General features: G+C 65.6%; 55 protein-coding genes (2 of these 55 running past the window's edge). 29 read left to right on the top strand and 26 right to left on the bottom strand.

Annotated elements, in window-relative coordinates; all coding sequences use genetic code 11:
- From smc to ACE10X_RS35395, 7 genes are all read left to right on the top strand, one after another.
- Positions 1-2011, top strand: partial view of a chromosome segregation protein SMC gene (smc, locus tag ACE10X_RS35365; protein WP_375763482.1) — the 3' portion only. 1454 nt of this gene lie to the left of the window's left edge; 2011 of the gene's 3465 nt are visible here — the last part of the coding sequence; its start codon lies beyond the left edge, outside the window; the stop codon is at positions 2009-2011.
- A 152-nt stretch (positions 2012-2163) separates the two neighbouring features.
- Complete coding sequence (locus tag ACE10X_RS35370; RefSeq protein WP_375763483.1) at positions 2164-3159, top strand: small ribosomal subunit Rsm22 family protein; 996 nt, start codon at positions 2164-2166, stop codon at positions 3157-3159.
- A 231-nt stretch (positions 3160-3390) separates the two neighbouring features.
- Positions 3391-4332 carry an IS110 family transposase gene (locus tag ACE10X_RS35375; protein WP_375763484.1) on the top strand — a complete coding sequence of 314 codons (942 nt, stop codon included), beginning with the start codon at positions 3391-3393 and terminating at the stop codon, positions 4330-4332.
- Between the two features lie 152 nt (positions 4333-4484).
- Positions 4485-5045: a LemA family protein gene (locus ACE10X_RS35380; protein WP_016839704.1), complete on the top strand. Its 561-nt coding sequence runs from the start codon at positions 4485-4487 to the stop codon at positions 5043-5045.
- Positions 5046-5079: 34 nt separating this feature from the next.
- Positions 5080-6288 carry a M48 family metallopeptidase gene (locus tag ACE10X_RS35385; RefSeq protein WP_375763485.1) on the top strand — a complete coding sequence of 403 codons (1209 nt, stop codon included), beginning with the start codon at positions 5080-5082 and terminating at the stop codon, positions 6286-6288.
- Between the two features lie 265 nt (positions 6289-6553).
- Complete coding sequence (locus tag ACE10X_RS35390) at positions 6554-7297, top strand: hypothetical protein (protein ID WP_375763486.1); 744 nt, start codon at positions 6554-6556, stop codon at positions 7295-7297.
- 60 nt (positions 7298-7357) lie between these two features.
- The gene (locus ACE10X_RS35395; RefSeq protein WP_038386040.1) at positions 7358-8026 is read left to right on the top strand and encodes a hypothetical protein; all 669 of its coding nucleotides are present in this window, start codon (positions 7358-7360) and stop codon (positions 8024-8026) included.
- Between the two features lie 157 nt (positions 8027-8183).
- Here ACE10X_RS35395 and ACE10X_RS35400 read toward each other — a convergent pair whose 3' ends face one another.
- Together ACE10X_RS35400 and ACE10X_RS35405 are read right to left on the bottom strand one after the other, a co-directional pair.
- Entirely contained in the window at positions 8184-8723 is a 540-nt protein-coding gene (locus ACE10X_RS35400) for an adenine phosphoribosyltransferase (protein WP_018273383.1), read from the bottom strand.
- 14 nt (positions 8724-8737) lie between these two features.
- Complete coding sequence (locus ACE10X_RS35405) at positions 8738-10903, bottom strand: anthranilate synthase component I (RefSeq protein WP_375763487.1); 2166 nt, start codon at positions 10901-10903, stop codon at positions 8738-8740.
- A gap of 356 nt (positions 10904-11259) precedes the next feature.
- On the opposite strand from ACE10X_RS35405, the gene ACE10X_RS35410 reads away from it, so the two are divergent.
- The gene (locus tag ACE10X_RS35410) at positions 11260-12255 is read left to right on the top strand and encodes a VOC family protein (protein WP_375763488.1); all 996 of its coding nucleotides are present in this window, start codon (positions 11260-11262) and stop codon (positions 12253-12255) included.
- A 149-nt stretch (positions 12256-12404) separates the two neighbouring features.
- Here ACE10X_RS35410 and ACE10X_RS35415 read toward each other — a convergent pair whose 3' ends face one another.
- The 3 genes from ACE10X_RS35415 to petA all read right to left on the bottom strand — a co-directional run bounded on the left by ACE10X_RS35415 (position 12405) and on the right by petA (position 15939).
- On the bottom strand, positions 12405-13079 hold the full coding sequence (locus ACE10X_RS35415; protein WP_375763489.1) for a dienelactone hydrolase family protein: 675 nt from the start codon (positions 13077-13079) through the stop codon (positions 12405-12407).
- A gap of 184 nt (positions 13080-13263) precedes the next feature.
- Entirely contained in the window at positions 13264-15336 is a 2073-nt protein-coding gene (locus ACE10X_RS35420) for a cytochrome c1 (protein ID WP_026193258.1), read from the bottom strand.
- A gap of 72 nt (positions 15337-15408) precedes the next feature.
- On the bottom strand, positions 15409-15939 hold the full coding sequence (gene petA / locus ACE10X_RS35425) for a ubiquinol-cytochrome c reductase iron-sulfur subunit (protein WP_016839713.1): 531 nt from the start codon (positions 15937-15939) through the stop codon (positions 15409-15411).
- A gap of 276 nt (positions 15940-16215) precedes the next feature.
- Between petA and ACE10X_RS35430 the strand changes: the two genes are divergently transcribed.
- The 6 genes from ACE10X_RS35430 to ACE10X_RS35455 all read left to right on the top strand — a co-directional run bounded on the left by ACE10X_RS35430 (position 16216) and on the right by ACE10X_RS35455 (position 19710).
- A complete protein-coding gene (locus ACE10X_RS35430) occupies positions 16216-16686 on the top strand; it encodes a tRNA (cytidine(34)-2'-O)-methyltransferase (RefSeq protein ID WP_375763490.1) in 471 nt (156 codons plus the stop codon).
- Between the two features lie 10 nt (positions 16687-16696).
- Entirely contained in the window at positions 16697-17329 is a 633-nt protein-coding gene (gene queE, locus ACE10X_RS35435; protein WP_375763491.1) for a 7-carboxy-7-deazaguanine synthase, read from the top strand.
- A gap of 27 nt (positions 17330-17356) precedes the next feature.
- On the top strand, positions 17357-17722 hold the full coding sequence (locus tag ACE10X_RS35440) for a 6-carboxytetrahydropterin synthase (RefSeq protein WP_028338637.1): 366 nt from the start codon (positions 17357-17359) through the stop codon (positions 17720-17722).
- 2 nt (positions 17723-17724) lie between these two features.
- Complete coding sequence (hemF, locus tag ACE10X_RS35445) at positions 17725-18621, top strand: oxygen-dependent coproporphyrinogen oxidase (RefSeq protein WP_375763492.1); 897 nt, start codon at positions 17725-17727, stop codon at positions 18619-18621.
- Positions 18612-19352, top strand: coding sequence for an HAD family hydrolase (locus ACE10X_RS35450; RefSeq protein WP_375763493.1), 741 nt, complete (start codon positions 18612-18614; stop codon positions 19350-19352). Before hemF ends, ACE10X_RS35450 begins: the two co-directional genes overlap by 10 nt.
- A 115-nt stretch (positions 19353-19467) precedes the next feature.
- Positions 19468-19710, top strand: a complete 243-nt coding sequence (locus tag ACE10X_RS35455; RefSeq protein ID WP_375763494.1) for a DUF2158 domain-containing protein — start codon at positions 19468-19470, stop codon at positions 19708-19710.
- 56 nt (positions 19711-19766) lie between these two features.
- Here the strand turns inward: ACE10X_RS35455 and ACE10X_RS35460 are convergent, their stop codons facing one another.
- The 5 genes from ACE10X_RS35460 to ACE10X_RS35480 are packed head-to-tail and all read right to left on the bottom strand — an operon-like array spanning position 19767 to position 23350.
- Positions 19767-20531: a sulfite exporter TauE/SafE family protein gene (locus ACE10X_RS35460; protein ID WP_038386031.1), complete on the bottom strand. Its 765-nt coding sequence runs from the start codon at positions 20529-20531 to the stop codon at positions 19767-19769.
- On the bottom strand, positions 20528-21784 hold the full coding sequence (locus tag ACE10X_RS35465) for a CCA tRNA nucleotidyltransferase (protein ID WP_375763495.1): 1257 nt from the start codon (positions 21782-21784) through the stop codon (positions 20528-20530). The genes ACE10X_RS35460 and ACE10X_RS35465 overlap by 4 nt, the downstream gene beginning before the upstream one ends.
- Positions 21781-22044, bottom strand: coding sequence for a DUF6111 family protein (locus tag ACE10X_RS35470; RefSeq protein WP_016839724.1), 264 nt, complete (start codon positions 22042-22044; stop codon positions 21781-21783). Before ACE10X_RS35470 ends, ACE10X_RS35465 begins: the two co-directional genes overlap by 4 nt.
- A complete protein-coding gene (locus ACE10X_RS35475) occupies positions 22041-22676 on the bottom strand; it encodes a CoA pyrophosphatase (RefSeq protein ID WP_371852161.1) in 636 nt (211 codons plus the stop codon). Before ACE10X_RS35475 ends, ACE10X_RS35470 begins: the two co-directional genes overlap by 4 nt.
- Positions 22677-22708: 32 nt before the next feature.
- Complete coding sequence (locus tag ACE10X_RS35480; protein ID WP_375763496.1) at positions 22709-23350, bottom strand: DUF1285 domain-containing protein; 642 nt, start codon at positions 23348-23350, stop codon at positions 22709-22711.
- Positions 23351-23588: 238 nt separating this feature from the next.
- On the opposite strand from ACE10X_RS35480, the gene ACE10X_RS35485 reads away from it, so the two are divergent.
- The 6 genes from ACE10X_RS35485 (at position 23589) to ACE10X_RS35510 (ending at position 33458) form a co-directional block, all read left to right on the top strand.
- On the top strand, positions 23589-24593 hold the full coding sequence (locus ACE10X_RS35485; RefSeq protein WP_038386028.1) for a MoxR family ATPase: 1005 nt from the start codon (positions 23589-23591) through the stop codon (positions 24591-24593).
- Complete coding sequence (locus tag ACE10X_RS35490) at positions 24593-25534, top strand: DUF58 domain-containing protein (RefSeq protein WP_038386027.1); 942 nt, start codon at positions 24593-24595, stop codon at positions 25532-25534. The genes ACE10X_RS35485 and ACE10X_RS35490 overlap by 1 nt, the downstream gene beginning before the upstream one ends.
- Positions 25534-28335, top strand: a complete 2802-nt coding sequence (locus tag ACE10X_RS35495; RefSeq protein WP_304557933.1) for a DUF4159 domain-containing protein — start codon at positions 25534-25536, stop codon at positions 28333-28335. Before ACE10X_RS35490 ends, ACE10X_RS35495 begins: the two co-directional genes overlap by 1 nt.
- Before the next feature lies 1 nt (position 28336).
- Positions 28337-30400, top strand: coding sequence for a membrane protein (locus ACE10X_RS35500; protein WP_038386023.1), 2064 nt, complete (start codon positions 28337-28339; stop codon positions 30398-30400).
- 163 nt (positions 30401-30563) lie between these two features.
- The gene (locus ACE10X_RS35505; RefSeq protein ID WP_375763497.1) at positions 30564-30986 is read left to right on the top strand and encodes a DUF2946 family protein; all 423 of its coding nucleotides are present in this window, start codon (positions 30564-30566) and stop codon (positions 30984-30986) included.
- Positions 30987-31097: 111 nt separating this feature from the next.
- A complete protein-coding gene (locus ACE10X_RS35510) occupies positions 31098-33458 on the top strand; it encodes a TonB-dependent receptor (protein ID WP_375763498.1) in 2361 nt (786 codons plus the stop codon).
- Between the two features lie 195 nt (positions 33459-33653).
- Here ACE10X_RS35510 and ACE10X_RS35515 read toward each other — a convergent pair whose 3' ends face one another.
- The 3 genes from ACE10X_RS35515 to ACE10X_RS35525 all read right to left on the bottom strand — a co-directional run bounded on the left by ACE10X_RS35515 (position 33654) and on the right by ACE10X_RS35525 (position 35123).
- Positions 33654-33971, bottom strand: coding sequence for an EthD family reductase (locus ACE10X_RS35515; RefSeq protein ID WP_038386021.1), 318 nt, complete (start codon positions 33969-33971; stop codon positions 33654-33656).
- 111 nt (positions 33972-34082) lie between these two features.
- Entirely contained in the window at positions 34083-34595 is a 513-nt protein-coding gene (locus tag ACE10X_RS35520) for a GNAT family N-acetyltransferase (protein ID WP_028338623.1), read from the bottom strand.
- A gap of 39 nt (positions 34596-34634) precedes the next feature.
- Positions 34635-35123 carry an NUDIX domain-containing protein gene (locus tag ACE10X_RS35525; protein ID WP_212057488.1) on the bottom strand — a complete coding sequence of 163 codons (489 nt, stop codon included), beginning with the start codon at positions 35121-35123 and terminating at the stop codon, positions 34635-34637.
- A gap of 147 nt (positions 35124-35270) precedes the next feature.
- Between ACE10X_RS35525 and ACE10X_RS35530 the strand changes: the two genes are divergently transcribed.
- The gene (locus ACE10X_RS35530; protein WP_375764633.1) at positions 35271-36158 is read left to right on the top strand and encodes a metallophosphoesterase family protein; all 888 of its coding nucleotides are present in this window, start codon (positions 35271-35273) and stop codon (positions 36156-36158) included.
- Here ACE10X_RS35530 and ACE10X_RS35535 read toward each other — a convergent pair.
- The 4 genes from ACE10X_RS35535 to ACE10X_RS35550 form a co-directional block, all read right to left on the bottom strand.
- A complete protein-coding gene (locus ACE10X_RS35535) occupies positions 36155-36895 on the bottom strand; it encodes a glycine-rich domain-containing protein (protein WP_375763499.1) in 741 nt (246 codons plus the stop codon). The genes ACE10X_RS35530 and ACE10X_RS35535 overlap by 4 nt on opposite strands.
- A gap of 22 nt (positions 36896-36917) precedes the next feature.
- Positions 36918-37493 (bottom strand): hypothetical protein, encoded by a 576-nt coding sequence (locus tag ACE10X_RS35540; protein ID WP_375763500.1) that lies wholly within the window; start codon positions 37491-37493, stop codon positions 36918-36920.
- A 211-nt stretch (positions 37494-37704) separates the two neighbouring features.
- A complete protein-coding gene (locus tag ACE10X_RS35545) occupies positions 37705-37914 on the bottom strand; it encodes a hypothetical protein (protein ID WP_016839740.1) in 210 nt (69 codons plus the stop codon).
- Between the two features lie 2 nt (positions 37915-37916).
- Positions 37917-38156: a hypothetical protein gene (locus tag ACE10X_RS35550; protein WP_375763501.1), complete on the bottom strand. Its 240-nt coding sequence runs from the start codon at positions 38154-38156 to the stop codon at positions 37917-37919.
- Here ACE10X_RS35550 and ACE10X_RS35555 point away from each other — a divergent pair.
- Together ACE10X_RS35555 and ACE10X_RS35560 are read left to right on the top strand one after the other, a co-directional pair.
- Positions 38155-39597, top strand: a complete 1443-nt coding sequence (locus ACE10X_RS35555; protein ID WP_038386015.1) for a short-chain fatty acyl-CoA regulator family protein — start codon at positions 38155-38157, stop codon at positions 39595-39597. The genes ACE10X_RS35550 and ACE10X_RS35555 overlap by 2 nt on opposite strands.
- Positions 39598-40064: 467 nt before the next feature.
- Positions 40065-41318 (top strand): Spy/CpxP family protein refolding chaperone, encoded by a 1254-nt coding sequence (locus tag ACE10X_RS35560; protein ID WP_038386014.1) that lies wholly within the window; start codon positions 40065-40067, stop codon positions 41316-41318.
- Between the two features lie 573 nt (positions 41319-41891).
- Here ACE10X_RS35560 and ACE10X_RS35565 read toward each other — a convergent pair.
- On the bottom strand, positions 41892-42227 hold the full coding sequence (locus tag ACE10X_RS35565; protein WP_028338617.1) for a GYD domain-containing protein: 336 nt from the start codon (positions 42225-42227) through the stop codon (positions 41892-41894).
- On the opposite strand from ACE10X_RS35565, the gene ACE10X_RS35570 reads away from it, so the two are divergent.
- Together ACE10X_RS35570 and ACE10X_RS35575 are read left to right on the top strand one after the other, a co-directional pair.
- Positions 42226-42456, top strand: a complete 231-nt coding sequence (locus tag ACE10X_RS35570; RefSeq protein WP_157788217.1) for a hypothetical protein — start codon at positions 42226-42228, stop codon at positions 42454-42456. The two genes, ACE10X_RS35565 and ACE10X_RS35570, sit on opposite strands and share 2 nt — an antisense overlap.
- A 156-nt stretch (positions 42457-42612) precedes the next feature.
- Positions 42613-43563, top strand: coding sequence for an aldo/keto reductase (locus ACE10X_RS35575; protein WP_038388797.1), 951 nt, complete (start codon positions 42613-42615; stop codon positions 43561-43563).
- A gap of 291 nt (positions 43564-43854) precedes the next feature.
- Here the strand turns inward: ACE10X_RS35575 and htpX are convergent, their stop codons facing one another.
- Both htpX and ACE10X_RS35585 read right to left on the bottom strand, forming a co-directional pair.
- Positions 43855-44787, bottom strand: a complete 933-nt coding sequence (htpX, locus tag ACE10X_RS35580) for a zinc metalloprotease HtpX (protein ID WP_038388798.1) — start codon at positions 44785-44787, stop codon at positions 43855-43857.
- A 252-nt stretch (positions 44788-45039) separates the two neighbouring features.
- Positions 45040-46692 (bottom strand): ATP-binding protein, encoded by a 1653-nt coding sequence (locus ACE10X_RS35585; protein WP_051003406.1) that lies wholly within the window; start codon positions 46690-46692, stop codon positions 45040-45042.
- Positions 46693-46908: 216 nt separating this feature from the next.
- Between ACE10X_RS35585 and ACE10X_RS35590 the strand changes: the two genes are divergently transcribed.
- The 4 genes from ACE10X_RS35590 (at position 46909) to ACE10X_RS35605 (ending at position 51381) form a co-directional block, all read left to right on the top strand.
- Positions 46909-48225 carry a lytic murein transglycosylase gene (locus tag ACE10X_RS35590; protein ID WP_375764634.1) on the top strand — a complete coding sequence of 439 codons (1317 nt, stop codon included), beginning with the start codon at positions 46909-46911 and terminating at the stop codon, positions 48223-48225.
- Between the two features lie 354 nt (positions 48226-48579).
- Positions 48580-49083 carry a DUF1993 family protein gene (locus tag ACE10X_RS35595; protein WP_375763502.1) on the top strand — a complete coding sequence of 168 codons (504 nt, stop codon included), beginning with the start codon at positions 48580-48582 and terminating at the stop codon, positions 49081-49083.
- Positions 49084-49331: 248 nt separating this feature from the next.
- Positions 49332-50192, top strand: a complete 861-nt coding sequence (locus ACE10X_RS35600; RefSeq protein ID WP_375763503.1) for an SDR family NAD(P)-dependent oxidoreductase — start codon at positions 49332-49334, stop codon at positions 50190-50192.
- An 85-nt stretch (positions 50193-50277) separates the two neighbouring features.
- The gene (locus ACE10X_RS35605) at positions 50278-51381 is read left to right on the top strand and encodes an alkene reductase (protein ID WP_038388804.1); all 1104 of its coding nucleotides are present in this window, start codon (positions 50278-50280) and stop codon (positions 51379-51381) included.
- A gap of 188 nt (positions 51382-51569) precedes the next feature.
- Here ACE10X_RS35605 and ACE10X_RS35610 read toward each other — a convergent pair whose 3' ends face one another.
- The 6 genes from ACE10X_RS35610 to ACE10X_RS35635 form a co-directional block, all read right to left on the bottom strand.
- Positions 51570-53312, bottom strand: a complete 1743-nt coding sequence (locus ACE10X_RS35610) for an ABC transporter substrate-binding protein (RefSeq protein WP_038382516.1) — start codon at positions 53310-53312, stop codon at positions 51570-51572.
- Between the two features lie 115 nt (positions 53313-53427).
- The gene (locus ACE10X_RS35615; RefSeq protein WP_139864503.1) at positions 53428-53754 is read right to left on the bottom strand and encodes a DUF2160 domain-containing protein; all 327 of its coding nucleotides are present in this window, start codon (positions 53752-53754) and stop codon (positions 53428-53430) included.
- 9 nt (positions 53755-53763) lie between these two features.
- The gene (locus ACE10X_RS35620) at positions 53764-54570 is read right to left on the bottom strand and encodes a carbohydrate ABC transporter permease (RefSeq protein ID WP_028333212.1); all 807 of its coding nucleotides are present in this window, start codon (positions 54568-54570) and stop codon (positions 53764-53766) included.
- Complete coding sequence (locus tag ACE10X_RS35625; protein WP_028338609.1) at positions 54570-55472, bottom strand: carbohydrate ABC transporter permease; 903 nt, start codon at positions 55470-55472, stop codon at positions 54570-54572. The genes ACE10X_RS35620 and ACE10X_RS35625 overlap by 1 nt, the downstream gene beginning before the upstream one ends.
- Complete coding sequence (locus ACE10X_RS35630) at positions 55472-56557, bottom strand: ABC transporter ATP-binding protein (RefSeq protein WP_375763504.1); 1086 nt, start codon at positions 56555-56557, stop codon at positions 55472-55474. Before ACE10X_RS35630 ends, ACE10X_RS35625 begins: the two co-directional genes overlap by 1 nt.
- Before the next feature lie 12 nt (positions 56558-56569).
- On the bottom strand, positions 56570-56641 hold the end of the coding sequence (locus tag ACE10X_RS35635; protein ID WP_018273400.1) for an ABC transporter ATP-binding protein. It continues 1068 nt past the right edge of the window; only the last 72 of its 1140 coding nucleotides appear in the window; the start codon falls outside the window, past its right edge; its stop codon occupies positions 56570-56572.

The raw sequence follows: 56641 nt of genomic DNA on the forward strand, positions 1-56641 counted from the left end.
GAAGCGCGTGCAGCGGCTGGAGACCGAAGCCCGCACCATCTCCAAGCTCGTCACCAGCGAGACCAAGAATCTGTGGCCGCCGATCATCGACGGCATCACCGTCGCCAAGGGCTATGAGAAGGCGATCGGCGCGGTGCTCGGCGACGACCTCGATGCGCCGGTGGATTCCTCCGCGCCGATGCGCTGGACCAATATCGGCGTGGCCGGCGAAGATCCGGCGCTGCCCGATGGCGTCGAGCGGCTGGCCGACCATGTCCAAGCGCCGCCGGAGCTGGCACGCCGCCTGGCCCAGATCGGCGTCGTCGCCAAGGAACGCGGCGCCGCGTTGGTGTCGCAGCTGAAGACCGGCCAGCGGCTGGTGTCGCTCGAAGGCGACGTCTGGCGCTGGGACGGCTTTGTCGCCGACGCGCATGCCCCGACCGGCGCCGCCCGCCGTCTCGCCGAGCGCGCCCGCCTTGTCGACATCGAGCACGAGTTGGAACAGGCCCGCATCGACGCCGCCGCCAAGCGCCAGGCGCTGGAGACGGCAGAAGAAGAATTGCGCTCGGCGTCCGCCGCCGAGGGCGCCTCGCGCGAAGCGGTGCGCGCCGCCCGTCGCGAGGCCGACGCCGCGCGCGAACGCCATGCCGCCACCGAGCGCGAGATCAACCGCCACGCCGCGCGCAAATCGGCACTGACCGAGGCGCACAGCCGCGTCGCCGCCGATCGCGCCGAGGCCGAAGCCGCGCATGAGAGCGCGGCTGCCGCGCTCGCCGAACTGCCGCCGGGTGTCGAGACCGAGGCCCAGCTCGCCGCGGTTCGCGCCGAGATCGACAATCAGCGCCGTGCCGCGGCGCAAGTCCGTGCCGAGGCGCAGGCGCTCGCCCGCGAGGCCGAGCTCGCCGACCGCCGCGTGCAGGCGATCGTTGCCGAGCGCAATGAGTGGCAGAACCGCAAGACCAGCGCCGCCTCGCAGGTCGAGACCGTCGAGGCGCGCATCGCCGAGGTGTCGGCCGAGCGCGAGGAACTCGCCAATGCGCCGGAAGTCTTTGCCGAGAAGCGCAGCGCGCTGATCACGGAGATCGAGCACGCCGAGGGCGATCGCCGCATCGCCGCCGACGCGCTGGCGACCGCGGAAGCCGCGATGGCGGAAACCGATCGCCTCGCCAAGGCCTCGCTCGAAGCGCTCTCCTCGTCCCGCGAAGCCACCGCGCGCGCCGAGGAGCGCATGGAAGGCACCCGCCGCCGCCTCGCCGACATCGAGCGCGAGATCCACGACATGCTCGAGGTCGAGCCCGGCGCGGTCGTCGGCATGGCCGAGATCGAACCCGGCCAGGAGCTGCCGCCGGTCGCGCAGGTCGAGGAAGAGCTCGAAAAGCTGCGCCGGGATCGCGAGCGGCTTGGCGCCGTCAATTTGCGCGCCGAGGAAGAGCTCAAGGAGGTCGAGACCCAGCACACCGCGCTGACGACCGAACGCGACGATCTCGTCGAAGCGATCAAGCGGCTGCGGCAGGGCATCCAGAGCCTCAACCGCGAAGCCCGTGAGCGCCTGCTGACGTCGTTCGAGACCGTCAACAACCACTTCAAGCGGCTGTTCACCGAGCTGTTCGGCGGCGGCGAAGCCGCACTTCATCTGATCGAGAGCGACGATCCGCTCGAAGCCGGCCTCGAGATCATCGCCAAGCCGCCCGGCAAGAAGCCGCAGACGCTGTCGCTGCTGTCGGGCGGCGAGCAGGCGCTGACCGCGCTGGCGCTGATCTTCGCGGTGTTCCTGACCAACCCGTCGCCGATCTGCGTGCTGGACGAGGTCGACGCGCCGCTCGACGACCACAACGTCGAACGGTTCTGCACCCTGCTGAACGAGATGACCGGCTCGACCGAGACGCGCTTCATCATCATCACGCACAATCCGATCACCATGGCGCGGATGAACCGGCTGTTCGGCGTCACCATGGCCGAGCGCGGCGTGTCGCAGCTGGTGTCGGTCGACCTGCAGGGCGCGGTCGACATCCTCGACCAGAACGTGGCTTAGGCGTAGCACCTGCGCGTCGACGTCATTTTCGTGATACCCGCGCCTCCGCATCGTCATTGCGAGGAGCGATAGCGACGAAGCAATCCATATCTTAGCACGCGGCGCTATGAGTTGCTTCGCTCCGCTCGCAATGACGTCGGATAGTCCGTCACATGACTTCGCCCGATCTCCCCGCCGAACTGCGCGCGGCCCTCAACGCCAGGCTCGAAGGCCTGTCGCGCAGCGACGCCGCCGGCCGCGCGGCGGTGATCTCGCAGACCTATCGCGAAGGCGGCGGCTCCTCGACGATCAGAACCGAGACCGATGCGCTGGCCTATGCGCTGGCGCGGATGCCGGCCACCTATGCCGCCGTCGCAGCGAGCCTCAACGCGCTGACGGAGATCAGGCCGGACTTCGCGCCGGTGCGCCTGCTCGATGTCGGTGCCGGTCCGGGGACCGCGACCTGGGCCGCCGCGGAAGCGTTCACGTCGCTGCGGGACTTCACCTTGCTTGACGCCAACGGCGCGTTGCGGGCGCTCGCCGAGGAGCTGTTTCACGGCAGCATTCGCCTGCACGACACCCGCTACGAACTCGGCCAGGCGCGTGCGCTGCTCGACAAGGCCGAAGCTGCCGACCTCGTCGTCGCCAGCTACATGATCGGCGAACTCGGCGACACGGAGCGCGGGGCACTGGCCGATGCGCTGTGGGCGAAGACCGGCGACACGCTGCTGGTCGTCGAACCCGGCACGCCCGCGGGCTATGCGCGGATCATCGCATTGCGCGCACGCCTGATCGCCGCCGGGGCGCATGTCGTTGCACCCTGCCCGCATGACGGTGGCTGTCCGCTGGTCGCACCCGACTGGTGCCACTTCTCGCAGCGCTTGCAACGCTCCCGCGCGCACAAGCAGGTCAAGGGCGCCGACGTTCCGTTCGAGGACGAGCGCTTCGCCTATGTCGCGCTGAGCCGCGCGCGCGTTGAGAACAGGCCATCGCGCGTGCTGGCGCAGCCCGACGTCGGCAAGGTCGAGATCGCAGCGAAGCTGTGCACGCCCGAGGGCGTATCGGTTGCGAGGATCCCGCGTCGCGCCAGGGCCGAATACGCAAGCGCCCGGCGCTGGCGCTGGGGCGATGCGGTATCTCGTCGTCCCGGCGAAAGCCGGGACCCATAACCACCGAGGTTTGTTGTGAGTGAAGCCGTCGCCGCTTGTGCCCCTTCCGCGGGCCGCGGCGTATGGGTTCCTGTGTCTTGGAAGTCTGTCAGGATGTGGGTGGGCGGGAAGCCGTTGGGTCCTTGGCGCTTGACGCCGCGAGCCGGCTCGGTCTCCCGCCCGTTCCATCTATCAACCTGAACAGTTGCACGAGGCTGCGCCAACAGACCTCGCATCACAGGGACAGGCACCGTGATCATAGCTCTTCGTTACGTCGGAATCGACGTCTCCAAAAAACACCTCGATACCTTTGATGAGGCTGACGGCGTGCCGAGGCGCATTGCCAACGCGACACAGGCCATCACACAGCAGGTGGCGCGTTGGCAATGCGATGCGCTGGTGGTCTTCGAGGCGACGGGTATCTATGACCTCGCGCTTCGCGAGGCGCTGCGTCAGGCCGGGATCCAGTTCGCACGGATCAACCCGGCCCGTGCCCGCGACTTTGCACGGGCCAGCGGCCTGCTCGCCAAGACCGATCCGATCGATGCGCGGATGCTGGCGGCCTTTGCGCGGGCCATGCAGCCCGCCCCCGAGCAGGTCGCCGATCCTGCACGGGGCGCCTTGGCGAGGCTTGCAAAACGGCGGGATCAGCTGGTCCTCATGCGCGCCCAGGAGAAGAACCGGCGCAGCGAGGCCGACGATCGCGCCATGGCCGAACGCATTGGCCGCCTCATCGAGGTCCTCGACAGCGAGATCGCCGGGATCGAGGCCGACATCAGCGCATTGATTAAAGCCGAAGCGCAGATCGCGGACGATGCGAAGTTAATGCGTTCGCTGCCCGGCGTGGGTCCCGTGGCCTGCATGCAGCTCATCGCGCAGATGCCGGAACTCGGGCGGGTCGGACCGAAACAACTCGCAGCGCTCGCTGGCCTTGCTCCCTTCAACGTCGACAGCGGCACCTTCCGCGGCAAGCGCAAGATTGCGGGCGGCCGAAAGCGCGTTCGTGACGCCCTTTATATGGCGGCCCTCAACGCAGTTCGCAGAGCTGATCCGTTCAAGGCCTTCTATGCACGACTGCGACAGGCCGGAAAACCAGCCAAACTCGCCCTCATCGCCGTCGCCAGGAAGCTGCTCACGGTCCTCAATGCCATGATGCGAGACCGAAAGCCGTACCTGCAGACCAAACCAACATAACAGTTGCCGGCCTTCGCCGGGACGACGGAATATGTTGAACCGATGTCGGCCAACCTTCGACTAACGCTTGCCCACCTTTCCGCGGCGGGCTGCCCTGCGCCCCGATCTTGGGCTACGGTGCCGCCGTCTCGTCCATCAGGAGCTGCCCCGTCATGTCGACCAGCTGGATCGTTATCGGCGTCATCGTGCTTCTCGTGCTGTTTGCGTTCGGCGCCTACAACCGCCTCGTGGCGCTCAGCCAGCGGGTCGGACAGGCCTTTGCCGACATCGACGTGCAGCTCAAGCAGCGCCACGACCTGATCCCGAATCTGGTCGAGACCGTGAAGGGCTATGCCGCACATGAGCGCGGCACGCTCGACGACGTCATCAAGGCGCGCAATTCGGCGATGTCGGCGCAGGGTCCGGCCCAGGTCTCGGCGGCGGAGAACCAGCTCTCCGGCGCGCTGGGGCGGCTAATCGCGCTGTCGGAGGCCTATCCGGACCTCAAGGCCAACGCCAATTTCCAGCAGCTTGCCTCCGAGCTTTCCGATCTCGAGAACAAGATCGCCGCCAGCCGCCGCTTCTTCAACAACGCGGTCCAGGAATACAACACCGGCATCCAGCAGATGCCGGCCGCGCTGTTCGCCGGCATGTTCGGCTTCACCCGCAAGGATTTCTTCGACCTCGGCGCCAGCCGCACGGAGGTCGAGGCGGCGCCCAGCGTGAAGTTCTGAGGCGCAACGCGCGCCGGCGAGAGGCTGCTCCGTCATGGCCGCCTATGGTCTCTACACGCATATCGCATCGAACAAGTTTCGTTCGATGCTGCTGCTTGCCGGCCTGTTCCTGCTGATCTACGTGCTGGTCTATGCCGGCGCGCTGGTCGCGGAGGTGATGATCGATAGCGGCCGCACCGTCGACTATTACCTGACGCGGGCCTTGCGCGACCTGGTCTCGGCCTTGCCGTGGGCGACGATCGCGGCGGTGGCCTGGATCGTGATCGCCTATTTCTTTCACCAGAAGATGATCGACGCCGTCACCGGCGGCGAGAGCGTGACGCGGCAGCAAGAGCCGCGGCTCTACAACCTGCTGGAAAATCTCTGCATCTCGCGCGGCATCCCGATGCCGAAGCTGAAGGTGATGGACAGCCCGGCCTTGAATGCGTTCGCGACCGGACTGAACCGGAGCCAATACGCCATCACGGTCACCACCGGCCTGTTGAACGCGCTGAACGATAAGGAGATCGAGGCCGTGCTCGGCCACGAGCTCACCCATATCAAGAACGGCGACGTGCAGCTGATGGTGGTCGCCGTGATCATCGCCGGCGTGGTCGGCTTCTTCGGCGAGCTGTTCTTCCGCCTGTTTACAAACCTGTCGTGGAATTCGAGCGGTGGCGGCTGGTCGTCATCCTCACGATCGTCGTCATCCTCCTCGGACCGCGACAGCAAGGGCTCGGGCGGCGGCGCGATCATCGTGATCATCATCGCGGTCGCGCTGATCGTGCTGGCCTGGCTGCTGTCGCAGGTGGTCAAGCTCGCACTGTCGCGCTCGCGCGAATTTCTCGCCGATGCCGGATCGGTCGAGCTGACCAAGAACCCCGACGCGATGATCTCGGCGCTGCGCAAGATCGAGAACCGCGGCGAGCTGCCGGACGCCACCTCGGCCGTGATGGAACTCTGCGTCGACAATCCGCGCGAGGGGTTCGCCGACCTGTTCGCCACCCATCCCTCGGTGAAGTCCCGGGTCGATGCCCTGGTGAAATACGCCGGCGGCCACGATTCCGGACCGCTGGCGCTGCCGGACGAGACGGAGCCGCAGGATGAGCCATCCGCGGCGGGCGACCAGCCTCCGCCGGCGACCCATGGCCCGTGGGGCGACAAGCCGCGTGCACCGGCGAACAATCCGCCAGCGCTGCCGGGCAACAACCCCACGCAGGGACCATTGGGTCCTCTCCAGGGCCCTTGGGGACGACACCGCTAATCGCGCCCTAGAGCGTTTTCGAGCAAAGTGGATACCGGTTCGCGTGAAGAAAACGCGTCAAAACAAGAATCTAGAGCGCCGTTCCGATTCCATCGGAACGGGAAAAGCTCTAGCCTACTCAGTCCATTAAGGAAATTCCCACCAAACCCATCGTGGACGCCTTAAGGAATTGAATTCTCCCTCGTTTCTGCCATGTTCGCGCCCAAAGCAGTGTGGGGACTTGCCGATCGCCATCGCGGTCGGGAGCGCGCTTTAAGGGACTTCCATGGCAAAGCCGGTTGTGATCGTGGTGGGCGCCGACAAGGGCGGGGTCGGCAAGACCACCGTTTCGCGGACGCTCCTGGACTATTTCAGTGCCAACAATGTGCAGACCCGGGCATTCGACACCGAATCGCCGCGCGGCACGCTGAAGCGCTTCCATCCTGACATCACCGAGATCGTCGACATGACGACGACCGCGGACCAGATGAAGATCTTCGATACGCTGAACTCGGGGCCCTCAGTTACCGTGATCGACGTCCGCGCCGGCCTGTTGTCGCCCGCGCTGGCCTCGCTGCGCGATATCGGCTTCCTCGACGCGGCGCGCTCCGGCCAGATCACCTTCGCCGTGTTCCATATCCTCGGCCCGTCGATCGCCTCGCTGGACGAGATCGCCGAAACCGCCAACTTCATGAACGGCGCGAAGTATTTCCTGGTGAAGAACTTCATCAACGACACCCAGTTCTTCCAGTGGGACCAGGCGACCTACAACTCGTACTTCCACCGCATCAAGGATGCGACCGACCTCACGATCCCGAAGCTCAACGAAATGGCGTATGAGCAGGTTGAGGTTTCCTCGGTTCCGTTCCTGAAATTCGTCGCCAACAAGGGCATCAACGACGACGCCGCCAACTACTCCTTCGTGCTGCGCGGCTATGTCCGGCATTGGCTCGCCAATGTCTGGAGCGAGTTCGACCGGATCAAGCTGACCGACCTGGTCGGCGCCAAGTCGGCCAAAGGCGAAAAATAGTCGGACCTTCGACCTTGATGGGGCTGGATTAGGCGAAAATTTGGCCTGATATAGCGGGCGATGTCGTCCACGCCCGTTTACATCATCTGCTCGCCCCGCCCGCAGGTCGGCAAGACGCTGATCGCGCGGCTGCTCGGCGAATTCCTGCTGCTCAAGAACGGCGACGTGGTCTGCTACGACATCAATCTGAAGGAGCCGTCGCTGCTCGACTACCTGCCGCGGATCACCGAAACCGCTGACGTGATCGACACCTACGGCAAGATGCAGCTGATGGACCGCGTCATCGCCAATGACGGCATCGGCAAGGTGATCGACCTCGGCTACCACGCCTTCGACGAATTCTTCAAAATGTGCGGCGAGATCGGGCTGATGAAGGAGGCGCTGCGCCGCCGCGTCGCACCGGTCATCCTGTACGTCGCCGATACCGACCGCGCCTCGGTGCGCGCCTACCAGACACTGCGCGGCATGATCCCGCCGAATGCGCTGATCGTCATCGACAACGAGTTCGTGGTGCGCGGCGAGTTGCCGCCTGCCATGACCGCCAGCCGGGTGCTGCGCTTCCGCGCGCTGCCGGTATTCCTGAAGACCTATATCGACCGGCTGAACTTCTCCTTCACCGGCTATCTGCGCCAGGAAAAGGATTCATCGACCGAGCTGCATCAATGGATCCGGCGGAACTACACGACGTTCCGCGATCTTGAAATGAGCGTGCTGCTGCAGCGGGGATGACTGTCGTCCCGGCCTGGTGCGCGATTGCGCACGGGAGCCGGGACCCATAGCCACCGCTTTGCGTTTTGCGACGGCTGGGGCTGCAGCGGTCTTCATAGCCACTATTGGTGGTTATGGGTCCCTGCTTTCGCAGGGACGACGTATGGAGAGAGTGGCGCTAATGCCCCTCGAACGCCATCAGCGTGCGCACCGGAACGTCCATCGCGCGCAGCTTGGCGGCGCCGCCGAGATCGGGGAGGTCGACGATGAAGCAGGCCGCGACCACATTGGCGCCGATCTGGCGCAGCAACTTCACCGCGCCCTCCGCAGTGCCGCCAGTCGCGATCAGATCGTCGACCAGGATCACGCGCTCGCCCGGCTGCACGGCGTCGGCATGCATCTCCATCTCGTCGATGCCGTATTCCAGCGAGTAGGCGATCCGCACCGTGGTGTGCGGCAGCTTGCCCTTCTTGCGGATCGGCACGAAGCCGGCCGAGAGCTGATGCGCCACCGCGCCGCCGAGGATGAAGCCGCGGGCCTCGATGCCCGCGACCTTGTCGACCTTCGCCCCCGCCCAGGGATGCACCAGCTCGTCGACGGCCCGGCGGAAGGCCCTCGCATCCGCGAGCAGCGTCGTGATGTCGCGAAACAGGATGCCCTTCTTCGGGTAGTCCGGGATGGTGCGAACGGTCGCCTTGATGTCGTGGTCGAAGGTCATTGGTCTCGCAATCCTCAATTGGCCGGCGGATTAAGCCGGAATGCATTCTCGACAATGCGCAGGCCGACCTCGTTGCCGAGCGACATCAGCGATTCCGGATGGAATTGCACGCCGCCGACTGGCAAGGTCTTGTGCTCGATCACCATCGCGACGCCGTCTTCGGTGGTCGCGGTCACCGCCAGCACCTCGGGCACGCTGTCGCGCTCGACAAACAGCGAGTGGTAGCGGCCGATCACGATCTCATTGGGCAGGTTCCGCATCAGCCGGCCGCCGCGCACCTGGACGCGCGACGGACGGCCATGCGCGGGCTGACCGAGCTGGCCGAGCTGGCCGCCGAAATATTCGCCGATCGCCTGCACGCCGAGGCAGACGCCGAAGATCGGCAGCTGCTTCTCGAGCGCGGTATCGATGGTTTTCGCGATGCCGAAATCCTCAGGGCGACCCGGCCCGGGCGACAGCACCAGGAGGTCCCAGCCCTTCTTCTTGAGCATGTCCTGGGCATGGATATGCCTGACCACGGTGACGTTGGCGCCGACCTGGCGGAAGTAATCGGCCAGCATGTGCACGAAGCTGTCGTCGTGATCGATCAAGAGCACGTTCTTGCCGGAGCCGGTGGCGTCGGGCGCGAAATCCGACAGCGGCTTCGGCGGATCGCCGCGCAGCGCCTGGAACAGCGCCGCGGCCTTGACCTGGCACTCGCGATCCTCGGCGGCCGGATCGGAATCGAACAGGCAGGTCGCGCCGACGCGCACCTCGGCGAGACCGTCCTTCATGCGGATGGTGCGGATGGTGAGCCCGGTGTTGATGCTGCCGTCGAAATTGACGCAGCCGATCGCGCCGGCATACCAGCGCCGCGGCGACCGCTCGTGGTCCTCGACGAATTGCATCGCCCACAGTTTCGGCGCGCCGGTCACGGTAACCGCCCAGGCATGGGTCAGGAAGGCGTCGAGCGAATCGAAGCCCGGCCGCAGCGTGCCCTCGACGTGATCGACGGTGTGGAACAGCTTTGAGTAGGTCTCGATCTGGCGCCGCGCCAGCACCTTGATGGTGCCGGGCACGCAGACGCGCGCCTTGTCGTTGCGGTCGACGTCGGTGCACATGTTGAGCTCGAACTCGTCCTTTTCCGAGTTCAGCAGCTTGCGGATCTGCTCGGCATCGCCGATCGAGTCCGAGCCGCGCGCGATGGTGCCCGAGATCGGGCAGGTCTCGACCCGGCGGCCGTCGGAACGCACGAACATCTCCGGCGACGCGGAGACCAGGAATTCGCCGTCGCCGAGATTCATCAGCGCGCCATAGGGCGACGGATTGATCCGGCAGAGCCGCTGGAACACTTCCGCCGGCGAGCGCTCGCAGGGCTCGGCGAACAGCTGCCCGGGCACCGCCTCGAACAGGTCGCCGCGGGCAAACGCCGCGCGCGCGACCTCGACGGTCGCCTGATATTCGCCGGGCGCGTGATCGGCAAAGCCTTGCCGGCCGTTCTTGGCGTAAAGGCTCGGCGCGGTCTCCTGCGGCAGGCCGGCGGTGGATTTGCCCTTCCACGCGAACTCGTAACTGAGCGCCACCCCGCGGCCGGTGGCGCGGTCATAGGCCAGCAGCCGGTCCGGCACGTAGAGCACGATGTCGCGCTGGTCGGCCTCGCGGGTCCGCTTCTGCACGAGGTCCTCGATCTGGAACACGAGGTCGTAGGCAAAGGCGCCGAACAGGCCGAGCAGCGGATCGGCATTGGAGGTGAACGCCGCCACCATGTCGCGCACCAGCGACATCACGCTGGCGCGGCGGGTGCGCTGGTCTTCCTCGACCGGCGCGGCGCCGCGGATGATATGGCCGGCGAGCCGCGTTGCGGTCCGCTCCGATATCACGACGCAGGGCTCGCGCAGCACGTCGCCGAGGAAGGCGATCAGGACCTCGCCGCGCGGGTTCAGCGCTTGCAATGAGAAATCGGTGCCTGACGTCTCCAGCACGAGCGGCGGGTCGGCGAAGCCGAGGTCAAAGCTCTCGTAGCGGCCCGGCACCGTCGTGCCCGAGGACAGCACCACGCCGCGGCGGCGGTCCAGCAGCGCGATCAAATCGTCGAGGCGGTTGGCGCCGCCGGTGAACTGCTCGACCACGCGCGCGACCGCAAGGCCGCCATTGGTCAGGTATTCGCTCTTGGCCGGCAGGGAGAAGACTGTCCTGTTCATGTGATCCTCTTACGAGACTTGCCGAGAGAGCGCCACACAGGACAAACGAAGGGCAAATAAACTAACCATCGGTCGCACTGCGATGGCGACCTTCGACGTTTGTGAAAAAAGAAAACGCACCGGCCACCTATGAGAAGGTGGGCCACCAACGACGGGATGGGCTGGCAACGGTGCTCATGGCCCGTTACTCACCACCGGGCGCGGGCCGTGTCAAGAGATGGCCCGGCAGCCCTGCCCCAAGGCGGGACGCCCCCTGGACGGCATTTTCGAGGTTTGAAGGGGCAAGAAACCGCGTAGCATTTGCCGAAATGGCGGCCGGCCGGCCGCCCAAAAACAGACAGATGGCGGAGGCGCAGATGGCGATTTTGGGTCTCGGATATGCCGGCTTCGGCTCCGACGCGCTCGACGACTGGCGGCAGTTCGGCACTGGCCTCGTCGGGCTGCAGGCGGTCGAGCGCGGCAACTCGTTGCTCGCGTTCCGGATGGATGACCGCAAGCAGCGCATCGTGATCGACCGCGCCCAGGGCGAAGGCACCCGGTTCTTCGGTTGGGAGGTGGCTGACCGTGCGGCCCTCGACGCGCTGGCGGCACGGCTGGAGCGCGCCGGCGTCACCGTGACCGCGGAGCCGCAGGCGCTCGCGGATGCGAGGCGGGTGCGCGGCCTGATCTCGTTTCGGGATCCCGCCGGCAATCGTCTCGAGGCGTTTCACGGAGCCGAGATCGACGACACGCCGTTCAGGCCGGGGCGCTCGATCTCCGGTTTCCGCACCGGGCCGCTCGGCCTCGGCCACGCCGTGCTGACGGTCGAGCACATCGCCCCGGTGATGAGCTTCTATGTCGACGTGCTCGGCTTCGGCTTAAGCGACTACATCGAAAAACCGTTCCGCGCCTATTTCTTCCACGTCAACGCCCGCCACCACTCGCTGGCGCTGATCGAGACCGGCACGAACGGCATGCATCATCTGATGGTCGAGCTGTTCTCGCTCGACGATGTCGGCCAAGCCTATGACGTCGCCCAGCAGGAAGACCGGGTCAACGTCACGCTCGGCCGGCACACCAACGATCTGATGACGTCGTTCTACGCCAGGTCGCCGTCCGCCTTCATGGTCGAGTGCGGCTGGGGCGGCCGCGAGATCGATCCGGTGAACTGGACACCGTTCGAGATGCATGACGGCCCGAGCCTGTGGGGCCACGAGCGGGTCTGGCTGTCGCCGGAGGACCGCGCCATCGCGCGCGAGATGCGGATGCGCGCCGCCGCCGAGGGCAAGCGCGCACCGGTGCAGGTGATGGAAGGCAATTTCAGGCTGATGTCGGGGACCTGCCCGTGGTGGGAAGGGGTGAAGGAAAGTTAAGTCTCGCCGTCGTCCCTGCGAAAGCAGGGACCCATAGCCACAGGGCGTAGTTTATTTGACGAGATGACTGCCACTGTGCCGATTGCCGCGGCCGCAGCATATGGGTCCCTGCTTTCGCAGGGACGACACAACGTGTGCGCGTCGTACCTCTACCCCAGATGCTTCTTGAAGAAGTCCGTGGCGCGGCCCCAGGCGAGTTCGGCGGCCTCGCGGTCGTGCACCGACTGGCGCTGCTCGTTGACGAAGGCGTGCTCGGCGTCGTAGCGGAACAGTTCGAGCGATTTGCCGGCGGCCTTCATCGCCTTCTCGAAATTGCCGACGAGCTCGGGCGTGCACCAGTCGTCCTTGTTGGCGAAATGCGCCTGCAGCGGAATCCTGACGTCGGCGGGCTTGGCGGCCTGCTCCGGCGGGATGCCGTAGAACACGACGCCCGCAGTCAATTCCGGCACATACACGGAGCCGATGATGGTCACCGCGCCGCCGAGGCAGAAGCCGGTCAGGCCGACCTTGGCGCCGTTCTTGGCGAGATACTGCGCGGCGCCGCGCACCGTCTGCGTGGTGGCGTCCATGAAATCGAGCGAGTTCATCTCTTTGCCCGCGGCATCGGTGTCGTGATACGGCACCACCTTGCCCTTGTAGAGATCGGGCGCCAGCGCATCGAAGCCGGCCACCGCGAAGCGGTCGCACAGGCCCTTGATCTGGTCCGACAGGCCCCACCATTCCTGGATCACGACGACGCCGGGTGCGTTGCCGCGCGCCGCATTGGCGAGATAGCCCGACGCTTCCTTGCCGTCCGGACGCTTGAAGCTGATGCTGGTACCCATGAGTTCCTCCGCAATGTTTGCCGGCTGATTGGCCGGCATCTTGTCCGCACTCGGCGGCCGACGCAATTGACGACACTGTCATTCCGGGTTCGATGCTACCGCGTCACCCCGGAATGACGGAGAGGTTACAAACAAAAAAAGCCCCCGAAGGGGCTTTTTCAAACTCGCTATACCGTACCCGAGATCAGTGGGCGTTGGCCCAGACCTTGCGCTTGGTGAAGTACATCAGGAAGGCGAAGACGACCAGGAAGAAGAACACCTGCATGCCGATCCGCTTGCGCTCCTCCATGTGCGGCTCGGCGGCCCACATCAGGAACGTGGTGACGTCATGCGCGTACTGCTTGACCGTCGCCGGCGAACCGTCGTCGAAGGTCACCTGACCATCGGACAGCGGTTTCGGCATCTTGATGGCGTGGCCGGGGAAGTACTTGTTGTAGTACGAGCCTTCCGGGATCGTGACGCCGGCCGGGGCCTTGTCCTCGAAGCCCTGCAGAATGGCGTCGACGTAGTCGGGTCCCTGCTCCTGGTACTGGGTGAAGAAGTCGATCGCGAACTGCGGGAAGCCACGCTTGTAGGACCGCGCCTTGGTGATCAGCGAGAGGTCGGGCGGCGCCGCGCCGCCATTGGCCGCGCGCGCGGCCTGCTCGTTCGGGAACGGCGACGGGAAGTAATCCGCCGGGCGGCCCGGACGCTCGAACATCTCGCCCTGGTCGTTCGGACCGTCCTTGATCTTGTACTCGGACGCGAACGCTGCCGCCTGCGCCGGCGAATAGCCGGGGCCGCCGGGATCGGCGAGGTTGCGGAACGCGACATAGGACAGGCCGTGACAGGCGGCACAGACTTCCTTGTAGACCTTCAAGCCGCGCTGCAGCGAGCCACGGTCATAGGTGCCGAAAGGACCGGAGAACGACCACTTCTGGGCCGGCGGCGCGTTGCCACCCTCCTCGGCCTTGGCGTTCTGGGTGCCGCCGACGAGCAGGCTGCCGGCCACGACCATCGCGAGCATCACAGAGGCCGCGGTTGCGGCCCTGCCCTTGCTCTTCGCCAGCACGTCGTCGGCGATCGAGTTCGGCACCGGGCGCGGGGTCTCGATGCGGGCGAGCAGCGGCAGCACGATCAGGAAGTAGGCGAAGTAGCAGACCGTCAGGATGCGGCCGGCGATCACATAGATGCCTTCCGGCGGCTGCGAACCGAGGTAGCCGAGCAGGATGCAGACCACCACGAAGATCCAGAAGAACTGCTTGGCCAGCGGGCGATACTTCGACGAACGGGTCCGTGCGCTGTCGAGCCAGGGCAGGAAGCACAGGATGATGATCGCCGAGAACATCGCCACGACGCCGGCGAGCTTGTTCGGGATCGAACGCAGGATCGCGTAGAACGGCAGGTAGTACCATTCAGGCACGATGTGCGCCGGCGTCACGCCCGGGTTCGCCGGGATGTAGTTGTCGGCGTCGCCGAGATAGTTCGGCATGTAGAAGATGAACCAGGCGAAGAAGATCAGGAAGCAGGACACGCCGAACATGTCCTTGATCGTCGCATACGGCGTGAACGCAACGGTGTCCTTCTCGGTCTTGGCCTCGACGCCGGCCGGGTTGTTCTGACCCGCGACGTGCAGCGCCCAGACGTGCAGCACGACCACGCCGGCGATCACGAACGGGAGCAGATAGTGCAGCGAGAAGAAGCGGTTCAGTGTCGGGTTGCCGACCGAATAGCCGCCCCACAGTAGGGTCACGATGCTCTCGCCGAAATAGGGCACGGCCGAGAACAGATTGGTGATGACGGTGGCGCCCCAGAAGCTCATCTGGCCCCACGGCAGCACGTAGCCCATGAAGCCCGTCGCCATCATCAGGAGGTAGATGATGACGCCGAGGATCCACAGCACCTCACGCGGCTCCTTGTACGACCCGTAATAGAGGCCGCGGAACATATGGATGTAGACGGCGAAGAAGAACATCGACGCGCCGCACGCATGCATGTTGCGCAGCAGCCAGCCGTAATTGACGTCGCGGACGATCAGCTCGACCGACTTGAAGGCGAGGTCGGCGTGCGGCGTGTAGTGCATCGCCAGGATCACGCCGGTCAGGATCTGCAGCGCCAGCATCATCGAAAGGATGGCGCCGAAGGTCCACCAGTAGTTCAGGTTGCGCGGCGTCGGATAGGCCACGAACGAGGAGTGGATCAGGCCGAAGATCGGAAGGCGCCGTTCGATCCACTTCAAGGCGGGGTTGCTCGGTTGGAAATCAGATGGTCCGCTCATTGATGCGATCCTGAAGAAGAAAAACGACGCGATGGGTCCAAGTGGAAGCCGAAATCCCGGAGGGGCCGGGACTTAGCCGATCTGGATTTTGGTGTCGGAAAGGAAGGCGTAGGGCGGCACCGCCAGGTTGGCGGGCGCCGGCCCCTGGCGGATACGACCGGAGGAGTCGTACTGCGAGCCGTGGCAGGGGCAGAAGAAGCCGTCGTAATTGCCTTCATGGGCGATCGGGATGCAGCCGAGATGGGTGCAGATGCCGATCACAACCAGCCACTGGTCGTGGCCGGCCTTGACGCGGGCCGAGTCGGGCTGCGGATCGGGCAGGCTCGAGAGCGCCACGCTCTGGGCCTCCTGGATCTGCTTCTTGGTGCGATGGCTGATGTAGATCGGCTTGCCGCGCCAGAAGACCTTGATGTCCTGGCCCTCGGCGATCGGCGTCAGATCGACCTCGATCGGCGCGCCGGCCGCGATCGTCGCGGCATCCGGGTTCATCTGGGCAACCAGCGGCCAGACGGTGGCGGCTGCGCCGACCGCGGCGGCAGCTCCGGTTGCAACAAAGAGAAAATCACGGCGTGTCGGATGGTCCGCCGAAGACGCTGTCGTCACGATTCCTAGCCCTTTCTTTTCTGCAGCCGGTGGAACCGCCCTGGAGACGCAGGACGCGCCCCAAGAAGGCTGCCGGCGCCCGCGGCCCCCGCGGCGGCAGAAAACCGCTATTCCCCACCCCAAATGGCGGAACAGCAGTCCAGAATCGTTCTATTGGCACCCTTGCCGGACGAGCGCAAGCCCGCTATCGGCTCGCACACGTGCAATGCACGAAATCCGCGCCGAGCGATGTTTTATTGAGACAATTTCATCCGGATTTCACAGGCCGCCCGCACCATGCAGATCGCGCTGTTCCAGCCCGACATCCCCCAGAATACAGGGACGATTCTGCGCCTCTGCGCCTGCCTGGACGTGGCAGCCCATATCATCGAACCGGCGGGATTCGACACCTCGGATCGGAATTTCCGCCGGGCGGGTATGGACTATCTCGACCATGTGCGGTTGAAGCGTCACGACTCATGGTCGAAATTCGAGGAATGGCGGGCCGAGGCCGGATGCCGGCTGGTGCTGTTCACGACCAGGGCGGCGAAATCCTACCTTGATTTCGCGTATACGGCCTCCGATGTCCTGCTGTTCGGGCGCGAGACGGCAGGGGTGACCGACGCGGTGGTGGCCGCAGCGGATGCGCGGCTGGTGATTCCGATCCGGCCGACCATGCGTTCGCTCAATGTGGCCGTCACGGCGGCCATGGCCGTCGGCGAGGCGCTGCGGCAGACCGGTTCAAGAATCGCCGGTTCGGCAACTTAAGGGATTTTTGGTGAGCTACGCGGTCAAGGAGATATTTCTCACCCTGCAGGGCGAAGGCGCCCATGCGGGCCGGGCCTCCGTGTTCTGCCGCTTCGCCGGCTGCAACCTCTGGAGCGGCCGCGAGCAGGACCGCGCCGGCGCTGTCTGCAAGTTCTGCGACACCGATTTCGTCGGCACCGACGGCACGCTGGGCGGCCGTTATGCGACCGCGGAAGAGCTTGCCGGCGCCATTGCCGCGCAATGGACCGGAGGCGAGGCCGACCGCTACGTCGTACTGACCGGCGGCGAGCCGCTGCTGCAGGTCGACGCGGCCCTGATCGAGGCCCTGCACGGCCACGGCTTTGCGATCGCGATCGAGACCAACGGCACCATCGCCCCGCCCGACGGGCTCGACTGGATCTGCGTCAGTCCCAAGGCTGCATCCGAGCTCGTGGTGCGCAAGGGGCACGAGCTCAAACTGGTCTATCCGCAAAAGGAGAACACACCGGAGGATTTCGCGGGCCTCGCTTTCGAGCGCTTCTCGCTGCAGCCGATGGACGGCCCCGATGTGATCGAGAATACCGAGCGGGCAATCGCCTATTGCCTGAAGCACCCGCAATGGCGCCTCAGCGTGCAGACGCACAAGACGCTCGGGATTAGATGAACTAACAGAATCGGATTGTTGAACGAGATGTGGGAATTGACGAAAGCGTTTCGGTTCGAGGCTGCGCATGCGCTGTCCGGAACGACATTTGGCACCGCCAGCGAGGAGATTCACGGCCACTCCTTCCGCGCCGAAGTCACGGTGCGCGGCACGCCCGACCCGAAAACCGGCATGGTGATCGATCTCGGCCTGCTCGAACGCGCGATGGCCGAGGTGCAGAAGACGCTCGACCATAAGTTCCTGAACAAGATCGAGGCGATCGGCGTGCCGACGCTGGAGAATCTGTCGCGCTTCATCTGGGAGCGGCTGCAACACGCAGGCAAGCTGAGCCGCGTCAGCGTCCATCGCGACAGCTGCAACGAGAGCTGCACATACTTCGGCCCGCAAGGTTAGTCATGCTCCCAACAGACCCCGCCATCATCGAGGACCGCAAGGCGCGTGCGCGCGGCTGGTTCGAGGCGCTGCGCAACGACATCTGCGCGGCCTTCGAGAAGCTCGAGGACGACGCCCCGTCCAGGCTTTATCCCGGCGCCGCCGGCCGGTTCGCGCGGACCCCCTGGGACCGCACCGACCACACCGGCAAGCCCGGCGGGGGCGGCGTGATGTCGATCATGAAGGGCCGGCTGTTCGAAAAGGTCGGCGTGCACTGCTCGACCGTGCATGGCGAGTTCGCTCCCGAATTCCGCGCGCAGATTCCCGGTGCCGCCGATGACCCACGCTTTTGGGCCTCGGGCATTTCGCTGATCGCGCATTTGCGCAATCCAAACGTGCCCGCCGTGCACATGAACACCCGCTTCGTCGTCACGACGAAGGCGTGGTTCGGCGGCGGCGCCGACCTGACGCCGGTGCTGAACCGCCGGCGCACCCAGGAGGACCCCGATACGGTCGCCTTCCACGCCGCGATGAAGGAGGCGTGCAGTGGGCCGAACGGCGTCGCCGACTACGACAAGTACAAGAAATGGTGCGACGACTATTTCTACCTGCCGCACCGCAAGGAAGCCCGCGGCATCGGCGGCATCTTCTATGACTGGCACGACAGCGGCGACTGGGAGGCCGATCTCGCCTTCACCCAGGACGTCGGGCGCAGCTTCCTGAAAATCTATCCCGACCTGGTGCGGCGCAATTTCGAGGCCGCCTGGAGCGCGGAGGATCGCGACGAGCAGTTGGTCCGCCGCGGTCGCTATGTCGAGTTCAACCTGCTCTATGATCGCGGCACCATCTTCGGCCTGAAGACCGGCGGCAATGTGGATTCGATCCTGTCGTCGCTGCCGCCGGAGGTGAAATGGCCGTGATGAACCTGCCGCGCGCGATGCTGATCGACATGGATGACACCATCCTGTCGGCCTATGGACGCCCCGGGATCGCCTGGAACACGATCACCACGGAGTTCGCCGCGGAGCTGGCGCCCCTGCCCCCGGATCAGGTCGCGACGGCGCTGTTGGCCTATGCGCGGCAATTCTGGTCGACCGCCGAGCCGATCTGGCGGATCAAGCTCGGCGAGGCGCGACGGCTCACCGTGAAGGGCGGCTTCGCGGCGCTTGCGGCGGCCGGTCACCGCGCGCTGCCGGACGATCTCGCGGACCGCATCGCCGATCGCTTCACCGCCTATCGCGAGGAGGAGATGTTCGTCTTCCCCGGCGCGCATGAAGCGATCGATGCGTTGAAGGCGCTCGGCATCAAGCTCGCGCTGGTCACCAACGGCGCCGCCGACATGCAGCGCGCCAAGGTCGAGCGCTTCGCGCTCGGCCATCGCTTCGATCACATCCAGATCGAGGGCGAGCACGGCTTCGGCAAGCCGGAGGAGCGCGCCTACCTGCACGCGATGGAAGCACTCGGCGTCACCGCATCCGACACCTGGATGATCGGCGACAATCTCGAGTGGGAAGTCGTGGCGCCGCAGCGGCTTGGCATCTATGCGATCTGGATGGACGTGCACGGTGTCGGGCTGCCGCCGGGATCGACCATCAAGCCCGACCGCATCATCCGCTCGCTGAGCGAACTGGTTCCTGCCGCGCGCAAATAGCCGCATCGCGGCCGTTTTCCACGTCAATTCCGTTGAAGCTCGCGCCGGCCGTGATTTGACTGTCATGACCGGTCGCTAGCCTGCCGCCCGCGTCATCCAGCGCGGAGGGAAAATCATGGAACTGAAACCAGGCGATGTCGTCATGCTGAAGTCCGGCGGCCATCCGATCACGGTCGTCGAAGCCGACGAGGACAAGGTTGCGTGCCTGTGGATGGGCACGGACGGCGATCTGTTTCGCGAAACCTTGCCGCTCGTCGCACTCGAATCGACCGAGCTCGATCCGGAGGACGATGAAGAGGAAGACGACGAGGACGAAGACGACGACGGCGACCGCAAGAAGAAGCGCAAGGCGGCGTGAGATCCGTTGGCGCGATGCTGACTGGCAGGCGCCGGCAGCATCGCCTCCGCCTCCCGTCAGAGCGCGCGCAGCGCGCTTGCAATCATCACCACGCCGCCGGTGACCACGGCGGCATCGAGGATCGCGGTGTGGATATGCACCGGCATCCGCTCGACAAAGGCCTTGGCCAGGAACGCGCCGGGAATGGCGACCAGGCCGATCAGCAACGCAAGCGCCAGCACCTGCGCGGTGATGACCCCGGTCAAGCCGAACACCGAAATCTTGACCGCGGCACTTGTCAGTGAAATCACCGCATCGGTCGCAACCACGGCGGCGCCTTCGAGCCCGGCCGCCATCAGCAGCGACAGCAGGATGACGCCCGAGCCCGCGGTGCCGCCGACCACGACGCCATAACCGATGGCACCGGCCGCAAGGCCCCGCTCACCGATCCTGACGCTGTGCTTACGCAACAGCCGCCTGAGCGGCACGCTCAGGATCAGCATGCTCCCGATCACCAGCGACGCGCCGGCACTGGTCAGCCTTGTATAGCCGTAGGCGCCAAGCGCCGTGGAGAACAGCGCCGCCGCGATCACGATGATTGCCTTGCGGCGGTCGGCAAACCTGACAAAGGCGACGAAGCGGCTCGAATTGGTGAAGATCGACGAGATCGCGATGATCGGCACGACCGGCTCGGCGCCGACCATCGGCACCAGCACCAGCGGCATCAAGGCGCCGGTGCCATAGCCGGCAAGACCACCGATCACGGAAGCAAACAGCGCAACGGCTGCGACAAGCAGAATTTGAAGGAGCGAGATATCTGCGAAGCCGGAGAGGAAATTCAAAGCCGATGATCGCGGGTGAAACGGGAAACGGTCTGGTCGGCGATGCCAGACAACACCTGCGGATCGAGTGGGAAATCCGCGGCTAGCCAAGCATCCTCGGCCAGGGTCAGTACATGCCCCAGCGCCGGTCCCTCGGCAATGCCGCGCGCGACGAAATCCGACGCCCTCAAGGGAAAGTGAGGCGCGCGCCAGCGCTCTGGTAGCGTGGCGAGCGCGCGCCATTGATCGACATCCTGGCCCGCGCCGGTGCGCGCCCAGGCCAATAGCAGCCGGTCGCGATAGGGCTCCTCGTCGAGCCGGTAGAGCCTGCGCTTGGCATGGGCCTCGTCCATGCCGGGCAGACGCCACCAGCGATGGCCCATCGAATCGAGCGCCTTGGCCTCGGCGTTGGAGAGCCGCAGCCGGCTGGCGATGCGACGCGCGTCCTCGGTCACGGCGACCGTCAGCGCGGCCAGCCTTCGCATCGCGCTCGGCGCGAGCTTCATCAGTTGCTCGATCTCGATCATCGCCGCGAACGGGCCGGTATAGGCGACGCCGCCGAACAGCGGCTGCAGCAAGCCGCCGTCACTCATCGCGACCACTGCACTCGCGGCGCCGTTCGCGACCACGAGCTTGAGCATCTCCATGCGAATCCGCTCGGCCGAGAGGCCGGCCAATCCGGCGCGCCCACTGACGCAGGCGAGATAGCCGGCGCGATCGACCTCGCCCGCGCCATAGGCGGCATGGAAACGGAAGAAGCGCAGGATGCGCAGATAGTCCTCGGCAATCCGCTGCGCGGGATCGCCGATGAAGCGCACGCGCCTCGCTTCGATGTCGGCGAGGCCGCCGACGTGATCATGCACGACGCCCGAGGCGTCGACCGACAGGCCGTTGATGGTGAAGTCGCGCCGCTCGGCGTCGCGCACCCAGTCGCGACCGAACGCCACCCTGGCCTTGCGGCCATAGGTCTCGGTATCCTCGCGCAGCGTCGTCACCTCGAAGGGCTGGCTGTCGACGACCAGGGTCACCGTGCCGTGCTCGATGCCGGTCGGCACGCTCTTGATGCCCGCCCGCTTGGCGCGGCGGATCACGTCTTCCGGCAGCGCCGTGGTGGCGATGTCGATGTCGGCGAGCGGAATCTGCATCAAGGCGTTGCGCACGGCCCCGCCGATCACCCGCGCTTCCTCGCCGTCGGCATTGAGCAGGCCGAGCACGTGCGCCGCGGGCCCGGAAGCGAGCCATGGCGCGTCGGACAACAGGCGCACCTCGCTCATTTCTCAACTCCCGGCACCAGCCTGCCGTTCTCGATATGGGCGGGAACGTAGGTCGAGTTCGGCGGCGCGCCGGTCAATTCGGCCAGCAGCACGAAGCTCACGATCACCATCACCAGCGCCACCAGCGTCAGCTTCGCCAGCATGTCGAGCGGCCATGACGCCGGCAGCGTCACGCCGGACCGCGTAGCGATGAGGAAGATGGCATAGACCGCGAACGGGACCAGAAAGATTCCGATCTCGGTCAATACCGTGCGGATCATGACAGATAGATCCGCTCATAAAGCACGCGCAGGATGCCCGCGGTCGCGCCCCAGATGTAGCGCTCGGCGAACGGCATCGCGTAATAGGACCGGTCCATGCCGCGGAATTCCTTGGTGTGAATCTGATGATTCTCCGGGTTCATCAGGAAGGCGAGCGGCACCTCGAACGCATCGACCACCTCTGCCTCGTTGATCGCAAGCGTGAATCCCGGCTTCACCTTGGCGACCGTCGGCAGGATGCGGAAGCCGAACGCGGTACCATAAAGGTCGAGATAGCCGACCGGGTCGATGAATTCCCGCTTCAGCCCGACTTCCTCGCAGGCCTCGCGCAGCGCGGCATCGAGCGGCGAGGCGTCCGTGGCGTCGATCTTGCCGCCGGGAAACGAGATCTGGCCGGCATGGCTCGACAGATTGGGCGAGCGCTGCGTCAACAACACGGTCGGCTCGGGGTGATCGACCACCGGGATCAGCACCGCGGCCGGCCGCACCGGCTGCTCCTGCGCCACGATCTCGAGCATGCGGTCGTTGCCGGAGTCTCCGGTGCGCGGAATGATATGCGGATCGACCAGGCCCGGCGGCACATCGAAAGTGAGCCGTGTGCGGGCCCGCGCGAAGAATTCCGTCGAGCTGATCGTCGCCGGCTCCACCTTCAGCAACGGCTCGTTCAAAGTGCGTCCCTCACCTGACTGGCATCGGCCATCGCGAAGAACTCGCCGCCGGACTTGATGCCGAACATCTCTTGACCATCGACCATCCGCTGCTCGCCCATGTCAACCAGATCGTAGTAGAGCGCGCGGGTGACCTTGGCCCACAAATCGGCGCGGACATGCAGATAGGGCGTCAATCCGCCGTCCTCGGCAGCCTCGAATCTGAGGCCGTGGCCTTTCTCGCAATCGACCCAATCGTCGACATTGGTGCGGAACCTGAGCAGGCGACCGCGCGCGTCTTCCCCGGTCTGCATTTCCACGGCAAGGAACGGCGCGTCGTCGACGCGGATGCCGACCTTCTCCACCGGTGTCACGAGAAAGTGCTTGCCGTCCTCACGCTTCAGGATCGTGGAAAACAGCCGCACCAGCGCGGGGCGGCCGATCGGCGTTCCCATGTAGAACCAGGTGCCGTCAGGCGCGATTCGCATGTCGAGATCGCCGCAGAATGGCGGATTCCACAGGTGAACCGGCGGCAGGCCCTTGCGTCCGGCCGGACCCGATGTCGCAGCTTGACTGGCGGCCGTGGTGAGCCCTTCGAGACCCTTGCTCCCGAGGCCCGTAGTTTCCCTGCCGGAATCGCTCTGCCCTTGCTTCGCCATTGTTTGCCTTAAGGTTTCCTACCTTCAATCTGGCACGTTTGGTGCACATATCCTGAGATGTGGTCGGGATGTCATTCTCGCCACATCGTGATGCCGTTCATACCCTGAAACACCGATAAGGTGGGGATAGTTTAATTCAACGAATACATGGCCTTCGCTCAGGTTTAGCATGAGGGCCAAGATGACGACAGATGACGCCGCGCCAATGTGCGCGCATCGTCAAGAAGGAGCGGATCGAATGGCTGGTGCAGACAGCGTCGAGAAACTGGAGGATGTGATCGTCCGTTCGGCCGAGCAGGTCGCGGGGCAGATCAAGGCCGCCAAGGAAGCGGTCTCCACCGTCATCTTCGGCCAGGAGCAGGTGATCGAAAACACCCTGGTGACGATCCTGTCCGGCGGCCACGCGTTGTTGATCGGCGTGCCCGGCCTCGCCAAGACCAAGCTGGTCGAAACGCTCGGCGTCACGCTCGGCCTCGATGCCAAGCGCATCCAGTTCACGCCGGACCTGATGCCGTCGGATATTCTCGGCGCCGAAGTGCTCGACGAGAGCTCGGCCGGCAAGCGTTCGTTCCGCTTCATCGCAGGTCCCGTGTTCGCGCAGCTGCTGATGGCCGACGAGATCAACCGCGCCAGCCCGCGCACCCAGTCGGCGCTGCTGCAAGCCATGCAGGAGCAGCACATCACCATTGCCGGCGCGCGGCATGATTTGCCAAAGCCGTTCCACGTGCTCGCGACGCAAAACCCGCTCGAGCAGGAAGGCACCTATCCGCTGCCCGAAGCGCAGCTCGACCGCTTCCTGATGGAAATCGACGTCGACTATCCCGATCGCGACGCCGAGCGGCGCATCCTGTTCGAAACCACCGGCGCCGAAGAGGCAGCGGCCAAGCCGTCGATGGACGCCGAGACGCTGCTCACCGCGCAACGCCTGGTGCGGCGCCTGCCGGTCGGCGATTCCGTGGTCGAGGCGATCCTGACGCTGGTCCGCGCCGCGCGTCCCGGCACCGAGGGCGGCGAGGCCGGCAAGCTGATCGCATGGGGACCGGGTCCGCGCGCCAGCCAGGCCTTGATGCTCGCGGTGCGTGCCCGTGCATTGCTCGACGGGAGACTCGCGCCGTCGATCGACGATGTGCTCGATCTCGCCGAGCCCGTGCTCAAGCACCGCATGGCGCTGACCTTCTCGGCACGCGCCGAGGGCCGCACCATTCCCGACGTGATCAAGCAACTGAAGACCCGGATCGGTTGATGGCCGCAGACAACAGGCGCCAGAACGAGGAGATCCTTGCGGTTCGACGTGCCGATGGCGAAAGCCGAACGCTCGCCGCGTCGCTGCCGCGTCTGGTGCTTGAGGCCCGCCGTGTCGCCGCCAACGTCATCCATGGCCTGCACGGCCGCCGCCGCGCCGGCTCGGGCGAGAATTTTTGGCAATACCGCCGCTTCGTCTCCGGCGAGCCGTCGCAGCGCGTCGACTGGCGCCGCTCGGCACGCGACGACCATCTCTATGTCCGCGAGCAGGAGTGGGAAGCCGCGCACACCGTGTGGATCTGGCCCGACCGCTCGCCGTCAATGGCCTTTGCCTCGCGCGAGGCGCGCGACAGCAAGCTGGAGCGCGGACTGATCGTAGCCTTCGCGCTCGCCGAGTTGCTCGTTGCGGGCGGAGAACGCGTCGGCATTCCCGGCCTGATGAACCCGACCGCAAGCCTCAACGTGATCGACAAGATGGCGGAAGCGATGTTGCACGACGAGAAGACGCGCGCGAGCCTGCCGCCGTCCTTCGTGCCGTCGTCGCTGGCCGAAGTCGTCGTGTTGTCGGATTTCTGGTCGCCGATAGCAGAAATCACGGCGATGCTGGCCGGGCTTTCCTCCTCCGGCGCGCACGGCGCCATGATCCAGGTCGTCGATCCGGCCGAAGAGACCTTCCCTTATTCCGGCCGTGTCGAATTCGTCGAGCCGGAGGCCGGCAGCGTCATCACCGCGGGCCGCGCGGAAAGCTGGGCGAACGACTATGTTGCGCGCGTCGCGCTGCATCGCGACCAGATCCGCAATGAGACCAACCAGCTCGACTGGCTGTTCTCGACCCACACCACCAGCCGCTCCGCGGCCGAGCTGCTGTTGTTCCTGCATGCCGGCATGATGGTGAGCAAGGGCGGCGGCCGCTCAACAGTCAAGGCGGGACGCAGCGCATGATCGCAGGCCTCCCCCTCTCCTTTGCCGAACCGCTGCTGCTGCTGGGGCTGGTCAGCCTGCCGGTGCTGTGGTGGCTCTTGCGCGTGATGCCGCCGCGGCCGCGCCGGATCGAGTTTCCGCCGACGCGGCTATTGTTCGACATCGCGCCGAAGGAGGAGACGCCGTCGCGCACGCCTTGGTGGCTGACGCTGCTGCGGCTCGCCGCCGCCGCGCTCGTCATCTTCGCCGCCGCCGGCCCGATCTGGAATCCGCAGACCGGCGTTGCCGCCGGTAAATTGCCGCTGGTGATCCTGCTCGACGACGGCTGGAGCGCGGCCTCGAGCTGGGATGCGCGGATCAGGGCCGCGGACGAACTGGTCGCCAACGCCGACAGCGACCGTCGCGGTGTCGCGCTGGTGCCGCTGTCCGAGCCCGCGCGCGACATCACACTGATGCCGGCCGGCGCCGCGCGCGTCGCGCTGCGCCAGCTCGCGCCAAAGCCCTACTCGATCGATCGGGTTGAAACCCTCAGCGCGCTGGAACGTTTCCTCAAATCGACCGGCGACTGCGACATCGCCTGGCTGTCCGACGGCGTCGACACCGGCCGCGGCAGCGAATTCACCGAGGGGCTCGGCAAGGTGATCGAGAGCCGCAATCTGACGATCTATGCGGGCGGAGCGCAGTCGGCGCAGGCGCTGGTCGCGGCCGAGAACGCCGCCGCCAAGATGACGGTGAAGGTGCTGCGCACCGAGAGCGGCATCGCGGCGGGAACGGTGCGCGCGGTCGACGCCAAGGGCTCGCCGATCGGCGAGGCCCGCTACACATTCGGACCGCAGGATCGCGAGACCGAAGCCGCCTTCGATCTTCCGGTCGAGTTGCGCAACGACATCGCGCGGCTCGAAATCTCCGGCGAGCATTCGGCCGGCGCCGTGCAGCTGCTCGACCGGCGCTGGCGCCGCCGCGCCATCGGCGTGGTCTCGGGTGCGAGCAACGACACCGCGCAGCCGCTCCTGGCGTCGACCTTCTATCTCTCCCGCGCGCTGTCGCCATTCGCCGATGTCAGGCTCGGCGATCGCGGCGCGCCGCAGCAGGTGATCGGACAATTCCTCGACCAGCGGCTGCCGATGATCGTGATGGCCGATGTCGGCACGCTGTCGCCGGAGATCCGCGACCGGCTCAATGCCTGGATCGAGCAAGGCGGCGTGCTGGTGCGCTTCGCAGGTCCCCGCCTCGCTCAGGCCGATGACGACCTCGTTCCCGTCAAGCTGCGCCGCGGCGGACGCACGCTCGGCGGCAGCCTGACCTGGGAGAAGCCGCAGCACATGGCCTCATTCGCCGCCGATGGCCCGTTCGCCGGCCTCACCGTGCCGAAGGACATCACCGTCAACCGCCAGGTGCTGGCCGAGCCCGACGCCGTCCTCGCGACCAAGAGCTGGGCCTCGCTGGAGGACGGCACGCCGCTCGTCACCGGCGAGCGTCGCGGCAAGGGCGTGGTCAGCCTGTTCCATGTCGGCGCCGACATGCGCTGGTCGGATCTGCCGATGTCCGGCACCTTCGTCGAGATGCTGCGCCGGCTGATCGACATGTCCGGCTATACCTCGAAGCCCGGCCCCGGCGTCGCCAGCGATCCCAATGCCGAGACGGTGGCGCCGCTGCGCACGCTCGACGGCTTCGGCGTCTTCGGGCCGCCGCCCTCGAGCGCCAAGCCGATGTCGGCAGACTATCGCGATCGCGGGACCGCCGACCATCCGCCCGGCTTCTACGGCACGGTCGAAAGCCCGATCGCGGTCAACACGCTCGCCTCCGCCGATCGCATCGCGCCGCTCGACACCTCGGCCCTGCGCGCGACGCGTGCGAGCTACACCAACGCCGAGCCGCGCGATCTGCGCGGCATCATGCTGTCGACGGCGCTGGCGCTGTTCCTGCTCGACGCGATCGTGGTCGCCATGCTCGGCGGCGGCCTCGCCGCGCTGATCCGGCGGCGCGCGGCACCGGCCGTGCTCGCCTTCGCCTTGATACTCGTGACGTTCGCACCGTCGTCGACACGGGCGGAGAGCAGCGACGATTTCGCCATCAAGGCGGTGTCGCAGACGCGGCTGGCCTATGTCGTCACCGGCAATGCCGACGTCGATTCCATCGTCAAGGCGGGGATGTCCGGACTGACGCTGTTCCTCGGGCAGCGCACCGCGCTGGAGGCCGGCGATCCCGTCGGCATCGATCCCGCGCGCGACGAGCTGGCGTTCTTCCCCTTGATCTACTGGCCGATCGTGCCGGGCGCGCCGAAGCCGCCGCAGGACGCCATCAACAAGATCGACGCCTACATGAAGCAGGGCGGCACCGTCATCTTCGATACCCGCGACGCCGTCGAAGCGCCGCCGGGTGACAACGGCTCATCGCAAACGCCCGGCATGCAGACGCTGCGCGAATTGCTGTCGACCCTCGACGTGCCCGAGCTCGAGCCGGTGCCGCGCGAGCACGTGTTGACCAAGACGTTCTATCTGCTGCGCGACTTCCCCGGCCGCTTCAACTCCGGCCAGACCTGGGTCGAGGCATTGCCGCGCGAGGACGACGACGAGGCTGCACAGCGCCCGGCGCGCGGCGGTGATGGCGTCTCGCCGATCATCATCACGTCGAACGACCTCGCCGGTGCCTGGGCGATCCGCCCCGACGGCCAGCCGATGCTGCCGCTGACGCCGGGCGAGCCGCGCCAGCGCGAATTCGCCTTCCGGGCCGGCGTCAACATCGTGATGTACACGCTGACCGGCAACTACAAGGCCGACCAGGTGCACGCGCCTGCTTTGATCGAGCGGCTGGGACAATGATATGAACTACGGCATCGCGTTCACACCGCTGGTTCCTTCGCTCGTGCTGTGGCTCGCGCTCGGCGCGATCGTTGTCATCGCCGTGCTGCTGCTGGTGTCGCGCGCGCGTGGCGCCGCGGTGCGGGTCGCGGCGCTGGCGCTGATCCTGCTGGCACTGGCCAATCCCTCCTTCACCCGCGAGGACCGCGAGCCGCTGTCCTCGGTCGCGGCCGTCGTGGTCGACAAGAGCCCGAGCCAGAATTTCGGCACGCGCAACCAGGAGACCGACAAGGCGCGGCAGGCGCTGGTCGACAGCCTGAAGCAGATCAAGGGCCTCGAGGTCCGCGTCGTCGAGGCCGGTCAGGCCGATGGCGAGACCGATGGCACAAAACTGTTCGGCGCGCTGACGTCGGCGCTGTCGGACGTTCCGGTCGAGCGCGTCGCCGGCGCATTCATGATCACCGATGGCCGCGTGCATGACATTCCCGCCAACGCCCAGGCGCTCGGCTTCCAGGCGCCGGTCCACGCCCTGATCACCGGCCGCAAGGACGAGCGCGACCGCCGCATCGCGATCACTGCCGCGCCGCGCTTCGGTATCGTCGGCCAGACCCAGACCATCACCTTCCGGCTCGACGACCAGGGCGTCACCGGCGAGCGCGCCAAGGTCACGATCCGCCGCGACGGCGAAGTGATCAACGAGCGCACGCTGACCAGCGGCCAGACCTCGAGCGTCGACATCGACATCAAGCACGCCGGACCCAACATCGTCGAGATCGAGGCCTCGCCGCTCGAGAACGAGCTGACGCCAGTCAACAACCGCGCCGTGGTCGCGATCGACGGGGTCCGCGACAAGCTGCGCGTGCTGCTGGTTTCCGGCGAGCCGCATTCCGGCGAGCGCACCTGGCGCAACCTCCTGAAGTCCGACCCCAGCGTCGATCTCGTGCACTTCACCATTCTGCGTCCGCCGGAGAAGCAGGACGGCACGCCGATCAACGAGCTGTCGCTGATCGCATTTCCGACCCGCGAGCTGTTCCAGCAGAAGATCAACGAATTCCAGCTGATCATCTTCGACCGCTACGCCCGCCAGGGCGTGCTGCCGATCGCCTATTTCGACAACATCGCGCGCTACGTTCGCGCCGGCGGCGCGGTGCTGGTGTCCGCCGGCCCCGACTACGCCTCGACCACCAGCATCTGGCGCACGCCGCTGGACTCGGTGCTGCCGGCCGAACCGGTCGGGGTGACCGAGAAGCCGTTCTACGCGCATCTGAGCGATGCCGGTAAGCGCCATCCGGTGACGCGCGGGCTGGAAGGCTCGAATGCCGAGCCGCCGCATTGGAGCCGGTTCTTCCGCACCGTCGATACCCGCAACGCGATTAATCCGCCGGTCATGACCGGCGCCGACGGCAAGCCGCTGCTGCTGCTGTCGCGCTTCGGCGAAGGCCGCGTCGCGCTGCTGCTCTCCGACCACATCTGGCTGTGGGCGCGCGGCTACGAGGGCGGCGGCCCGCATCTCGATTTGTTGCGGCGGGTGTCGCACTGGCTGATGAAGCAGCCCGACCTCGACGAAGAAGCGCTGCGCATGCAGGTGCAGGGCAAGGATCTCATGGTGGTGCGCCAGACCATGGCCGACACCGTCTCGCCGGTCACCGTGACGTCGCCGAGCGGTACCACGCGTGAACTGACGCTCACCGCCGGCGATCCCGGCGAGTGGCGCGCGACGCTGCCCGCAAACGAGCTCGGCCTGTGGCAGGCCACCGACGGCACACTGAAGGCGCTGATCAATGTCGGCCCGACCAACCCGAAGGAATTCTCGGAGGTCACCTCGACCACCGAGATGCTGAAGCCGCTGGCGCAGGCGACCGGCGGCGACGCACGGCGCATCGTCGACGGTTCGAGCCTCGATATGCCGCGCGTCGTGCCGGTGCGTTCCTCCTCGATCTTCCGCGGCGACGGCTGGCTCGGCGTCAAGATGCGCGACGCCAGCGTCGTGAAGGGTGTCGGCGTGCTGCCGATGTTCGCCGGCCTGGTCGGCCTGCTGCTGTTGCTCGGCGCATTCGCGGCAACATGGCTGCGCGAGGGACGCTGAGCCCGGCGGGGCTCAGGTCTGCGTTGCGTCAAACACACACAGGCAACGCATCGCCACGGTTCGTCTGAACGCCGGTTGACATCGCGCATGCCATCCGATGTTATAATGTAACATCGGGGCGCTGGGGTGTTGATGCGCTCCCCGACGGGTGGGCGTTATCGGCATGCAGTGGTTCCGGCGACACATCAAGACTGGCTCGCGGCTGGCGCTGTTCGCGCTCGCCGTCCAGTTCATGCTGTCGTTCGGGCATTTCCATCCGATCGCGGCCGCGCAAGCGGCGCCCGCGGCCCAGACCGGGCTGTCGCTGGTCGATCTCGCCTATATCGGGACCTCGGCGACGCCGGACCTCGCGGTCCAGGTGACCGGGACGCCACAGCCTGCCAATCACGACAACGACCGGCATCCGGCCGACAATTGCGCGATCTGCGCCGTCATCTCGCTCGCGAGCAGCATGCTGTTCACGGCGCCGCCGGTGCTGTTGCTGCCGGAAGCCATCGAGCTTCTGTTCCGCACCACCAATGCCGAATTCGCCCATCTGAAATCGGCGCCGGCGGCCTTTCACTCCCGTGCACCTCCCCTGTCCTAACATCGACTGATTGCTGCACGCCCTGAGCGGACGGCCGCGTCACATTTGCGGCCTGCGCCAGCGGGGCAAATCGGAATCGATCCGTCATTTCGACGGGCCTGGATCGGGACAATGACACTTCAGAAGAAACGAGCACTCCACATCGGGAGCGTGAGCTGGCTATTGCTGGGCGCGATGAGCCACAATGCGCAGGCCGACGACACGCCGACGCAACTCCCTGACATCACCGTGACGGCACCGAGCCCGATCCAACGGCACCGGACCGCGCCGACGCGCACGTCGAGCCATGTTGTCCGGGCCGCGCCGAGCCGCAACCGCGAACGCGCCGCGGCCGTGCAACCGGCGCCTGCGGCACCGGCACCGCAGCAGGGCGTGCTGCCCGTGGTTACCGATCAGTTCGCCACCGTCACCGTGATACCCAACGAGGAACTGCGGCGCTCCGGCGCCGCCACGCTCGGCGATCTCCTGTTCTCCAAGCCCGGCATCACCGGCTCGAGCTTCGCGCCCGGCGCGTCGAGCCGGCCGATCATCCGCGGCCTCGACGTCAATCGCGTCGGCATCGTCGAAAACGGTCTCGGCGGCGGCGGCGTTTCGGATCTCGGCGAGGATCATTTCGTCCCGATCGATCCGCTCTCGACCAACCAGATCGAAGTGGTGCGCGGCCCGGCCGCGCTGCGCTACGGCTCGACCTCGATCGGCGGCGTCGTCAGCGCCACCAACAACCGGATTCCCGATGCGATGCCGACCTGCGCGGCGGCGCCGTTCCAGAGCTACGGATTGCCGGTGAAGGCTCCGCTGGCCGACGCCGGCGCGCCGGGTTGCCTCAATGTCGAGACCCGCACGTCGGTCAGTTCGGTCAATCGCGGCGTCGAGGGCGGCATGCTGCTGGACGCCGGCGGCAACAATGTCGCCGTGCATGCCGACGTCTATGGCCGCTCGACCAGCGACTACAGCATCCCGAGCTATCCATATCTGTTCGACCAGACCCGGCCGGTGAACGGCCGCCAGCCGAACTCCGCGACGCAATCGGACGGCGCGTCGGTCGGCGCCTCCTATTTCTTCCAGGGCGGCTATATCGGCGCGGCGATCACCCAGAACGACTCGCTCTACCACATCCCCGGCATCGACGGCGCCGATCACCAGACCCGGATCGACGCGCACCAGACCAAGATCGCGGTCAAGGGCGAGTACCGGCCCGACGCTGCAGCGATCGATGCGGTGCGGTTCTGGGTCGGCGCGACCGACTATCGCCACAACGAGCTCGGCCTTGCCGATCCGACCGACCTGTTCAGCGACGGCGTGCGGCAGACCTTCACCAACAAGGAGCAGGAGGCCCGCGTCGAGGTGCAGATGATGCCGTTCAACGCGCGCTTCGCCACGGTGACGACCGCGTTCGGCGTGCAGGCCGGGCATCAGGAGTTGACCGCGCCGAGCCCGGACGATCCGACCTCGCTGTTCAACGGCCTGTGGAGTCCGAACAACAACAACCGCGTCGCCGGTTACGTGTTCAACGAGTTCAAGTTCACGGATTCGACCAAGGCGCAGATCGCCGGCCGCATCGAGCATGTCGACCTGCACGGATCGATGCCGAATTTCCCGGCGGACTATCTGCCTGACGGCGCACCGCAGAGCTCGATCGCACGCAATCCGTCCTACACGCCGGTCAGCGGCAGCATCGGGCTACTGCAGAACCTGCCCGGCGACCTCGTCGGCAGCATCACCGCGCAATATGTCGAACGCGCGCCGAAGCCCGCGGAGCTGTTCTCGCGCGGCGCGCATGATGCGACCGCGACCTTCGACATCGGCAATCCGAACCTGACAATCGAGACCGCGAAATCGGTCGAGATCGGCCTGCGCAAGGCGACCGGACCGTTCCGCTTCGAGGCCACCGCCTACTACACCCGCTTCAGCAACTTCATCTATCGCCGCCTGACCGGGGTGATGTGCGGCGACGATTTCGACTCCTGCGGCAATGGCGATCCCAACAATGAGGCGCGGCAAGCGGTTTATTCGCAGCGTGACGCGATCTTCCGTGGCGCCGAATTCCAGAGCCAGTTCGACATCGGCCCGCTCAACGGCGGCATCTGGGGAATCGAGAACCAGTTCGACGTGGTGCGCGCCACCTTCACCGACGGCAGCAACGTGCCGCGGATTCCACCGGTGCGGCTTGGCGGCGGCCTCTATTGGCGCGACAGCAACTGGCTGACCCGCATCAATCTCGTGCACGCCTTCGCGCAGAACGACATCGCCGTGATCGGCGAGACCCCGACCGCGGGCTACAATCTCCTCAACGCGGAGATCACCTACAACACCAAGCTGAATTCGTCATGGATCGGCGCGCGCGAGATGACGCTTGGTCTGGTCGGCAACAACCTGCTCAACCAGAACATCCGCAACTCCGTCTCCTATACCAAGGACGAGGTGCTGATGCCGGGCCTCGGCATACGGGCGTTCGCCAATCTGAAGTTCTGAGCCAAGCGGGACCCTCTGCCGTTCGCGGCAGAGGGATTTATCGCGTAGCCCGGATGGAGCGCAGCGCAATCCGGGAACTGCGCAATCCGGGAACACTGTGTCCGCGGTTGCCGATCCCGGATTTCGCTTCGCTTCATCCGGGCTACGAACATGTCCGATGGACGAGCGTGTGAGCCTTGCCGCCCGCGTCGACAATCAGTGGCCGACGACGACTTCGCTGATCTGGATCACCGGCTGCTGATCGGTGTAGTTCGGGATGTCGCCCAAGATCTCCTGGGCGTGCTTGCCCATGCCGGCCGCGAAGGCCTCAACCGAGTCGCAGAAGATGTGGCACATTCCGACATAGGTTGCAGGTTGCCCCGGCGCGCCGCCGGCGATGCCCTTGTCGACGGTGTAGTATTTGCATGCGTCGCCGAGGCGCGCCTTCACCAGCGGCATGTGCTTGTCGCGATAATAGTCGTGATCAAAGCGTGCGCCTGGATTGTTCGGATACATCACACTGACCTTGATCATGACGCGCACTCTCCCTGTTGATATGACATGCGCCGGTCTTGTCCCGGCGCTTACCTCAACTGTGCTTTAGTTTCCGATAGCGCGCAAGTTCCGGCGACGCTCGCGAGAACGTCAGATCGCCTTGCTCCAGTCCGGCTGGATCGGTCCGGACACGCCCTCGGCCGCGCCGTCGACCAGTTCCATGACAAGCAGGCGACTGTAATCGACCGGACCGGGCATGGTCATTTGCCCCTTCGGGACCGGCTTGAAGCCGACCCGCGCGTAGTATGGCTCGTCGCCGACCAGCACGATCAGCCGGTGGCCCTTGGCGCGGGCGTCGTTGATCGCACGCTCGAGCAGCGCACGGCCGACGCCGCGGCTGCGGAACGGCGGCTCGACCGTTAGCGGCCCGAGCATCAGCGCCGGCGTATCGCCGATCGTGATCGGCAACTGGCGCACCGAGCCGACCAGCAGCGTGCCGATCCGCGCCGTGAAGGAGACATCGAGCAGATGATCGACATGCTCACGCAGCCGGTAGGCGCTGAGCACGAAGCGACCGGGCCCGAAGGTGCGCTCGTGCAGGCGCTCGATCGCCTGGGCGTCTTTCGGGGTCTCGGGCAGGATGGTCAGGGACAATTCGGTCATTGTGGGGCGCGGGATAGCATCTGGCGCGGGCGCGGTCCATCACCGCCATGTCGCCGTCGGCGGCCTGCCTTCGAGCACCTCCGCGATCCGCAGCCGCGTACCGGGGGTGGTCTCGTCAGGCAGATCAGCCGGGTCGAAGAAGCCGCAGGCCACGATCTCGCGATTCGGCTCCGGCAGGCGGTCCTGCCGGTAGTTCCTGACGACGTAAACCGCGACATGATCGCGCGGCGAGACGTGGCTGTTGTGGAAGATGCCGTGCAGCACCGGCTCGCCCTTGAGCTCGATCCGCCCCTCCTCCTCCAATTCGCGCCGCAGCGACTCGATAAAGCTTTCGCCGACCTCGACCCCGCCGCCAGGCAGATACCAGCCATGGACGTAGCTGTGCTTGACCAGGAACACCCTGTTGTCGGCATCGAGCACGACGGCACGGACCCCGAGCGTCATGCTGCGGACGAGCCGCCAGTAGAAATGAAACACCCATCTGATCTGCGGCTCGTAGCGCTTGCGTAAATCGAGCAGGACCGTCACTGAACCCTCGACATCATGGTGTTTGATCCGTGCTTTGATCCTTGCGCGCCTGCGCAGCTCTTGCCAATACAGGGCAGGACGTTCGGGATAGCACGACATGACCGACTGCCGGCCACTTTTCGCGGACAATCCGAAGGGAATCGCATGATGGCGGCGTTCCGCCTCGCGCATCTGTCGGACCCGCATTTGCCGCCGCTGCCGGCGGCGCGGCTGCGCGATCTGGCCGGCAAGCGCGCCTTCGGCTACCTGAACTGGACGCGCAACCGTCACAAATATCACCGCCGCGACGTGCTCGACGCGCTGGTGTCGGACATGCAGGCGCAGCAGCCGGACCATATCGCCGTGACCGGCGACCTGGTCAATCTGGCGCTGGATGCCGAGTTCAATCCGGCCCGGCAATGGCTGGAGGGCGTGGGTTCGCCTGCCGACGTCACCGTGATCCCCGGCAACCACGACGCCTATGTGCGGGCGACCCGGCATCGCTTCATCAGTCACTTCGGCGACTATCTGCGCGGCGACGCCGATGGCGCAGCAACGCATTTTCCGTTCGTGCGCCGCCGCGGGCCGCTGGCGCTGATCGGCGTCTCCTCGGCGGTGCCGACGCCGCCGCTGATGGCGACCGGCTGGCTCGGCCATCCCCAGATCGATGCGCTTGATGCGATCCTCGCGCAGCTGTCGCGGGAGGACGCCTTCCGCGTCCTCCTGGTGCATCACCCGCTGCACTCCGACGGCCGCGCCAAGCGCCTGACCGATTCGCATCAGCTGCTCGCGCTGCTCAGGCGCCACGGCGCCGAGCTGGTGCTCCATGGCCACGACCACATCCATTCGACGATGTGGTTCGACGGCCCTGAGCGGAAGATCCCGGCGATCGGCGTGCCGTCGGCATCGGCGCTGGCGCGCAAGCACTATCCGGCGGCGGCCTACAATTTGTTCTCGATCGAGCGTGACGGCAATGCCTGGCGCTGCGAGCAGACCGTGCGCGGCCTCGGCGATCACGACGGCATTCGCGAATTGAAGCAAGTACGACTGTCCTAATCGCCGCCCCCGCCGCCGCCGCAACCGCCGCCGCTGTCACCGCCGCCACCATCGCCGCCGCCGTCACCGCCATCGCTGCCACTGCTCCCGTCGCTGCCGGCATCGCCGAAACCCGCTGACGATCCGTCGATCGACGAGTCGGAGAAATCGCCGCCGCAATAGGGACTGCTGCCGCCGATCCCGCTGCGGCGCAGCGCCTCGCAGTCGGTGTGATAGATGAAGCCGTTCGCGATGTTCAGCTTGGCGTCGAGCGCGAACAGCAGCGGCAGCCGCGTCGGCCTGACCGGATCGATGTTCTCGTATTTGCAGCAATACCACCAGACCCGCCGCAGCCCCTCATTGCTCCTGCGCCGCTCCTTCACCAGGACGACCGCGGGGGTGTGATGCAGGAAGCTGCCGAAGGCGCGGCGGCAGAACGCATCATACTCGCGGGTGTAGAGAATGAATTCGTGCCAGAGGTCGTCGGCCGCTTGCGAGGGCATCGAGACGTAACGCTTGCCGCTCATCAGATAGGCGAGGAAGAACTGCCGCAGGCCGCGCGAGACCAGCGCGCTGTCCTTGCGGGTGAAGCCGGGGTGACGCTTCTCGAGCCGCGCCAACAGGCCCGCCGGCCAGTGAAAGGTGCGGATGTACTCGGCGCGCCGCAATGTCTGCCACTTGCCGAACAGCACGGCGCTGCCGACCACCGCGGCAGCCGCCAGGACGCCGAAAAATGCCGAGGCGGGTGTTATGACCACGATGCCCCCGCCCGTTGAGCGGCTAGAAGTTTTGCAAGCTCGCTAACAGCGCGAGACCGAACAGCGCGAGCGCGCCCATGACGAAGCCGAACACGAACATGCCGATCCCGCCGCGGCGCTTCGGCGCCACCACCGGGACGGGCGGCGGCGCCGGCGGCTCGGCAACCGGAAGCGGCGTGGCCACCATCGCATGCTCGCGCTCGATCAGGCGGCGCGCGACATAGTCGGTGACGGCATCGACGATCGCGGCGACGTCATGCGATTCGGCGAGCACAATGCGGCCGAACCTCGTGTCCTGCACGAAGCGGTAGATCCGCTTGTCGCGCCCCATCAGCACATGCGCGACGACGTCGATCCACAGCCGCGGCGTCTCGCCCTGGCTGATGCCGCGGTCGAACAGATCGACCTTGTCCGGCACCTGCGCGAACAACGGATCGAGCGCATCGTTGAGGATCTCGAGCCGCGCCACCTCGGCGTCGCGCAGCTCGACGACGACACCGGTGCGATCGGCCGCCTCGATCCGCGCCCGTCGCAGCGCCTCTCGCAGCGTCGGCCGCATCTCGCGCGCCTCGCTGCCGGTGTTCTGCGGATCGGACATGCCTTGCGGTCTCGTGGTGACGGGTTTCCTGCGCATTAACCTATCAGCAACCAAGATGTCCGCAAAGGGCGTTGGTTCCCAAGCACTTAGACCGCCACTTATCCCCAGATCAAAGACCTGACGCCGTCCCAAAAGCGGTCGACCCCACCCGGATGAAACCGGATGAGGCCGCCGTCCTTGGACGTTTTCTTAGCTCTGAATATTCTGGCGCTCAGGCCGAAACCCGCGACGGCTCCTCGACGATGGAGAAGCGCACGCCGGCCTTGTGGCGGCTCTCTTCCGAGACTTCCTTCCAGCACTCTTCGGCTTCCTTGCGCGTCTTGAACGGACCGCGGACCTGGGCCGAGCCTTCGACCAGCTTGTGGAAATTCATCGACCCGAACTCGCCGCCGATCACCCAGAAATTGCTGCCCTTGCTCATCGTCAGTCTCCTTCAAAATCGGGCTGCCTTTGCCCAGCCGCCTGCACCCTGATCCCCGCAACCTGCTCGCCGGATCGACATTCTTGACAGAGCATTGCGAACTGCGTGTCAGGAGATAAACGCGAAAACGCGAAGTTCGTATAGATGCCTTGTTTTTTATTTGTGATGTCATGTAACATCTGAACTTGTAATAAATGTCGATTTGTAAATTTTGTCACAATATAGGTCAGGAAGCCTGCCATGGCCGGTGAGTCCGGAAAGAAGCTGTTCGTCGGCCCGCGCTTCCGGCGGATCCGCCAGCAATTGGGGCTGTCGCAGACCCAGATCGCCGAGGGGCTCGGCATCTCGCCCTCCTACATCAACCTGATCGAGCGCAACCAGCGCCCGGTGACGGCGCAGATCCTGCTGCGGCTGGCCGAGACCTACGACCTCGATTTGCGCGACCTCGCCACCGCTGACGAGGATCGCTTCTTTGCGGAACTCAACGAGATCTTCTCCGATCCCCTGTTCCGCCAAATCGACCTGCCGAAGCAGGAGCTGCGCGACCTCGCCGAGCTCTGCCCCGGCGTGACGCATGCGCTGCAGCGGCTCTACGCCGCCTACACCGAGGCGCGCCGCGGCGAAACGCTGGTGGCGGCGCAGATGGCCGACCGCGAAGGCTCGCAATTCGACGCCAATCCGATCGAGCGGGTGCGTGACCTGATCGAGGCCAACCGCAACTATTTTCCGGAGCTCGAGACTGCCGCGGAGAATTTACGCGACGAGCTCAACGTGCCGACCGAAGGCCTGTTCACGGCGCTGACCACGCGCTTGCGCGAAAAACATTCGATTCTGACCCGCGTGATGCCGGTCGACGTGATGCGCGAGACCCTGCGCCGTTTCGATCGGCACCGCCGGCAGCTCTTGATCTCCGAACTCGTCGACAGCTCCGGCCGCAGCTTCCAGCTTGCGCTGCAGATCGGCTTTGTCGAGTTCGGCGCCGCGATCGACGCCATCGTCAGCCGCGCCGGTCCGCTCGACGATACTGCGCGCCGGCTCTACCGCATCACGCTCGCCAATTATTTCGCAGCCGCCGCGATGATGCCCTATCAGGCGTTTCATTCCGCAGCCGAAGCCTTGAGCTACGACGTCCATGTGCTGGCACAGCGCTTCAACGCCGGCTTCGAGCAGATCTGCCACCGCCTCACCACGCTGCAACGGCCGAACGCGCGCGGCGTGCCGTTCTTCCTGCTCCGCGTCGACAATGCCGGCAACGTGTCGAAGCGATTTTCCTCGGGCACCTTCCCGTTCTCCAAGTTCGGCGGCACCTGCCCGCTCTGGAACGTGCACTCGACCTTCGACATGCCGGATCGCCTGCTCAGCCAGGTGATCGAATTGCCGGACGGCACGCGCTATTTCTCGATCGCGCAGATGGTGCGCCGGCCGGTGGCGCCCTACCCGCAGCCGCAGCCGCGGTTTGCGATCGGGCTCGGCTGCGAGATCCGGCATGCGGCCAAGCTCGTCTATGCCACCGGCATGGATCTGGAAAAGGTCGAGGGCACCCCGATCGGCGTCAACTGCCGGCTTTGCGAGCGCGAGAATTGCAGCCAGCGCGCCGAGCCGCCGATCACGCGCACCCTGATCCTGGACGAGACCACGCGGCGCGTGTCCTCGTTCGCGTTCTCGAATGCGCGGGAGTTGTGAGCCAAGGATCAATCCACCGATCAATCCACCGCGGCAAAGGCCTTGCACCAGCCGTCCTTGCTGATCGCGCCCTCGACCACCTTGCAGCCATCGGGCGCGACGAACAGCGTGCACATCTCCTGCACGAGGCGCTGGTCCGGCGCGGCGCCTGGCCGCCGAAAACGGAGGAGGATTCGACCGAGGACGACGTGCGCTAAAGCATGATCCGGAAAAGTGCGAAGCGGCTTTCCCTCGCGACAACGCGTTTGCGCGAATCACACACCAAACTAAAGCGCGATGACGATTCGACCCAGCGCGTGTACTCGACGCGACTAATCCGTTGACGTCGTGACCTGACCGCAGGTTCACCTAATGAAAACGGCGGGTGGAACTTTCGGTTCCGCTGCGAGTCATATTTGTGACGCGATGTGGCCTGGGCCGCCAAGGGAGAGACCGAGGGAGAGATCATGTCAAAGTCCCGCCTTGGAATGGCTGCAGCCGGCGTTGCAATTGGCGTTCTGGGAGCGCTGCCGAGCGCGGCCGAGGCGGGTTTCCGCCTGCGCGTTGGCGGCCCCGTGAGTGTCGCGCGCTTCGCGATGGCCGGCGTGCTGTCGGTCGCAGGTCTCCGCCACGCACGCATGGCGGCGCGCCACAGCCGCGTCCGCATGGCTGCTCTAAGACCGCAAGATCTTCGCCCCGCCGCCGAGTCGATCGGCCCGAGTGAGCGCGCGCAGCTCACTGCCGTCGCCGCGCTGGCCGGCTGGCAGGGCGGCCGAGCTGCGCAAGGCTGGTGGCAGCACTCCGACGGTTCATACGGCTGGGTCGGTCCGCTCTTCTGGCCGTTTGCCTATAGCGATCTCTATGACTACGCGCTTCTCAATGATGGCAGCGGCTTCTGGGCCTATGGCTACGGCGATCTCTACGCCGCGATCTTCTCGCCTTACGCTGCGAGCGATCTCTCAGCGTATGCGGCCGAGCGCCCCGCCGGGAGGCGGCATCGCAAAGCGCCCTCGGTGCAGGAATTCTGTAGCGGCGACACCGCCGAGACGACCGGCCTTCCCCTCGAGCGGATCGGCCTGGCGGTCGCGGCGAACGAGGCGCAGCGCGCAGCCTTCGACGAGCTCGCGAGCGCCTGGATTTCCGCCGGCAACACCATCCGCGCTTCCTGTCCAGCACAGACCGCAACCACCGCGCTGGAGCGATTCGCGGCCATGCAGAGCCGCGTCAACGCGATGCTGAGCGCAGTTGCGACCGTTATGCCGCCATTTCAAAAATTCTACGATCTCCTAAGCGATGAACAGAAGGCCCAGCTCAACACGCCCGAACGCGACCGCCGCGCTAACACTGCGGCCGCGAAGCTGAAGGAGATGCAGGACGCCGCCTGCCAGGCGAGCCGTGAACCGCAAGACGAGCAACAGGCCGAAAAGCAATACCGCCAGCTCGTCGCCCAGCAATGGCCCCTCGACGACATCGTCGCCAGCCTGAAACTGAACGATACGCAACGCGCCGCGCTCGAAGTGGTGCAGGATACCACGATGGGCACCATGGAAGCCTTAAACCCATGCCCGCCAAAGGACGCGCTCACCCCGCCGGCCCGCCTTAAGGCCGCAAAGGCGCGGTTGGAAGCGATGAGAGAGGCGATCATCAGCGTGAACGACGCGGTCGACGATTTCCGTTGGAACCTGACTGACGAGCAGAAGACGCAGTTCGAGGGGCTCGGTCTAAAGAAGCGGGGGGTGTGATTTTTCCATCCCCAAGCGGCGCTGGTCGGCCAAGGCGATACTTCGCATCCCCTGTCGCATTTGCTAGTCGTCCGCTAAGAAGGGCTGGACATGCGAGCATGCGTTATAGGGGCGGGCTCTAGCTAGGTAGTTCGGTCGCGCGACCGAGACGCCGTTCAACATGAACTTTGAGGCCCGCACGTAGTCAACTGAACTTCTTTGGATGTTGCTTATTGGCCCAAGGCCGACATACGGCGATGTCGGCCTCAACGTCAGCTTCCGAGATCAAAGCGGACGCGAAGAATTCATGAGTACACGCCCTGATTTCATCGCGCCTTAGCGCGTACTGCGCTCGTCTTACCGAAGCGGAGGCCGAGCGAGGCGGCGGACGTCATGCGACGGCACAACCAGCCGGGGCTTGCGAGCCGGCATGCGCGCAGGACATCCGCCTGAGCGACTGCCCATCCGTCGACCGCGCCCCGGATCTGTGGCGCGCAACGGCCCTCGCCTTCGCGCGGCGCGCCGGAAAGCACCGCCGCGCGAGAGAGACAACAGCGTCAGATCGATCTGCGCCGTTTTGGATCGCTCAGCCTGCTAACCGCCGGGCGGCGTGTAGGCGGCCTTGAGCTTGGTCGCGTGCTGACGCACCACCTTGATCTCGTCCTGGGTAAAGAGCCGGATCAGCCTCACATTCTGCATGGCGCCGGCCGCGACGACCACGCCGCTGACCGCAGGCGCGAAGCTCGGATCCGGCACGTCGAAGATCACCATCACGCCGGGGCCATCGGTCGCCGTGCTGTACATCGAAATCAGTTTTCCGCCGGCGGCCTCGATCAACTTCTTCGCGGCCTCGTATCGATTGGTCGTCGGGTTTTCCATGATGTTGTTCAGGGAACGCGGGGTGTATTCACCAGAGAAGCAGAAATGCATGGCAATCGCTCCATTTGGTTGGAATGAAAAAACATTCACCCAGGCACGCGGCCCGGGCAGAGCATTTCGTACTGAAAAATGGGAAGAAATGGCCTGCCGATGGCCAGTCGCGCTGCCGCTTCTCCGGATTTCGGCGCAACCGGTGGCAGCTCGCCGCGCAATCTACATCAAATACCCGGCAAATGAAATCGCGCTCTATCGAGACAGCACTGTAGGGCAGCCTGCCTGACACACGAGCGAGCATGGTGAGTCCACGACCAACCCGGACCTCACCCTCACCCGCACCCTTTCCCTCACGTCATGCGACAGGCACAACGCCTTGCAAACAAGGGCGATCTGCCTCAGTGTCCGGCGCCCGCCACCAAGAACAAGCGAAAGAAAACTCATGAAGCATCGCGCGCTCGGCCGCTCCGGCCTCACTGTTCCTCCCCTGTGCTTCGGCTGCAATGTATTCGGCTGGACCGTGGACGAGACGTCGTCGTTTCGCCTGCTCGACACCGTGCTCGATCAGGGGCTGACCTTCCTGGATACGGCGGATGTCTATTCACGCTGGGTGCCGGGCCACAGCGGCGGCGAATCCGAGACCATCATCGGCAAATGGATGAAGGCGCGCGGCAACCGCAACCGCGTCATCCTCGCCACCAAGGTCGGCATGGACATGGGCGGCGGCAATGTCGGGCTGAAGCCGGACTACATCGCGCGCGCCGTCGAGGATTCGCTGCGGCGGCTACAGACCGATTTCATCGATCTCTACCAGTCCCACAAGGACGATGAGACGACACCGCAGGAAGAGACGCTCGCGGCCTACGACAGGCTGATCAAGGCCGGCAAGGTCAGGGCCATCGGCGCCTCGAACTTCTCGGCGGAGCGGCTCCAGAGTGCGCTCGATATTGCCAAGGCGAACGGGCTACCCCGCTATGAGAGCATGCAGCCCGAATACAGCCTCGCCGAGCGCTCGAGCTACGAAGGCGCGCTGCAACGCGTCTGCGAGGCGAACGACGTCGGCGTGATCACGTTCTTCTCGCTCGCCGCAGGATTTTTGACCGGCAAATATCGCTCGGAGAGCGACTTCGCCAAGAGCCCGCGCGGTGCACGCAGCATTCCGAAATACATGAACCCGCGCGGCATGCGCATCCTGGCCGGTCTCGACGAGGTCGCCGCGGAAACCCGCGCCGAGCCGGCCGCGGTCGCGCTCGCCTGGCTGATGGCAAAACCCTCCGTCACCGCGCCGATTGCCAGCGCCACCAGGCCCGAGCAGGTCGCAACGCTGGTCGCGGCGACCAAACTTGAGTTGAGCAAGGACCAGGTCGAACGGCTGGACGCGGCGAGCGCGTAGCAGCGGCTCCACTTCACCTCGCCCCGCGTGCGGGGAGAGGTCGGAACGCATCGCTAGAGCGTTTTCGAGCGAAGTGGATACCGGTTCGCGTGAAGAAAACGCGTCAAAACAAGAATCTAGAGCCCCGTTCCGATTCAATCGGAACGGGATAGGCTCTAGATGCGTTCCGGGTGAGGGGGAGCCTCCGCGAATGCAGCTATCGCCGGATCTGCGGAGACAGCCCCTCACCCCAACACCGGGCGAGGGAGCACACCGCCTTCGCGGCTGCCGTTCTATCCCGTCTCACCTCGCCTATCCCCACGGGCCGCGCTGGCTCGACGATCCGCCCCACGGACTGCGCGGCGGATAGCTTCCGCCGGCCGGGCGCGGCGCGGTCTGGGTGCCGAGCTCGGCGGCGAGCTGCTGCAGCGCGGCGATGCGGTTCGCGGTCGAGGGGTGGGTCGCGAACAGGTTGTCGACGCCGTGGCCCGACAGCGGGTTGATGATGAACATGTGCGCGGTGGCCGGATTGCGCTCGGCCTCCATGTTCGGCACCTGATGCGCGGCGTTCTCGATTTTCGCGAGCGCCGAGGCAAGCCACATCGGCTGGCCGACGATGCGCGCGCCGTAATTGTCGGCGGCGTATTCGCGGGTGCGGCTGATCGCCATCTGCACCAGCATGGCGCCGAGCGGCGCCAGGATCATCATCGCGATCGAGCCGACGATGCCGGGGCCGTTGTTGTTGCGGTTGCCGCCGAAGAACATGCCGAACTGCGCCAGCATCGAGATCGCACCGGCGATCGTCGCCGTGATCGTCATGGTCAGCGTGTCGTGATGCTTGATATGCGCAAGCTCATGCGCGATCACGCCGGCAAGCTCCTCGCGGCTGAGCTGCTGCATCAGCCCCGTGGTGACGGCGACCGCCGCGTTCTCCGGATTGCGGCCGGTCGCGAATGCATTCGGCTGCGCCTCGTCCATCACGAACACGCGCGGCATCGGGAGAGCGGCGCGCTGCGCCAACTCGGCGACGAGATTGTAGAGTTCGGGCGCCGAGCCCGCATCGACCTGATGGGCGCCGTACATCGATAGCACCATGCGATCGGAATTCCAGTAGGTGAACAGATTTGTCGCAGCCGCGACGATCAGCGCGATCACGGCGCCGGTGCCGCCGCCGATCAGATAGCCGACCCCCATGAACAGGGCGGTGAGGCCGGCAAGCAGGAGCGCGGTGCGGAAATAGTTCATCGTTGTTCCCTCACGGCGAGCGGAATGCTGCCACAACTGACGCCGCTCAGGTAGGGATTTTGACGCTGAAGCCGCAAGGGGAACCAGTGCGTCGCAGCGACGCGGCACGGGTTAACAATCGGTCACCTGCAAGCAGTCACCCGCAGTTCGTAGCCCGCATGAGCGAAGCGACATGCGGGGGCACCGCCCCGGATATCGCTTCGCTCATCCGGGCTACGAGATCGTGCCTACGCCGCCGGTTACGGAAGCGCGCTACTCCGCCGGCTCCTGCGCGATCACCGCTTCCTCCTCGCGCAGCGCGACGCGCAACATGCGGGCGAGCTCGGCGCGGCTGTAGGGTTTTGCCAGGAACAGGATGCCCTGCTCGAGCTTGCCGTCCTGGTCGATGGCGTCATCGGTATAGCCCGATGTGAAGAGGACGCGGAGACCCGGGCGGCGCTTCCGCGCCTCGGTGGCGAGGTCGCGCCCGTTCATCGCGCCCGGCATGATGACGTCGGTGAACAAGAGATCGATCGGCGCGCCGCTGTCGAGCACGGCAAGGGCTTCGCGGCCATTGATGGCCGGCAGCGTGGTGTAGCCGAGGCTCTCGATCTGGGTCAGCACATAGGAGCGCACCAGCTTGTCGTCCTCGACGACGAGCACGATTTCCCGCGCGCCGCGCGCGTCCGGCTGCCGCCGCTCGGGCGCTGCTGCCGGTGAGACCACCGCCGCGCGCGGCAGATAGAGTATCACCCTGGTGCCGCGACCGATCTCGCTGTCGAGCACGACGTGGCCGTTGGACTGCTTGACGAAGCCGTAGACCATGCTCAGCCCGAGCCCGGTGCCCTTGCCGACGTCCTTGGTGGTGAAGAACGGCTCGAACACCTTGGCCAGGTCGGCTTCCGCAATGCCCCGGCCGTTGTCGGTCAGCGCGAGCGCGACATAATCGCCGGCGGCAAGCCCGTCATGGCCGTTCACGTCCGATGGCTTGAGCTCGGCGGTGCGGGTCTCGATCGTCAGCCGGCCGCCCTTCGGCATCGCGTCGCGCGCGTTGAGCGCAAGGTTGATAATCGCGGTGACGAGCTGGTTGCCATCGACCAGTGCGCGCGGCAGATCGGGTGCGGGGCGAAAATCGATGTCGACATGGTCGCCGATGGTCGGCCGCAGCAGCTCGATGGTGTCGACCATCAACGCGTTGACGTCGACGTCGCTCGGCTGCAGCGGCTGCTTGCGCGCGAAGGCGAGCAGATGCCGCGTCAGCGATGCGCCGCGCTCGGCGGCGTCGCGGATCAGCGAGGTGATCTCGGTGAGCTGGCGGTTGTGGGTGACTGCCTCGGCCAGGATGTCGATCGTGCCGGTGATGACGGTGAGGATGTTGTTGAAGTCGTGCGCGATGCCACCGGTGAGCTGGCCGACCGCTTCCATCTTCTGCGCCTGGCGGATCTTGCTCTCATTGGCCTCGGCCTCGCGGAAACGCTCGAGCAGGAATTCCGAGCGCTGGCGCTGCCGTCCCTCCTCGGCGAGCGCAACATGCGCCTCGCGCAACTGCTCTTCGGTCGGGATCGCGAGGATCCGCGGGATCAGCGGCCAGAGCAGCACGGCGGTGAAGATCGAGGCGACAGCGGTGAGCGCCTTGAGCAGGCCCTCGAGACCGTAGATCGGCACCCACAGCGTGTAGATCGAGAACACGTGGGTGAGGCCGCAGGCGAGGATGAACGCGGCGAACGGCCAGGCCATCCAGCCGAACTGGAAATCGCGCCGCTTGGAGACGAGGATCGCCAGCGCAAACGGGATCGAGAAATACGAAGCGGCAATGATCGCGTCTGAAATCACGTGGAGCCAGATCAGCTCCGGTTCCCACAACAAGCAGATGCCGTGCGGCGAAAACGTCGACGAATCCAAGAGACGCTCGAGAAAACTCCACATGGGTCCCTCCGGGCGTAATCGATCCGCCGACACCCCTGCCCGCGAATCACCGGCCGATCATAGCGGCGGCGGCTGAACCTACCTCAGCCCAATTGGTCTAAGAGCGGCACCCCCGTTGTTGCCCGGTGTCGCCCTGGTGTATGCAGATTGGGCTTCAATTTCCCTTTTTTCCAGCCGGTGACATCGATGCCGGCCTCTCCCCTCTGCGCCCCGATCATGATCGCAGCGATCGCGGGGGCGCTGGCGCTCTCTACCCTCGCCTCGGCGCAGCAGCCGCTGCCCAGCCCCTTGAATCCCGCGCCAGTCAGGCCGCGCCCTGCCGCCGTCGCCTCGCCGCGGGCTGCGTCCTGCCACAACGGGCAAAACTTCGATCGCTTTCTCGCCGAGCTGAAGCAGAAGGCGGTCGCCGCCGGCGTCTCGCAGCACACGATCGCGGAGGCCGCGCCCTACCTGATCTACGACCAGGGCATCGTCAACCGCGACCGCGGCCAGCGCGTGTTCGGGCAGATCTTCACCCAGTTCGCCGGCCGCATGGCCGCGAACTATCGTATGCAGCAGGGCCAGCAATACATCCGGACCTATGCCGCCGCGTTCGCGCGCGCCGAGAAGGAGTATGGCGTGCCGCCGGCGGTGATCGCCGCGTTCTGGGGACTGGAGAGCGATTTCGGCGTCCAGATGGGCAATTTGCCGACGCTGAAATCGCTGGTGTCGCTGGCCTATGATTGCCGCCGCTCCGAGATGTTCCAGGGCGAGACCATCGCCGCGCTGAAGATCATCGAGCGCGGCGACCTGACGCCCGACGAGATGATCGGCTCATGGGCCGGCGAGCTCGGCCAGACGCAATTCTTGCCGACGCATTATTTCAACTACGCGGTCGACTATGACGGCGACGGCCATCGCAATCTCCTGCAAAGCGGCCCCGACGTGATCGGCTCGACCGCGAACTACATCGCCACCGGATTGAAATGGCGGCCCGGCGAGCCGTGGCTGCAGGAGGTGCGCGTGCCGCAAGCCGCGAATTTTCCTTGGGATCAGGCCGATCTCACCATCAAGCTGCCGCGCTCGAAATGGGCGTCGCTTGGCGTCAGCTTGACCGACGGCAAGCCATTGCCGAATGACGAGATGCCGGCCTCGCTGCTGCTGCCGATGGGCCGGATGGGTCCGGCGTTCCTGGCCTATGCGAACTTCGCCGCCTACACCGAGTGGAACAACTCGCTGATCTATTCCACCACCGCCGGCTATCTCGCCGGCCGCATCGCGGGCGCGCCGCCGATGCAGCGCCCGCACGCACCGGTCGCGCAACTGCCGTTCAATGAGATCAAGGAGCTGCAGGGATTGCTGGCGCGCGCCGGCTACGACGTCGGCAAGATCGATGGCGTGCTCGGACAGGCAAGCCGCAGCGCGGTGAAGGCGATGCAGATGAAATACGGCCTGCCGGCGGATTCCTGGCCGACCGCGGAGCTCCTGGCGCGGATGCGCGGCGGGCCCCGCACCCAGCCGGCCGCCGATGCCGCGGCACCGGGGATGCGGTAGAGCAAACGCCCATTTTCCGTAGCCCGGATGCAGCGCAGCGAAATCCGGGACAAGCCCCGATGCGCGTCCCCGGATTGCGCTGCGCTCCATCCGGGCTACGCGACCTCGTACGATCCGTCACCCTGAGGCGCGAGCGGAGCGAGCCTCGAAGGGTCGACGGCCACCAGCCGGGCCGTGCATCCTTCGAGGCTCGCTCCGCTCGCACCTCAAGATGACGGGTCCAAGACGGGGCGCGGCCGGGAAATATTTGACCAAGTGTTACAGCTCCCCGCAGTTGTATTCTTCCCCTCGCCGCCCCACTTGCAGCATCGCCGTTCGGTAACATCCGGATTTCATCAGAACAGGGAGCATCACATGTCCTTTCATGACGCCGTCGTCCCCGCCTACCTGCAGATCCTCAACAGCCTCACCGGCGAGCTGACCAAGGCCGAGGCGCATTGCGAGGCCAAGAGGATCGCGCCCGAGGTGCTGCTGGGATCGCGGCTCTATCCCGACATGCTGCCGCTGACCAAGCAGGTGCAGCTGGTCTGCGACCACGCCGCACGCGGCTGCGCGCGGCTGACCCATAGTGAGGTGCCGTCGACGCCCGACACCGAGAAGAGCATCAGTGAACTGAAGCAGCGGCTCGCCAAGACCATCGACTATGTGAAGTCGTTCAAGCCGGCGCAGTTCGACGGCGCCGACGCCCGGGACGTCACCTTCCCGATCGGCCCCGATCGCACCATGACCCTGAAGGGCCAGCAATTCCTCAGCGCGTTCTCGTTCCCGAACTTCTACTTCCACGCCGTGACCGCGCACGACATCCTGCGCCACAACGGCGTCGAGATCGGCAAGCGCGATTTCCTCGGCGTGAGCTGACGCGCTTCGTCCCTCATGGTGAGGAGCGCGTCTTCGCGCGTCTCGAACCATGAGGCCCCACTCGGGCCACATCCTTCGAGACGCCGCTTCGCGGCTCCTCAGGATGAGGACTTACAAGGGTCGCGGTGATCGATATTCCCCGCGGCGGGATTTTCTCGCTCCCGTGAAGGCTTCGGCGCGACACGTCGCCTCACATGCTCAGCCGTGCTACTGCTCCCTGACAACAACAAGACGTCAGGGAGCACGCCATGTCGACCACAACCCACGCACCGAAAGCCATCGATCCGTCCGCCTCGCTGCATGCCGAAGCGCTGGGACAGGCGAAGAACCACGGCCGCCTCGCCGGGCGGCGCATCATCGTGGTCGGCGCGGGACAGCGCACGACGGTGGATGAAGCGCCGCCGATCGGCAACGGCCGCGCCATGAGCGTGCTGTTCGCGCGAGAGGGCGCCTCGGTCGCCTGCCTCGACGTCAACAAGGACGCGGCCGACGACACCGTCGCGCAGATCACCAAGGAAGGCGGCAAGGCCTTCACCGATGTGGTCGATGTCTCCGACGTCGCGGCGATCGCGCCCGCGGTCGAACGCTGCGCGCAAAGGCTCGGCGGGCTCGACGGGCTGGCGCTCAACGTCGGAATTTCCTCCGGCCTGTCGCTGCCCAAGATGACGGCAGAAGCCTGGGACCGCGACTACGCCGTCAATGTGCGCAGCCACATGCTGTTCGCGCAGAAGGCGCTGGAGGTGATGGCGCCGGGCGGCGCGATCATCCTGATCTCCTCGATGGCGAGCCAGCGCGCCGGCGGGCGCAACCCGGCCTATGAATCCTCCAAGGCGGCGCAGATCGCGCTGGGCCGGGCGATCGCGCGGGCCGGCGAGGACAAGGGAATTCGCTGCAATGTGATCGCGCCCGGCTTCATGGACACGCCGATGGGCCGCGACGCCAGCCGCAGGCGATCGGACCGCGCCGTGACAGTGCCTTTCGGCCGCCAGGGCACCGGCTGGGAGGTCGCCTATACTGCGCTGTTCCTGATTTCGAATGAATCTTCCTATGTGAACGCGCACACCCTGTTCCTCGATGCCGGCCACATGGGCGGAATTGTGCGCAGCTAGCCTGCGGAACGCGAATGCCTCGGGCATTGCGCTCGTCGCGGCAATGCACAACTCTCCTCCATCAGTCATTCTCTGGAACAACTACATGAGCCAATCGACCAAACTTCTCGAGCCCTACAAGCTCGGCGCGCTGACGCTGCCGAACCGCCTGGTGATGGCGCCGCTGACGCGCAACCGCGCGGTGCCGCCCGGCATGGTGCCGAGCCCGCTCGCGGTGGACTATTACGGCCAGCGCGCCTCCGCCGGCCTTCTGATCACCGAGGCGAGCCAGGTCTCGCAGCAGGGCCAGGGCTATCAGGACACGCCCGGCATCTATTCGAAGGAACAGGTCGAGGGCTGGCGCAAGGTCACCGATCGCGTGCATGAGCGCGGCGGCCGCATCTTCATCCAGCTCTGGCATGTCGGCCGCATCTCGCATGTCGCACTGCAGCCGAACGGCGGCGCACCGGTGGCGCCGAGCGCCATCAGGGCCAAGACCAAGACCTTCGTAAACGGCACGTTTGCCGATGTCTCCGAGCCGCGCGCGCTCGAGCTGTCGGAAATTCCGGGGATCATCGAGGACTTCAAGCGCGGCACGGAGAATGCGCTGGCGGCCGGCTTCGACGGCGTCGAGATCCACGGCGCCAACGGCTATCTGCTCGACCAGTTCGCCCGCGACGGCACCAACAAGCGCACCGACGCGTATGGCGGCGGAATCGAGAACCGCGCCAAGCTGATGCTGGACGTGTCCAAGGCGGTCGCCATCGAGGCCGGCGCGGATCGCACCGGCATCCGGATCTCACCGGTGACGCCGGCCAACGACATCACCGACTCCAATCCGCAAGCGCTGTTCGACTACATCGTCGACCAGCTCAGTGCGCTGAAGCTGACCTATCTCCACGTCGTCGAGGGCGCGACCGGCGGCCCGCGCGATATCGCGCCGTTCGACTACGCCTCGCTGCGCAAGCGCTTCAAGCAGGCCTATGTCGCCAACAACGGCTACGACTTCGCGCTGGCGGAGAAAGTGCTGGAGGCCGGCGCGGCCGACCTGATCGCGTTCGGCAAGCCGTTCATCTCCAACCCCGACCTGGTCGAGCGGCTCAAGGCCGGCTCGCCGCTCAACGAGTGGGACAAGGCGACCTTCTACGGCGGCGGCGCCAAGGGCTACACCGACTATCCGACGCTGAAGGCGACGGAGGCGGCGGAGTAAGGTGGACCAAAGACTGTCATGCCCCGCGAAGGCGGGGCATCCAGTATTCCAGAGACGCCAGCGATTGATCGCGACGCCGCGGGGTACTGGATCGCCCGGTCAAGCCGGGCGATGACAGCGGAGAAAACCAAAAGGCCGGGATCGCTCCCGGCCTTTCGTCGTCTTCGGATGGCGTGGGCTGGTACGCCTTACTTCGCTTCGGCGCGCTTCGGCGGGTTGGCCGGCCACGACTTGATCAGCGTGTCGTAGTCGATCGTCTCGCCCTTCGGCTTCTCGTTCGCGAGCTTGCGCTGCGGAGCGATGGTGCCGTCCTTCTCGGCCTTCTTGTACCAGAACTCGGCGGATTCCTTCTTGTTCAGCTTCGGTCCGCAGGCGCCCTGCACACCGGACTTCTCAAGACGCTCCATCACCGAATCCTGGGCCGCGGCCAGCGCGTCCATCGCCTGCTGCGGCGTCTTGGTACCGGACGACGCATCGCCGATGTTCTGCCACCACAGCTGCGCGAGCTTCGGATAGTCGGGCACGTTGTTGCCGGTCGGGGTCCACTGCACGCGCGCGGGCGAGCGGTAGAACTCGATCAGGCCGCCGAGCTTCGGCGCACGCTCGGTGAACGACTTGTCCCAGATATCGGACTCACGGATGAAGGTGAGACCGACATGGCTCTTCTTCAGCGACACCGACTTCGAGATGATGAACTGCAGATAGAGCCAAGCTGCCTTGCGGCGATCCGGCGGGGTCGACTTCAACAGCGTCACGGAGCCGGCGTCCTGATAGCCGAGCTTCATGCCTTCCTTCCAGTAAGCGCCGTGCGGCGACGGAGCCATACGCCACTTCGGCGTACCGTCCGCGTTCATCACGGCGATGCCCGGCTTCACCATGTCGGCGGTGAAGGCGGTGTACCAGAACATCTGCTGGGCGATGTTGCCCTGCGCCGGCACGGGACCTGCTTCCGAGAAGGTCATGCCCTGGGCCTGCGGCGGGGCATACTTCTTCAGCCAGTCGAGATATTTGGTGATCGAGTAGACCGCGGCCGGGCCGTTGGTGTCGCCACCGCGCTCGACCGAGGAGCCGACCGGACGGCAGCCTTCCATGCGGATGCCCCACTCGTCGACCGGCAGGCCGTTCGGGATGCCCTTGTCGCCGTTGCCGGCCATCGACAGCCAAGCGTCGGTGAACCGCCAGCCGAGCGAGGGATCCTTCTTGCCATAGTCCATATGGCCGTAGACCTTGACGCCGTTGATCTCCTTGATGTCGTTGGTGAAGAACTCGGCGATGTCTTCATAGGCCGACCAGTTCACGGGCACGCCGAGCTCGTAGCCATACTTGGCCTTGAACTTGGCCTTGTACTCGGGGTTGGTGAACCAGTCGTAGCGGAACCAATAGAGGTTCGCGAACTGCTGGTCGGGCAGCTGGTAGAGCTTGCCGTCCGGCGCCGTGGTGAACGACTTGCCGATGAAGTCGTCGACGTCGAGCATCGGGTCGGTGACCTCCTTGCCCTCACCCTTCATGTAGTCCGACAGGATGATGGTCTGACCGTAACGGAAGTGGGTGCCGATCAGGTCGGAGTCGTTGATCCAGCCGTCATAGACGTTCTTGCCCGACTGCATCTGGGTCTGCAGCTTCTCGACGACGTCACCTTCCTGGATGATGTCGTGCTTGAGCTTGATGCCGGTCAGTTCGGAGAACGCCTTGGCCAGCGTCTGCGATTCATATTCGTGCGTCGTGATCGTTTCCGAGACGACGTTGATCTCCATGCCCTTGAAGGGTTCGGCGGCCTTGGCGAACCACTCGAGCTCCTTCTTCTGGTCTTCCTTCGACAGCGTCGAGGGCTGGAATTCCGCGATCCATTTCTGGATCACGGCATCGTCGGCGGCGCGGGCCGGCGTGGCGACCGCAAGCGAGGCCGCGATCAGCGCGGCGGCGCTGGTCATAGTCAAAAGACTATCCTTTGTCGTTCTCAAATGTCGCATTATGATTCCTCCGGTTGCAGCGACAAACAAAACCCCAGGCCCGGGTTGACCCCGGATCTGCTCTTCTTCGCTTTCGTCAGACGGTGCGAAAGATCGCCACGGCTGAAAGAAGCGAAATCAGCGTTGCGAGCCACAGGCTCGAAATTTCCACACCCTCGCCGATCGGCAGGGTGAGGATCGGATCGGTGCCGACCAGGCCGATCCACACCAGGTGGATCACCGCCGCCAGCACCAGCGAAATGAACAAACGATCGCCGCGCGTGGTCGGGATGCGCAGCACGCCGACCCGCTCGGCCTCGGGATAAACAGCCGCGAGCCAGGTCATCACGCCGAGCGTCGAGGCCAGCAGCGCGAAGAAGATCGCGGTCGGCAGCGTCCAGGCCATCCATGCGATGGATTCCATGATCGCCTCCTAGACCCGGCCGAGCGCGAAGCCGCGCGCGATGTAGTTGCGGACGAACCAGATCACCAACGCGCCCGGAATGATGGTGAGCACGCCGGCGGCGGCGAGCAGACCCCAGTCCATGCCGGCCGCCGAGACCGTGCGCGTCATGATCGCCGCGATCGGCTTGGCCTGCACCGAGGTCAGCGTGCGCGCCAGCAGCAGCTCGACCCACGAGAACATGAAGCAGAAGAAGGCGGCGACGCCGATGCCGCTCGCGATCAGCGGCACCAGGATCTTGATGAAGAAGCGCGGGAACGAATAGCCGTCGAGGAAGGCGGTCTCGTCGATCTCGCGCGGCACGCCGGAGACGAAGCCTTCGAGGATCCACACCGCCAGCGGCACGTTGAAGATGCAGTGCGCGAGTGCGACCGCCCACGGCGTATCGAACAGGCCAATCGCCGAATAGAGGTTGAAGAACGGCAGCGCGTAGACCGCCGCCGGCGCCATGCGGTTCGACAGCAGCCAGAAGAACAGATGCTTGTCGCCGAGGAAGCGATAGCGCGAGAACGCGTAGGCCGCCGGCAACGCCACCGCGATCGAGATGATGGTGTTGAGCACGACGTATTCGAGCGAATTGATGTAGCCCGAATACCAGCTCTCGTCGGTGAAGATACGCTTGTAGTGCTGCAGCGTCGGCGTGTGCGGCCACAGCGTCATCGTCGAGACGATCTCGGCGTTGGTCTTGAAGCTCATGTTGACGAGCCAGTAGATCGGCAACAGCAGGAAGATCAGGAACAGCGCCATGATCAGGCGGCGGCCGGGGATCGAATGCATCACGCCGCTCCTTCCTTGGCCGGACGCTCGGAGCCGGCATTGACCATCACGGTGTAGAACACCCAGCACACGATCAGGATGATCAAATTGTAGACCAGCGACAGCGCCGCGGCCTTGCCGAGGTCGAACTGGCCGAGCGCGATCTTGACGAGCTCGATCGAGACGAAGGTCGTCGAATTGCCGGGGCCGCCGCCGGTGACCACGAACGGCTCGGTGTAGATCATGAAACTGTCCATGAAGCGCAGCAGCACCGCGATCAGCAGCACGCGGTTCATCTTCGGCAGCTGGATCGCCTTGAACACCGCCCAGCGCGAGGCGCCGTCGATCTGCGCCGCCTGGTAATAGGCGTCGGGGATCGACTTCAGGCCGGCATAGCAGAGCAGCGCGACAAGGCTGGTCCAGTGCCAGACGTCCATCACGATGACCGTGACCCAGGCGTCGACCTCATTGGACACGTAATTGTAGTTGAGGCCGAGGTGGTTCAGCACATAGCCGAGCAGGCCGATATCGGGCCGGCCGAAGATCTGCCAGATGGTGCCGACCACGTTCCACGGAATCAGCAGCGGCAAGGCGAGGATGACGAGGCAGGCCGCGACGCTCCAGCCCTCGCGCGGCATCGACAGCGCGACGATGATGCCGAGCGGCACCTCGATCGCGAGGATCACGGCAGAGAAGAACAGGTTGCGGCCGAGCGAGGCCAGGAAGCGGCCGCCGAGATCGGTCGATGGATCGAGCAGCTCCTTGAACCAGCCGACGCCGTTCCAGAAGAACTGGTTGTTGCCGAAGGTGTCCTGCATCGAATAGTTCACGACCGTCATCAGCGGCAGCACCGCCGAAAACGCCACCACCAGGAACACCGGCAGCACCAGGAACCAGGCTTTTTGGTTGATCGTCTTGTCCATCAGGCGACCCCCTCCACCAAATGGCTGTCGGCATAAACGTGGACATGCGCGGGATTGAAGATCAGCCCGGCGGTGTCGCCGGAGACCGAGAAGCCCGGCGGCACGCGCGCAGCGAATTTGGTATCGCCGACCCGCACGCGGGCGAACTGGATGCGGCCGAGATCGTCGATCCGCTCGATGGTGGCCGACAGCAACCCTGACGCCGGCGCCGCGACGTCGACGAATTCCGGCCGCACGCCGATCTCGATCTTCTTGCCCGCCGGCAGCACACCATAGTTTCGATGCAGGCCGATGACATGGCCGTCGATCCGCGCCTCGTGACCACTGACCTCGGCGGGCACGATGTTCATGCCGGGCGAGCCGATGAAATACCCGACGAAGGTGTGCGCCGGCTTGTCGAACAATTCGGCCGGCGTGCCGCTCTGGACCACGCGGCCGTCATGCATCACGACGACGGTGTCGGCGAAGGTCAGCGCCTCGGTCTGGTCGTGGGTGACATAGATCATCGTGAGGTCGAGCTCGCGGTGCAGCGCCTTCAGCTTGGAGCGAAGCTGCCACTTCAGCTCGGGATCGATCACCGTCAGCGGTTCGTCGAACAGGACGGCCGCGACGTCGGAGCGCACCAGGCCGCGGCCGAGCGAGATCTTCTGCTTGGCGTCGGCGGTGAGCCGCGTCGCCTTGCGTTTGAGATAGGGCGTGAGGTCGAGCAGATCGGCGATCTGCCTGACCCGTGCGTCGACCTCGGCCTTCGCGACGCCGCGATTCTTCAGCGGGAAGGCCAGGTTCTGGCCGACCGTCATGGTGTCGTAGATCACCGGGAACTGGAACACCTGCGCGATGTTGCGCTTTTGCGTCGACAGCGGCGTGATGTCGCGGCCGTCGAACAGAATCTTTCCCCGCGACGGCGTCACGATGCCGGAGATCAGGTTGAGCAGCGTGGTCTTGCCGCAACCGGACGGCCCGAGCAGCGCATAGGCGCCGCCCTGCCGCCAGGTCATGGTGACCGGCTTCAGTGCAAAGGATTCCTGCGGCGCGTCGTTGCCGCCGTAGGAGTGCGCGAGATCGACGAGGTCAATGCGGGCCATGGAGCATCTCCCTCACTTGCCGTTGCCGGCTGACGCGTTTGCCGCACGCGCACTGCGATGCACGTTGCCCGAAAACGCGGTCGC

This window comes from Bradyrhizobium sp. Pha-3 (genome assembly GCF_042258325.1).
In the GTDB taxonomy this organism is placed as follows: domain Bacteria; phylum Pseudomonadota; class Alphaproteobacteria; order Rhizobiales; family Xanthobacteraceae; genus Bradyrhizobium; species Bradyrhizobium elkanii.

Coding starts and splice junctions, on each gene's coding strand:
- ACE10X_RS35370 (WP_375763483.1), top strand. CDS start 2,164: ATGACTTCGCCCGATCTCCCCGCCGAACTGCGCGCGGCCCTCAACGCC.
- ACE10X_RS35380 (WP_016839704.1), top strand. CDS start 4,485: ATGTCGACCAGCTGGATCGTTATCGGCGTCATCGTGCTTCTCGTGCTG.
- ACE10X_RS35385 (WP_375763485.1), top strand. CDS start 5,080: ATGGCCGCCTATGGTCTCTACACGCATATCGCATCGAACAAGTTTCGT.
- ACE10X_RS35390 (WP_375763486.1), top strand. CDS start 6,554: ATGGCAAAGCCGGTTGTGATCGTGGTGGGCGCCGACAAGGGCGGGGTC.
- ACE10X_RS35395 (WP_038386040.1), top strand. CDS start 7,358: ATGTCGTCCACGCCCGTTTACATCATCTGCTCGCCCCGCCCGCAGGTC.
- ACE10X_RS35400 (WP_018273383.1), bottom strand. CDS start 8,723: ATGACCTTCGACCACGACATCAAGGCGACCGTTCGCACCATCCCGGAC.
- ACE10X_RS35405 (WP_375763487.1), bottom strand. CDS start 10,903: ATGAACAGGACAGTCTTCTCCCTGCCGGCCAAGAGCGAATACCTGACC.
- ACE10X_RS35410 (WP_375763488.1), top strand. CDS start 11,260: ATGGCGATTTTGGGTCTCGGATATGCCGGCTTCGGCTCCGACGCGCTC.
- ACE10X_RS35415 (WP_375763489.1), bottom strand. CDS start 13,079: ATGGGTACCAGCATCAGCTTCAAGCGTCCGGACGGCAAGGAAGCGTCG.
- ACE10X_RS35420 (WP_026193258.1), bottom strand. CDS start 15,336: ATGAGCGGACCATCTGATTTCCAACCGAGCAACCCCGCCTTGAAGTGG.
- ACE10X_RS35430 (WP_375763490.1), top strand. CDS start 16,216: ATGCAGATCGCGCTGTTCCAGCCCGACATCCCCCAGAATACAGGGACG.
- ACE10X_RS35440 (WP_028338637.1), top strand. CDS start 17,357: ATGTGGGAATTGACGAAAGCGTTTCGGTTCGAGGCTGCGCATGCGCTG.
- hemF (WP_375763492.1), top strand. CDS start 17,725: ATGCTCCCAACAGACCCCGCCATCATCGAGGACCGCAAGGCGCGTGCG.
- ACE10X_RS35450 (WP_375763493.1), top strand. CDS start 18,612: ATGGCCGTGATGAACCTGCCGCGCGCGATGCTGATCGACATGGATGAC.
- ACE10X_RS35455 (WP_375763494.1), top strand. CDS start 19,468: ATGGAACTGAAACCAGGCGATGTCGTCATGCTGAAGTCCGGCGGCCAT.
- ACE10X_RS35465 (WP_375763495.1), bottom strand. CDS start 21,784: ATGAGCGAGGTGCGCCTGTTGTCCGACGCGCCATGGCTCGCTTCCGGG.
- ACE10X_RS35470 (WP_016839724.1), bottom strand. CDS start 22,044: ATGATCCGCACGGTATTGACCGAGATCGGAATCTTTCTGGTCCCGTTC.
- ACE10X_RS35480 (WP_375763496.1), bottom strand. CDS start 23,350: ATGGCGAAGCAAGGGCAGAGCGATTCCGGCAGGGAAACTACGGGCCTC.
- ACE10X_RS35485 (WP_038386028.1), top strand. CDS start 23,589: ATGGCTGGTGCAGACAGCGTCGAGAAACTGGAGGATGTGATCGTCCGT.
- ACE10X_RS35490 (WP_038386027.1), top strand. CDS start 24,593: ATGGCCGCAGACAACAGGCGCCAGAACGAGGAGATCCTTGCGGTTCGA.
- ACE10X_RS35500 (WP_038386023.1), top strand. CDS start 28,337: ATGAACTACGGCATCGCGTTCACACCGCTGGTTCCTTCGCTCGTGCTG.
- ACE10X_RS35505 (WP_375763497.1), top strand. CDS start 30,564: ATGCAGTGGTTCCGGCGACACATCAAGACTGGCTCGCGGCTGGCGCTG.
- ACE10X_RS35510 (WP_375763498.1), top strand. CDS start 31,098: ATGACACTTCAGAAGAAACGAGCACTCCACATCGGGAGCGTGAGCTGG.
- ACE10X_RS35515 (WP_038386021.1), bottom strand. CDS start 33,971: ATGATCAAGGTCAGTGTGATGTATCCGAACAATCCAGGCGCACGCTTT.
- ACE10X_RS35520 (WP_028338623.1), bottom strand. CDS start 34,595: ATGACCGAATTGTCCCTGACCATCCTGCCCGAGACCCCGAAAGACGCC.
- ACE10X_RS35530 (WP_375764633.1), top strand. CDS start 35,271: ATGGCGGCGTTCCGCCTCGCGCATCTGTCGGACCCGCATTTGCCGCCG.
- ACE10X_RS35540 (WP_375763500.1), bottom strand. CDS start 37,493: ATGTCCGATCCGCAGAACACCGGCAGCGAGGCGCGCGAGATGCGGCCG.
- ACE10X_RS35545 (WP_016839740.1), bottom strand. CDS start 37,914: ATGAGCAAGGGCAGCAATTTCTGGGTGATCGGCGGCGAGTTCGGGTCG.
- ACE10X_RS35555 (WP_038386015.1), top strand. CDS start 38,155: ATGGCCGGTGAGTCCGGAAAGAAGCTGTTCGTCGGCCCGCGCTTCCGG.
- ACE10X_RS35550 (WP_375763501.1), bottom strand. CDS start 38,156: ATGGCAGGCTTCCTGACCTATATTGTGACAAAATTTACAAATCGACAT.
- ACE10X_RS35560 (WP_038386014.1), top strand. CDS start 40,065: ATGGCTGCAGCCGGCGTTGCAATTGGCGTTCTGGGAGCGCTGCCGAGC.
- ACE10X_RS35570 (WP_157788217.1), top strand. CDS start 42,226: ATGGCAATCGCTCCATTTGGTTGGAATGAAAAAACATTCACCCAGGCA.
- ACE10X_RS35565 (WP_028338617.1), bottom strand. CDS start 42,227: ATGCATTTCTGCTTCTCTGGTGAATACACCCCGCGTTCCCTGAACAAC.
- ACE10X_RS35575 (WP_038388797.1), top strand. CDS start 42,613: ATGAAGCATCGCGCGCTCGGCCGCTCCGGCCTCACTGTTCCTCCCCTG.
- htpX (WP_038388798.1), bottom strand. CDS start 44,787: ATGAACTATTTCCGCACCGCGCTCCTGCTTGCCGGCCTCACCGCCCTG.
- ACE10X_RS35585 (WP_051003406.1), bottom strand. CDS start 46,692: ATGTGGAGTTTTCTCGAGCGTCTCTTGGATTCGTCGACGTTTTCGCCG.
- ACE10X_RS35590 (WP_375764634.1), top strand. CDS start 46,909: ATGATCGCAGCGATCGCGGGGGCGCTGGCGCTCTCTACCCTCGCCTCG.
- ACE10X_RS35595 (WP_375763502.1), top strand. CDS start 48,580: ATGTCCTTTCATGACGCCGTCGTCCCCGCCTACCTGCAGATCCTCAAC.
- ACE10X_RS35600 (WP_375763503.1), top strand. CDS start 49,332: ATGTCGACCACAACCCACGCACCGAAAGCCATCGATCCGTCCGCCTCG.
- ACE10X_RS35605 (WP_038388804.1), top strand. CDS start 50,278: ATGAGCCAATCGACCAAACTTCTCGAGCCCTACAAGCTCGGCGCGCTG.
- ACE10X_RS35610 (WP_038382516.1), bottom strand. CDS start 53,312: ATGACCAGCGCCGCCGCGCTGATCGCGGCCTCGCTTGCGGTCGCCACG.
- ACE10X_RS35615 (WP_139864503.1), bottom strand. CDS start 53,754: ATGGAATCCATCGCATGGATGGCCTGGACGCTGCCGACCGCGATCTTC.
- ACE10X_RS35620 (WP_028333212.1), bottom strand. CDS start 54,570: ATGCATTCGATCCCCGGCCGCCGCCTGATCATGGCGCTGTTCCTGATC.
- ACE10X_RS35625 (WP_028338609.1), bottom strand. CDS start 55,472: ATGGACAAGACGATCAACCAAAAAGCCTGGTTCCTGGTGCTGCCGGTG.
- ACE10X_RS35630 (WP_375763504.1), bottom strand. CDS start 56,557: ATGGCCCGCATTGACCTCGTCGATCTCGCGCACTCCTACGGCGGCAAC.